Genomic DNA, 57,671 nt, shown 5'->3' on the forward strand with positions numbered 1-57,671 from the left:
ACAAGCAAGATGAAACTTCTGAAGAACGTCCACACATACAAAATAAAGATAACATACAAGAAAAGAATCCTAATACAAATGCTGAAGACCAAACACAACAAGGCAATAGACCCTTCGGCGTTATCCCGCCAAAAGGTATGACAAGCGAAGAATATCAACTTCTAGAAAATAATATACCTAAAGCCAACAATGTCTCAAATGAAGAATATGAACAGCTATTAAATGAACAAGTACAAAAGATAGCAAATGAAAATAACCATTCAATAGAAACACCAATGGGCACATTTATGCCAAATAATCAAAATGAAAATCCAGGGCAAAATCAAAAAATAGATTTAAATTCAATGCCTGCCGGAGATTTTTCAACTGAAGGTATGTCTGAAGAAGCACAAAATGAAATAGATAAGCTTACAAGACAAAAAGATTTTGAAGGTTTATCACAAGAAAAACATAACGATAGCGTATCAGAAATTATGAATGATGAAATAAATAAAAATTAAACACCTTCAACTGTATCTTTTTTCGATAAAATGATCATGCTAAAATTTTATTTTTATTGTATCGAAGCAAATATAAACGTTTAATTAAATATCTATTTTGATATTTAAACAAATACAAAAGAGGTGTTTTATGAGATTTAAAAAGAGCTTGAAATATTCACTTGTCTTTTTTTAATTATTACTTTTTTAACAATTATTTTCAGACCAGCTGAAACAGAAATCAGCGAAATAATTCACGCGCCCTTTCTCAAAATATTTATTTTAATTAGTAGCGAATTTATAAAAACATTAACTATCAGTTTACCTGCAACAATCGTAATATTTTTTGTATATTATTTTTATATTTTAAAATCACAATAATGTTACCCTTTTGTTTTATTTATTTTGTTATCATTAATCTTTTAGCTCATCTTAATTGATGGGCTTATTTTTTATGTAATATCCTCCAAATTATGTTTGTTTAATCCAGTTTCTTAAATATAAATGAATACTATTTCACACATTTTCACTTTATAAAAAACCCTACCTTAACAGGTAGAGTTAAAATTAATCTTCTATAAATTGAAGTTCATATATTGTCTTGTTTTTATACATATTAAATTCGTCCAACTTGCCATTCAATGTCAATGTATGTTGTTTTCTACTGACATTATGACGGTAAGATATTCTAATATTTATATTAGACTCATATCCATTATTTTGGATTGTGCTTTCAAATTCTTCAAATACTTCTTTGTTTACAGGTAAAAGATAACTTTCTTTACTTGGTAACATATTTACATATTTTTCTTGTATAACTTTTTCACCATCTAATAAAATCTCAATTTTTATCTTTTTAGCAGCCCCGCCGCCCAAGTTATATAATTTTAAATAATCTTCATGATCAGTAATGTCAGTTGACATATTTTTCATGGTAAGCTCGTCTTCTTCATTTAGTTCAAGCAATACTTGGTTAAAACCTAAAGCTGGAATAAAGCCGATTTTCATTTGGTACAGTTGCAAAGTGACTGAAACAAAATAGAATAATGCCATTATAAATGTGCCTATAGAACCTATTGCTGAAATTAAATTTATCATAGAATTTCCCCTTTTATATTTTCAGGAGACAGTAGTAGGACTTTAAATATAACACATATCTATAAAAATATCGCCTCTAAAAGTTAAAAACGATTGATTAATTGATGAACACTTTACAATAATAATATACATACCATAATTCTAATTGACTATAAATAATTAACATTTCAAATAATATTATAATTATTCTTACTAATTATTTTTTAGTATAGTACAATAATTTTATACAAATATAATTTAGAGGAGATACATATGAAAAAATTACTATTTTTATTATTAGCAAGTTTTTTGGTTTTATCTGCATGTGGTGATAAAGAACAAAGTAAATTAGAAGATAAGAAGGAAAACCAATCATCATCAAAAGAAGCTGAAAAAGGGGAGAATAAAGAAGAAAACAAACAAAAAGAAATTACTAAAAATGAAAACTCTAAAGAATCTGAAGATAAAACAACTTTAAAATCTTCAAATGATGAAGATCAATCTGAAACGAAAAATGATCAACAGAAAAGTGAAGACAAAAAAGAAAACAAACCTAAACCGGGCACTACGGATAAGATACCAGTTGAATTAGCCTCTACTGTTGATGGTGATACTGCTAAATTTATATATGAAGAAACCAAAACATCTTTTAGATTTTTACTAATTGACACACCTGAAACTAAACACCCAAGCGTAGACAAGCAACCATTTGGCCAAGAAGCCTCAGATAGAACCGCAGAGTTACTAAATAATGCTGAAAAAATAGAAGTAGAATTTGATGTTGGAGAAAAGCAAGATAAATACGGAAGAAATTTAACTTACATATATGTAGATGGAGACATGTTAAATAATATATTAGTAAGAGAAGGTTTAGCAAAAGTAGCTTACGTTTACCCTCCAAATACTAGATATTTGACAGAGTTAGAAAATTCACAAGAACAAGCAAAATCAGAAAAAATAGGCATTTGGAGTTTAAATTCTGCATTTGAAGAACAAAACAATACTCAAAATCAAGCAAAGACAGAAAACAATTCTAATTCCGACCCTACTTCAAGTAATAATTTTAATGACGACACCGAAGATAATACCAATTCAACAACTGAAAATACTACAACTTTCCCAAATTGTACAGCGCTACGTCAGGTTTATCCAGAAGGCGTTCCACAAGATCATCCTGCATATGAGCCAAAACACGATAGAGATAAAGATGGCTATGCATGTGAAGTGAGTTAATTTTCAAAGGGCATCGTGATGATGTCCTATTTTTTATCTGTTTCAGAATTGCAAAAATTAGACTTTTTATTAAAAATGATAAATAGGTGTAATGAAAGTTAGGCGTTTAAATTTATTTTAGATTTGAGCAAGACGTCTATAAGAACTGATGAGCATCGCTGAAAAGATTGAATTTGATTTTATAAATAACGTACGTGAAAATTGATTATAGAATTAACACCAAGCGTTAACCTTATCATAATTACGCACAGATTAGGCCATTTTTATTGATGAAATAAATTCACAATATAGTCATTTGTATCTGAATATGCAAAAATTATAAAATGTTTATAGTCACTGCCTAATGTTGGGCAGCGGTTTTTAATTTAATTTATTAATCATAGATTTTAATAATACAATTTGACCAAAGTGTCGATTAGTATGAATAATAGCAAAATGTATAGATTGATTAAAATTTTCCATATAAACGTCTACATCTTTAAGTACAATTGGTTCATTTCTATCTTTCTTTAATTGTTTTTCTAAAGCATTAAGAATTCTATCAATTTGTTCATCTAATAATTTTTTTAGTTCGGTAAAAGAAGGTTCATAACCATCAAAATCTTTTGGTGATGTTCCCCACAAAAAATATTTTGCAGGCGTTTGATCTAAAACATTTTCCCCATTAATAGTTTCAAATACTAAAAAATCATTCAATAAAATTAAATGACCTAATTGCCATTTGATATTATTATTAGCAACGTTTGGTTGATAAGTAGCTATTTCCTCATCTATGTCTCTTATATGCTTTTTTAATAAATTATATGAAGCTTGGATTTGCTCTTTAATCATTTTTTATAACTCCTCATTTGAAATATTTGATATTAAATACATTCTAGGGTTAAAACAATATCATTTATGTTTATTTATCACAAAGTAATAACTACAAATTTGTAACGTACTTTTTTATAAGCAAGGCAAATCTGTGTTAATACCATGGCAATAAAAAAAGCTCTCAACCACTTGGGCTGAGAGCTCTGTAATGGAGACGGCGGGATTCGAACCCGCGTCCAGAGATCCTGATACTAATCTTTCTACGTGTGTAGTCTATCAAGGCATTTCGCACAATGTTAGGTGATAGACAGCCGACATTGTACTAGCTTGGTTAATCTCTTCTAGGCAGACTTCAAGCGGCAGTGCCTAGCGTATCCTATTAAAGTTGAATCGCGTTAACTGCACATAGGAAATGCAGTTAGGCGATGCAGAGTGCTATTACGCAGCTACTGCGAAATTATTGTTTGATTTGTCAGTTAATTTTTAACTGTGTGTGTTGGTGCGGAGACAACCCTCCGACACGCTTAACCAGCTCGGGGACCCCTGTCGAATCCAAAAACGTCCCCCTAATAATATAATGTACTTTCTGCAGACTTTAAACTATACATCTTTTTCAGAAAGCACATATTATATTACCAAAGATCGGTGTCTTTAGCAATATTTTCGCTTAATAACGCGCTTTAAGTGCTCTATCTACATCACGTTTCATTGCTTTTTCTTTCAATGCTTGACGTTTATCATGTCTTTTCTTACCTCTTGCAACGCCAAGTAAGACTTTACATTGACCGTGTTTTAAATAGAGTTTTAAAGGGATAATTGAGTAACCAATTTCTCTTGTACGTTCGCCTAATTTCAATATTTCACGTTTGTGTAATAGGAGTTTACGTGAACGACGAGGGTCATGGTTAAATCGATTACCTTCTTCATATGGAGCAATGTGCATATTGTTTAAAAATATTTCGCCACGATTTACTTGCGCATAGCTATCTTTAAGGTTTGCACTGCCACGACGAATGGACTTGATTTCCGTCCCTTTTAACACAATGCCCGCTTCAACCGTATCTTCAATATTAAAATCATGTCTTGCTTTACGATTTTCAGCTAACGTTCCTGGTGATTTTTTCTTTGGCATTGAGTTTCACCTCTTTGTTGAATTATTTTTTCTTCTTACGAGCTTTATTTTTAACCTTTTTATCTTTATAAAATGGTTTATGTTTTGTATTGCCACTAGCTTGTTTGTTTTTATTTCGCTGATTTTTACCTTTACGTTGTTTTTTCTTACCTTTTTTATCGTCATTGGATTTATCTAGTGACTTACCAAGTGGTTTAGCTTGGATTGTCTTACCACGTGAAGGTCGTTGGCTACGTTCTTTTCTAGGTAACGGCATACCGACGATTTGAAAATCAATCATGCGTTCATCTACATCGACATTAACTACTTTAATATTAACGGGATCGCCAATGCGGAATACTTTAGCTTGTCGTTCACCTATCATTGCCATTTGACGTTCATCGAAGTTATAGTAGTCATCTGTCATGTCTGATACGTGTACCATGCCCTCAATGGTGTTTGGCAATTCAATAAACATACCAAAATTAGCTACAGAACTAATGATACCTTCATATTCTTCTCCAATATGTTGAACCATGTATTCTGCTTTCTTCAATTCATCTGTGTCACGTTCTGCTTCAATCGCTCTACGTTCTCTTTGAGATGTATGGTCTGCAATTTCTGGTAGCAGTTCTTCCCATTTGTTAAGTTCTTTATCATCCATCGTTTTATCAACAAGATATTTACGGATGAGTCTATGAACTATTAAATCTGGGTATCTACGTATAGGCGATGTAAAGTGTGTATAGTGCTCGGCAGATAAGCCAAAATGCCCTAAATTAACATCATCATAACGTGCTTGTTGCATTGACCGTAACATCATAGTAGAAATGACCATTTGTTCCGGTTGACCTTCTACTTCTTGTTGGATTTTTTGTAAAGTAGATGGGTGAATTTCTTCGCCAGTACCTTTGATCATTATTCCAAAATTAGTAATAAAATCAAAGAATTGACGTAGACGTTCTGATTTAGGTTGTTCGTGTACACGATATATGAACGGTACATCTAAACGATCAAAATGTTCTGCTATTGTTTCATTGGCAGCTAACATAAATGATTCAATAAGACGTTCGCCTTCGCCACGTTCTCTTAATTCAACATCAGTAGGTATACCTTCTTCATTTACAAGTACTTTTGCTTCACTGATATCGAAATCTATTTCACCGCGGCATTTTCTCATATTGATTAAGCGTTCAGATAAATCTTTTGCTAAATCAAGCATTGGTGTCACTTCGTTATATTTATCGCGCGTCTCTTTATTTTGATCTGTAATAATTTCGTTTACTTCATCGTAAGTCATACGATAATTTGAGTGAATGACACTATCAAAGATTTCATGATTAACGACATCGCCACGTTCATCTAACTCCATCTGGCAACTTAATGTTAATCTATCTACATTTGGATTTAATGAACAGATGCCGTTACTGAGTCGATGTGGAATCATAGGGATTACGCGATCCACTAAATAAACACTCGTTGCACGATCGTATGCTTCTTCATTTAGCGCTGAGCCTTCTGTTACATAGTAACTGACATCTGCAATGCTGACTGTTAATTGTGTATGACCGTTCTCTAGTTTTTTCACACTAATTGCATCGTCCAAGTCTTTAGCATCTGCACCGTCAATCGTAATCGTTAGTTCATCTCTTAAATCACGACGACCTTCTATTTCAGATGGTTTAATCTCATCTGGTACTGCTTCAGCTTCTTCTAACACTTTATCTGGAAATTCAATTTCGATACCATGTTGATAGATGATAGATAAAATATCTACGCCTGGATCGTTTTTATGGCCTAAAATAGCTGAAACTTGTCCTTCTGGATTATCTGTGCCATCTGCATATTTAGTAATCTGTACTAATACTTTATGTCCATCTACAGCGCCTAGGTTATGACCTTTCGGAATAAATACATCTTGCATGATACGTTTATCGTCGGGTAGTACAAAACCAAAGTGTCTTGCTTCACTATACGTACCTACGACTTGAGTGACGGAGTGTTTCTCAATTGATTTAACTTCTCCTTCAAGTTTACCTTTATGTTCACCCTTAGAGTGTTGTAATTCGACAAGTACAGTGTCTCCATCCATTGCACGATTAATCTTAGTTGGTGGGATAAAGATATCATCTGTATCACCATCTTCTGGACGTAAAAACGCAAAGCCCTTTTTATTTTGGCTTAATGTTCCTCTAATTAATTCGGATTGTTTTGATTTTTTAGATCCCTTACGTTGGTACCTATCTGTCTTTGTACGTTGAATTAACCCGGTTTGTTCTAATTCAACGAGCACCTTGATTAAGTCTCTAAATGAGTCGGCACTGTTTAAACCTAATGCATCTTGAAAATCAGATACAGACATGGGTTCATAATCTGGTTGTTTGATAATTTCTTCAATGGATTGCTTTAAATTCATTATGCCCCTCCTTTCTATAATTAAATACTATAAATTTATTTTGACCAATCTAATGATTCTAAATATTGGTATATATCTTCAAAAACTGTTTCTTTTTCTTTATCTATTGTGATGACATGTCCTGAATTCGCATACCATTTAATATCTTTCTCATCTGATTCGCTCTCATTGTATATAATGTTTGCAGAATCGGTATTAATCATTTGATCTTGTTCACCTTGTATAACGAGTAAAGGATCCATCACTTCGTCTACTTGGTCTCTTACACTTTGAATTTGTTCTTGTAAATCTTTTAAAGTGTCTGTGGGGTGAAATACATCCATTTCTTTTTCAATTGTAGCTTCATCTTTTCCCTCGTATTTTTTAAAATTACGGGCATACTCTAAAACACCATCAAACATTGCGCCTTCTGTCTTGATATGCATAGGCGTACACATTGTTATAATACCCTTTACATCTCTGTCTAAGCTTATTTTTAACGCATAGCAACCGCCTAGAGATAAACCTGCTACAACGATTTCATCATATCCTTTATCCACAAGAAATTGGTACCCGTCTATCGCATCTTTATACCACGCAAATGGACTTGATTGCAATATTTCTTCGGGTGGTGCAGCATGACCATCATATTGTGGTGCGTAAGATGTATAACCTTTTTTCTGTAAGAATCTACCTAATTGTCTTACATCTGAAGAATTTCCTGTAAAACCGTGTAAAAGTAATACAGCACGATTGCCTTCTTCAAAAAAGAATGGCTCTGGTAATTTAATTTGCATCGTGGTTCAACCCTTTCGTCCTAGCAATTGATTTAATATGAATCATACTCAAAATATATTCCCTAAATTTAATCATTTAAAAAGTCGGATAATACTATTATAAATAAAAAAGCCCGACTTTAACATTGTCGGACCTTATAAACCAAAATAACTTATGCCTAACATTAACAAGAAGAAAATGACAGACAATACAATTGTTAATCTATGCAAGAATAAATCAACGCCACGTTGTTTTTGTTTACCAAATAACTGTTCGGCGCCACCGCTTATCGCACCTGATAGTCCATTACTTTTACCTTCTTGGAGTAATACAACAGTCACTAATGCAATACAATCTAATATTAAAATGATCATGAAAAATGTATGCATAAAAATTGTCCTCCATTCATTATATACGCACCGCATTATATCACACGTTTAACTTGTTTAGCAAACTTCTATCTATTAAAAGTACTTTTACGCTTGATAGACACGACTAACATGTAAACTGCTAAGACGAATGACATAATCAATACTATTGTTAACGGTAAGATATTCACCATTGATTTGACATCTAATATTGCTTCGAAAACTGCGTTGATATTAACTAAGTTATATAGAATTTGTGAAGCGAATACTGCAAACATAAACCACCACAAGTATGTATGCCTGTTCCAAATTGCAATAACCCCCGTTAAATTGGCTATTACATACATAACACCTGTAAATTGAAAACTGTTTTTTATAACACCAATAGCATTTTCGGAAGGTTTTTGTTTACTATTTATTAACAGTTGCTTCACTACACTATCGTCTAAAATGAGAAATAAATGTATTGCATAAAGAATCGCAATGATTAATGAACTGTAAGCAATCAAATGACCAGTTCTAACTTCTTTTGTTTCAGGTTTTGCATTCATAATCAGTCCATGCTCCTTCTATAATTTACACTACTAATTATATCAGTTTCACTAACAAAGATGAACAAATTAAGTAAATAAGTAAACTAAAATCATATGCACTCGTAATATTTTTTACTTTGGATACCACATAAAACTGAGGATACAAACATTCATCCACTTATATCTATAAACTGTATGCACAAAAGGGAACGAGACTTTAAATTACTGCCACATTAATGATTATTGGCAGGGACAATTAATTTCCTCCCTACTCAAACTTTTCTCTTATGCAATAACTTGACTATTGCGTAAGCTCTACTACGAAGGGGGCAGAAATCTAATTTATTAAAAAAGATTTCGTCTCCCATCCCGGCAAAGATGACTAGATTGAAAGGGATAAAGGATTTATTTGAGCTAAAACTCATACATAAATATCATTAACTCAATAAATTGAGCAAGTTCTTTCATTGGTTACAATAGCCTTGCTATTGCATAAGTCCTACTAAGCTCAATTTTCAATTGAGCAAGTTCTTTCGCTGTTTACAATAGCTTTGCCATTGCATAAGCCCCACTAACTCAATAATTTGAGAAGTGGGGCTTTAAAAAAACACGCAAGTCAAATGACTTGCGTGTTAGCGCGTGAACTCTTTATTTAAGATAAATATTATTTATCTAAGTTGTAAAATGATTTGATACCGTCAAATTTGCCTGTTTCGAATAATTCATCTTCAATACGTAATAATTGATTGTATTTAGCAATACGATCTGTTCTTGATAATGAACCAGTTTTGATTTGACCAGCATTTGTAGCCACTGCAATATCAGAGATTGTAGTATCTTCAGTTTCACCAGAACGGTGGGATACAACTGCTGTATAACCAGCTTTTTGAGCCATTTCAATAGCATCAAATGTCTCAGTTAATGTACCAATTTGGTTAACTTTGATTAAGATAGAGTTACCAATACCTTTTTCAATACCTTCTGATAATTTAACAGTGTTTGTAACGAATAAATCGTCACCGACTAATTGAACTTTATCACCGATACGATCAGTTAATACTTTCCAACCATCCCAGTCATTTTCATCCATACCATCTTCAATTGAGATGATTGGATATTTGTTAACTAATTCTTCTAAGTAGTCAACTTGTTGTTCTGCAGTAAGTTTAGAACCATTTTCACCTTCAAATTTAGCGTAGTTGTAAACGCCGTCTTCAAAGAATTCTGATGAAGCACAGTCAAAACCTAAGAATACATCTTTACCAGGCTCTAAGCCAACTGCTTTAATCGCTTCTAAAATAGTTTCTACAGCATCTTCAGTGCCTTCAAATTTAGGAGCGAAACCACCTTCGTCGCCTACTGCTGTTTCTAAACCACGGTTTTTAAGGATTGATTTTAAGTTGTGGAAGATTTCTGCTCCCCAACGCAATGATTCTTTAAATGTTTCAGCACCAACTGGCAAGATCATAAACTCTTGGAATGCGATTGGCGCATCAGAGTGAGAACCACCATTTACAATGTTCATCATTGGAACTGGTAATTGTTTACCGTTGAATCCACCTAAATATTTATAAAGTGGTTGGCCTAATAAATCAGCTGCTGCACGAGCTACTGCAATAGAAACACCAAGAATAGCGTTCGCACCTAATTTACCTTTGTTTTCAGTGCCATCTAATTGAATCATCATTTTATCAATAGAAACTTGTTCTAATACTGAAAACTCACCTTCAACTAATTCTGGTGCAATAATTTCGTTAACATTTTCAACTGCTTTAGTTACACCTTTACCTAAATAACGTGATTTGTCTCCGTCACGTAATTCTACCGCTTCGTGTTCACCAGTAGACGCACCTGATGGTACAAGTGTACGACCAAATGCGCCACTTTCAGTTAATACTTCTACTTCAACTGTTGGGTTACCACGTGAGTCAAGGACTTCGCGAGCGTAAACATCTGTAATAATTGGCATGTTTGTAATCTCCTTTTTAATAAGTAGTTTAGAAATATTAAATTTCATCTTCATTATAGCCATAAATGCTATAAATACAAATAATTTAATTATTTTCTTTTAATTTTGCGTGCCATACGTTTTACAAACATTTTATAACATATGACACGTTGTTATACTTTTTACTAAGCAATCATTTAAATTTTCGCATTGTATTAATGTTTAATTAATGATTCACCAGTCATGTCTTCGGGCTGCTTTACGTTTAACAAATCTAATAATGTTGGTGCTAAATCACCAAGACGTCCTGTTTCGCGTAAATCTGCGCCTTCTTTAGTAACAATAACTGGTACTGGGTTCGTTGTATGTGTTGTCATTGGTTGTTCATCGTCAGTCAACACCATATCCGAGTTACCATGGTCAGCTGTAACAATCGCATGACCGCCCATATCAATGATTTTGTCTACAACTTCACCTAGACATTCATCAACTGCTTCAATCGCTTTAATTGTTGGTTCAAGCATACCGCTATGACCAACCATATCAGGATTAGCAAAGTTTAATAGGATTAAATCTAAATCACCTTTATCTAACTCTTCAATAAGTGCGTCTTTGACTTCATAAGCACTCATTTCTGGTTTAAGGTCATAAGTTGCAACTTTAGGTGAATCAATTAAACGACGACGTTCACCTTCAAATTCATCATTGCGACCCCCGCTCATAAAATAAGTTACATGTGGGAATTTTTCTGTCTCAGCAATACGTAATTGTTTGAGACCATTATCTTGTGCAACTTCACCAATTGTATTTGTTAAATCTACTTTTTCAAATACAATTTCTGCGTCAACATTATCGTTGTATTTTGTAAACGTTGCATAGAATAAGTCATTTACTTGCTCGACTTTAAAGCCTTCAAATGCTTTATCTGTAAAGATTTCAGACAATTGTCCAGCTCTGTCAGGACGGAAATTATAAAAGATAACTGCGTCTCCATCGTTTACACCGTTATTTTGGTCTTTAACAATGAATGGTTCAACAAATTCATCAGTTAAGTCTTTAGCATAGTTTGCTTCCACGCCAGCTTTAGCTGAATCAAATGTTTCTCCGCCAAAGTTACGAATTGCATTATAAGCTTTTTCTTCTCTATCCCAACGTTTATCACGGTCCATTGCATAATAGCGTCCAGATACAGAAGCGAATTGACCGATGCCTAGTTCATTAAATTTAGTTTCAGTTTCTTCGATATATTTTAATGCTGATTTTTGATCTACATCGCGTCCATCTAAGAATGCGTGAACATAAACTTTTTCGACACCTTGCTTTTTAGCTAATTCAAGTAAAGCGAATAAATGTTTATAATGACTGTGTACGCCACCATCTGATAATAAACCAAAGATATGGAGCGCTGAATCATTACTTTTTGTGTGTTGAATGGCGTTGTTTAATACATCGTTTTCAAAGAAGTCGCCATCTTCAATAGATTTATTGATGCGTGTTAAACTTTGATAAACAATTCGTCCAGCGCCGATATTCATATGTCCAACTTCTGAATTACCCATTTGACCTTCAGGGAGTCCAACATCCAAACCACTTGCTTCAATTTGTGTTGTTGGATACTTACTATAATAACGGTCAAAGTTAGGTTTATTAGCTAGTTTTACAGCATTACCGTGTTCGCTTGCTCTGTTTGCAAAACCATCTAAAATAATTAATGCAGTTGGTTGTTTAGCCATATTATTTTGCACCTTCTAACAATTGTACAAAATCATCCACTTTAAGTGACGCGCCGCCTACTAATGCGCCATCAATGTCTGATTCTGCCATGTATTCTTTAATGTTGTTAGGTTTTACACTACCGCCATATTGAATACGTGTTGCATCGGCAACTGCTTGGCCTGATAAGTCAGCAATTGTTTCTCTTACAAATGCACACATTTCGTTTGCGTCTGTTGCAGTAGAAGATTTACCAGTACCGATTGCCCAAATCGGTTCATAAGCAATTACCACTTGTTTTAATTGTTCATCTGATAAGCCTTCAACTGCTTTTTTCACTTGATTGCTGACAATTTCGTTAGCTTTTCCACTTTCGCGTTCTTCATCAGTTTCACCAACACAAATAATTGGTGTCATACCATGAGTGAATACAGCATGTGCTTTTTTATTAATATCTTCGTCAGTTTCGTGGAAAATTTCACGACGTTCTGAGTGTCCAATGACCACATATTTTACACCTAAGTCAGCTAATGCTACTGGTGATGTTTCACCAGTGAAAGCACCATTATCTTCATAGAATGCGTTTTGCGCACCAATTTGTAAACCTTGTGCTTTTCCTTCATTAACCAATGTAACTAAAGCGTCTAATTGAATTGTTGGAGCACAAATTACTGATTCTACCTCTTTTGTATCTGGTAATGCTGGTAATTCGTTAATAAAATCTTTAGCTTCTTGAACTGTTTTATTCATTTTCCAGTTACCCGCAATAATTGGTTTTCTCATTATATACACTCCTATTAGTAAATTATGATTAATTTCTGTTTAACCATGTCTAGCTTTTTTAACCAAACGATTATTTATTAGCAATCGCAACGACACCTGGTAATTCTTTACCTTCAAGATATTCTAATGATGCGCCACCGCCTGTTGAAATGTGACTGAAATCATCAGCGTATCCTAGCGAAATAGCTGCTGCAGCTGAGTCGCCACCACCGATGATTGTGTTCGCATCTTTCATTTCAGCGATTGCTTCACAAACACCAATTGTACCTTTAGCAAAGTTACTAAATTCAAATACACCCATAGGTCCATTCCACACCACTGTATGCGCACCTTGTAATTGTTCTTTGAATAGTTCCACTGTTTTTGGACCTACATCCATTGCTTCTTGATCTGCAGGGATATCATCTACAGAAACTTCTGTAATTACCGCGTCATTTGAAAATTCTTTCGCCACTTTACAATCAACAGGTAAAACAATTTGATCACCAGATTTTTCTAGTAATTCTTTAGCAAAGTCAACTTTATCTTCTTCTAATAATGATAAACCAATTTCTTTACCTTGTGCTTTAAAGAATGTGTATGACATACCGCCACCGATAAGTACTTTGTCTGCAATTTTCAATAAGTTAGTAATGACGCCAATTTTATCTGAAACTTTAGCGCCACCAAGAATTGCAACTACAGGTTTATCAGGGTTTTCTACGACGCCACCTATATATCTAATTTCTTTCTCCATTAAGTAACCTGCAACAGTTTCTAAGTGAGCTGCAATGCCTACGTTAGAAGCATGTTCACGATGTGCAGTTCCAAATGCATCATTTACGAACACATCGCCAAGTGATGCCCAATATTTACCTAATTCAGGGTCATTTTTAGATTCTTTTTTACCATCTAAATCTTCAAAACGTGTATTTTCTACTAAAAGTACGTCGCCTTCATTTAAACCTTTAATAGATTGTTCTAGTTGCTCGCCGCGTGTTTCAGGAACAAATACAACGTCTTTATTTAGTTTTTCAGCTAATGCATTAGCTACTGGTTTTAAAGTCAATTCTGCTTTATCACTTTCTTCTTTAACTTTACCTAAATGAGAGAATAATACGACTTTCCCACCTTGTTCAACAATATATTTAATTGTTGGTAAAGCTTGGACAATGCGATTGTCGTCAGTAATTTCTCCATCTTTCATCGGTACGTTAAAATCCGCACGGACAAGTACAGTTTTACCTTTTAACTCTAAGTCAGATACAATTTTTTTTGCCATAAAATCTTCCTCCTTTAAATGAATGAATAAAGTAAAAATAAGCGGAGAAGCGTTGAGCTCCCCGCTTACTCCTAAGCTTATTAATTCAATTTAACAATGCTAATGCTTGCTAAATTTAAGTTAACGTCACCTTATTTAGCGTGGCTAGCTAAATAGTCTAGTGTACGAACTAATTGTGAAGTGTATGACATTTCGTTATCGTACCAAGCTGCTACTTTAACTAATTGACGGTCGCCAACTGTCATAACACGAGTTTGTGTCGCATCGAATAATGAGCCATAAGTCATGCCGATTACATCAGAAGAAACGATTTCGTCTTCAGTGTAGCCGAATGATTCGTTTGATGCATTTTTCATTGCCTTATTTACGTCTTCGATGTTTACATTTTGTTCTAATACAACTGTTAATTCAGTTAATGAACCAGTTGCAACTGGAACACGTTGCGCTCCACCGTCTAATTTACCATCAATTTCAGGGATTACTAGGCCGATAGCTTTAGCAGCACCTGTTGAGTTAGGGATAATGTTTTCAGCAGCTGCACGTGCACGACGTTTGTCACCTTTTCTATGAGGCGCATCTTGTGTACTTTGGTCACCAGTGTATGCGTGGATTGTAGTCATGAAGCCTTCGATTAAACCGAATTCATCATTTAACACTTTAGCAACTGGAGCTAATGAGTTAGTAGTACATGAAGCACCTGAAACAACTTCTTCAGAACCATCTAAAGTATCGTGGTTAGTGTTGTATACAATTGTTTTCAAGTCACCTTTAGCTGGTGCAGAGATTAATACTTTTTTAGCACCTGCGTTGATGTGCGCTTCTGCTTTTTCTTTTTCTGTGAATAAACCAGTACATTCTAATACTACATCGATATCTAAGTCTCCCCAAGGTAGTTTACTTGGATCTGGTTCTGAGAATGATTTAACTTCTAATCCGTTAACGCGGAAACCGTCTTCTTCAACTTCAACTTCTCCTGTGAAGCGACCTTGTGTAGTGTCATATTTTAATAAATGAGCTAACATTTCATCATCTGTTAAGTCGTTTACTGCTACAACATCGATTCCTTCTACGTCTTGAATTCTTCTGAATGCTAGACGACCAATTCTACCAAAACCATTAATTGCTACTTTAACTGCCATTATAATGGCCTCCTTTAAAATGATATTTAAAAAGTGGAATCACTTTTTATTACTATTGTTAACGATAACGCTTGCCGCACCCTCATCTGTAATTAACACAGTATTTTTAGGCGCAATCGAGAGGTAAGCTTTAATAGCTTCTCCTTTTGATTTACCCCCAGCTACGGCAAAGATAAACTTTTTCGAAACAAGATCTTCTAATTGAAGTCCAATCGTTTTAACTTTGTGAACGATTTGCCCTTGTTCGTCGAAATAATATCCAAATGCTTCTCCCGAGGCATTGTGATGTTGAAGTTTTTCAATAACTTCACTAGGTGATTGACGTCTTCGCGCCATCTTCAGCGCATCACCAATGCCGTGGATTGTAATATTAGCTTCTCTAATTTTCTCTAAGGTGTGTATGACTGATGGTTCTAACATAAGTGTGTTATAAGTGGTTTCACTTACATTATCTGGAACGTATAGCGTTGTATAATCGCCATCAGTCTGCTGCGCCATACTTGCTGCAATAGTATTCGCTTGGTATACAACATTTTCACCAAGGCCACCTCGTGCAGGTACAAAAAATACATCATAAGGTTGATGATGCATGGCTTCACTTACGTACGCCATTGTAGAACCGCCTGTTACTGCAACAGTTGCGTGGTCATACAATACGTCTTCAACGAGTTGTCCAGCCTGTTTCGACAGTTCAATTTTAACTGCTTTGTCAGTATCTGAATCACCTGGAATAACATAGACATCTTTGATGCCGTATTTTTCCTTGATAACTTGTGCAAGTTGATGGTCGTCTGAGTAAACATTAAAATAACTGTTTAATTGACGGATGGTCGCTTCGCCAGCATCCGTTATTTCCATACCTGTAGGTTTGACTTTAATTAGTTCCTGTTTCTTCAATACATCAGTCTCAGAACGAAGTACCCTCTCAGTTAAATTCATATATTCGCTTAAACTACGTCTACCTACGGGTTGATATTGAGCAATAGTAGTGAGAATCGAAAAACGACGATACATTTTTTCAACAAGTTCTGGCACTAATTTTTGTTGAATCTTTATCAAGTCTTTCACTACTATCCTCCTCCGTTTCTATATTCAAGGGTCAGGTTCTAACCATAGATTGACTTTTTACGTCCCTGGTGGGACAAAAAAATATAACCTCTTATATTTGCAATAATACTACTATATATTTAAAAAAGCAAGAGAAATACTTATCCATTAATAGAAGCTAATCTAAGTTGTCTTATTTCTCTTTATATACTATAAATTACCCTTTAAGGTTTTCATTAATCATTTTCTCATTATTATTTTAAATATAATATAAAAGCTATCAGATTAAGTAATTTCATTTACGATGTGGGTTTCATTGAATCAGTCCCTTAATACGATTAAAATAAATATAAAAATAGTTCATATTTTAGAAGGGAGGGATGCACGTGGCTAATGATAAACATCCGGAAGTGATAGATCCAGACGATAAGCGCTATAAAGATGACGACTATTTTAAACAAAACAAAAACCCATCCCATAAAAATCGTTATCAATCATTTAACTATAATAGACAAGTAGGCTGTCACCTAGGACCATTTGGTTGCCTTGGGGGTTGTGTTTCACTCATACTTTTATTTTCATTAATTTCATATTTAGTTAGTTTATTATTCTAAAACATGAAATTGTACATATAAATTCAATACGTTTTCATTTCTAAAATATGAACTGATTAGATCAACCAACTGCTTGCATAAATACTGCTAACTCAATCATTTGAGAGGTGTTGGTGCTTTGCATTTATTACCCAAGTCGCATAAAAAAGGCTGAAACATCATTATGTTACAGCCTTGAATATTGTATTAACAGTAGTGGACTGGAATAAAAATATAAAGCACTTCTTTCAAAGTAACATGCTTCAATTTTAATCATCCTCTGATGATTGTGAACTATCTTCTGAATTTGAATTATTATTTTGGGTAGAGCGTTGTTCTGTATTTTCTTGAGCACTTCGTTGTTGTGTAGAAGGTTCGCTTGTTTTTTCTTCTGTTGACGGTTGAGAGGTTTGTTCCTCTGTTGATGGCTCAGATGTTCGTTCTTCTGTTGTTTTCTCTTCTGTTGACGGTTCATTTGTTTTCTCTTCTGTTGATCGTTCTTCTGTTGTTTTTTCTTCAGTAGATTGTTCTTCCGTCGTACTTGGTTCTTTTGTTTTTTCAGGTGAGTTGTCCTCTTCAGTCGTTCTTCTTTCTTGTGTTTGGGATTGTTGCGTCTGTTGGGTTTGAGGAACTTGCTGTGTTTGTTGTGTTTGTTGTGTTTGTTGTGTTTGTTGTGTTTGTTGGGATTGCTGTGTCTGTTGTGTTTCTTCAGTTGATTCTTCAGTTTGCTTATCCTTTTGTTCTTTCGTTTTCTCTTTTTTCTTGTCTTTTTCTTCTTGCTTTTGATCTGCTAAACGTTCATTGGCTTTATTCGAATGGTCTACAAAGGCAAAAATTGCGAAAATCAAACCGCCTATGAGTAATAGGACAATGACGCCGCTTATAATTTTTGCAAGACCACTCATTTTTTTCTTGTCTTTTTCATCAAAATCATTATTTTGATTATGTTTAGGCATATGCTCCCCTCACTTCAGCTTATATCAACTCATTATTTTATAATGGCTTTTAATTTTATATCAGAACTATATTTTACACCATTTCTTTTATTAAACAACCATATTAACTTCATTTTAATACGGTTGTTACTTTGTCGGCATAACTATAGTAAACTATATATAATGTGCTTTATATTATGTGCTTTAATTTAATAGTAATCTAATTTGAGCTGGTGGTTCAACACTTTTATTAAATTATTTTACTATACCCTAATCATAACAGGATGTGACTAGATTATGAATAAACAAGACTTATTTAATAATATTAACCAAGACCACCAGTCGAAACCCAAAGGCTTACGTCATATGATGACCGAAAATGATTATGACGATTCTAAATTGCAAATAAGGGCACGTTACAAATTTTTCATATTAACTGTTTTCTTACTTTTTATTGCTTTTGGCATTATTAAACTATTTATTTTATAATATGAAGTGATTCACTTGTATGTGAATACTTCCAATAAGATGATTCATTATCCATCTGATTATTTAATTTTACAAGTATAAATTAAATAGGCCTACACGCTACGCGCATAGGCCTCTACTAAAGGGAGTCAAAATTTTACCTTCGCTAGTATATTATGGGGTATACTCGAAATAATTAAGAGATGATTAATTAATATCGAAGGTACCTTTATTATAACGACATATCATTTGATTTTAAATACATCTATAAGGAAGTAAATGACATATTCTTGAACAAAATTCGAATAAATTTTGTCTTTCAAATCTAAAAGATTGATCTACTTTTAATGTTAGCAATGCTTAACATTACAATTCTATGAGGTGATAAAATGAAACACTATCTAATAACAGGCGGTACAGGTCTAGTAGGCACTCAACTCGTTAACGCTATTAAACAAAGCGACTCACATATAACCATTTTAACAAGACAATCACTTTCAACATCACATCCTAAAATCACATATGTAAATTGGTCGGAACCGAATTGGGAAGATAAAATTCCAGATATTGATATTGTAATCAATTTAGCTGGTGCGAGTTTAAATAAACGATGGACTGCTTCGCACAAACAAAACATTATGTTAAGCCGCTTACAAGCTACTCAAGCATTGTTCGACCTCTTTAAAAACAGACAACAAAAACCATCTATATTCTTTAACGCGAGTGCGGTTGGTTATTATAGACCTGACTTAACACGTACTTACACTGAATTATATCAAACACTCCCATTTGATTTCTTATCAGAAGTCGTTTATCAATGGGAACGACTTGCATGTCAATTCGAAACATTAGGTACACGCGTGATTATTGGCAGATTTGGTATGGTTCTATCAAGTGAAGGGGGTGCTTTGCCACTAATGAAGTTACCCTATGACTTAAATGTAGGTGGAAAAATTGGGACAGGCAGACAATGGTATTCTTGGATTCACATAGAAGATTTAACAAGAGGTATATTATATACGATAAACAACGATAAAGCGTCTGGTGTATATAATTTTACATCACCTATGGCAGAGCATCAGAACATGTTCGGTTACACGTTAGCAAGAGAAGTACATCGACCACATTATACTTGGGTGCCCTCGTTAGCTCTTAGATTAGTCTTAGGAGAAATGTCTACGGTTATTCTCGATACTCAAAAAGTACTACCTAATAAATTACAAGCGATAGACTTTAAATTTAAATATCCAAACCTAAAACTTGCACTTGAAAACTTAGTCCAGTAGGAAGGTAAAAAGTAACTATGAAACATGATCGTTTTTCGCAAATTTTATTATTTATTGCAGGTCTATTACTCATATTGAATAGTGTCTTTGCATTGGAACAATCATTAATAATAATTATAATTTCAATTACTTTGTTCATTTTAGGTTTGTTAACACTGGTTATTGCTTTAATATTATTTTGTAAAAACAAACTGTGTCACCCGAAACAATGTTAGGAAGTGGGATAGAAAGAACACGTGTCGGAAATAATTTTTGTCACTTCCTCCTTGGTTAAGAAGATTAAGTAAAAAACATAAAAATTGAAATGCTTTTGATTCTATACTGTTACTGTCTAAATAATATTCAAAGCCGAGATATTGTTCATGCCCAATCTCTTCCAAAATTGATTATGTTTTAAAAAAGACGAGTCACGTATGGCTAATCCACTACTATTGTTAAACATACATAGGAAAGGATTAGCGCAACAATGTGACTCGTCTTTTTCACTCATTTATTTATAAAATAAATTATTATGATTCTGGTATCATTACTTGATCAATTAAGCCATATTCTTTAGCTTCTTCAGCTGATAAGAAATTATCACGGTCAGTATCTTTTTCAATTTGTTCAATTGATTGACCAGTACGTTCAGCTAAAATTTTATTTAATTTAGCACGTGTTTTTAAAATATGGTTAGCGGCAATTTCAATTTCAGTTGCTTGACCTTGGGCACCGCCTAGTGGTTGGTGAATCATTACTTCAGCATTCGGTAACGCGAAACGTTTACCTTTCGCGCCTGCGGAAAGTAAGAATGAACCCATTGACGCTGCCATACCAATACAAATCGTTTGTACATCTGGTTTAATGTGTTGGATTGTATCATAAATCGCAAATCCGGCAGTTACACTACCACCTGGAGAATTGATATAAAGATAAATATCTTTTTCAGCATCTTGCGCTTGTAAGAATAATAATTGTGATACGATAGAGTTAGCTACATTATCGTCGATTTGTGAACCTAACATAATAATACGGTCTTTTAATAAACGTGAGTAAATGTCATAAGCACGTTCCCCACGGTTTGTAGTTTCAATTACTGTAGGTATTAAATTCATTAATATTGCCTCCTTATTTCTAACTGATAAATTTATTTTAACCTAAAAGTCAAATATGGTCAAAAAATAACGCTTGGATTTTCAACAAACCTAAAATATTATTGTTGACCATTCCTCATTTGATTTGTACACTAATATTATTGTTATTTATCCCCTCGTAGTGTAATGGATAACACATAAGATTCCGGTTCTTAGGATAGGGGTTCGATTCCCTTCGAGGGGACTTAAGTATAGGCTATTTAATATTACCGATATCACAATGGATTATAATACTGTGATACCGGTAATATTATGCTTTTCATTATCATACGTTTTAGCTGCGCATCTTCGTAAAATTCTTAACTTATTATACAAATAAACGATTCTTTTAACTCCACAGCCACTCCTATTGCTTAGCAGATAATATATTTTATAGCTTTAGAAAACTTGGAAATAGTGGATAGAATCATATTTTATGGTATGAATTATTTTAAATTACATCATTCTTTTTTATTTTGGTTTGGCCAATTTAATCAGCTTTCCTCACAATTTCTACTTTTATTGACATGATATTATTAACATTAATATATCTATCACTATCTTTTAAATAAAAATAATGATGTCTTTTAATTGCTGTTTCAAATCTTTTTAAAGCTAGTGCCGGGTCTATTTCCCATACATTCTCTACATATTCACAGAAGGCATTACCATCGTTAGCTTCGATTATAAATTTAAAAATATCATTCATCCATAGTCATCCTATATAATCATTATAAATATAATTATCCAACTAATTACGCCTTGATGCAATACAGACGCTCTTGTCAAATAGAAAAATCACTTTATGTTGCATTGCTGAACAAATGAATACAAAAATTTCACCTTTTTATTTCACGTTAATAAATGTACTACCTAAAACATCTCGCACATCGTGGATAACGAGAAAGGCGTTTTCGTCTTCTTCGTGTACGAGTTTTTTCACTCTCGTTACTTGAGACTGGGGTACAACTACATATAGCATGGTTGTATCTGTCTTAGCATAGCCACCTTTCCCGGTTAAGAGCGTTGATCCTCGACCAGTAAAGGTATTAATTTTATCACTGATTACTTCATTCTTACTAGAAATAATTGTCACGCCTTTTTTAGGGTTGAAACCTTCAATTATAAATGACGTTGCGCGCTCAGTGATGAACAGCATAATAATTGTAAATAACACGTGTTTCAATGGCAACACCATTAAAAATGATAAAACAACGATGGCATCTAATATAAAAATACCTTGTGATGTTTTCATTTCTGTGTATTTACTAATGATTTTAGCAATTACAGATGTGCCTCCAAGTGTACTACCTGTTGAGATAACTAAACCAGCACCAATACCGATGATGGCACCACCAAAGACCGAGTTAATAACAAAATTATCGATACCGAGATTAATATTTTCAGTTAAATGTAAAAAGAAAGACAATGCAGTATTTGAAACCACTGTATAAATAGCAACCATTTTACTTAAAAATTTCCAACCAATAAAAACGACAATAGTATTTATTATTAATGACGTCCACGCAGGGGATAAACCAAAGGCATACAGTAAGGAAAGTGATATACCTACCGTACCACCATCACCTAAATCTGATCCAAGTAGGAAGCAGTTTACACCTATCGCATTAATAAATGTCCCCAGCAAGCATAAGATAATATTTTTGTAGTGTTTTTTGATAAATGCTGACATTCATTCACCCCTAATCTCTTCGAAAATAAATTACTATTTAAATATAGTATGGATTATATTAAAAAGAGAGCGGAATAGAAATCTTTTATCCAAAAAAGATAACATTATCCCGCCCCTGGCACTATTAGCTAGAAAAACACACAAATTAAAACGCTTGCCTAAGAACTGCTCATTTTCTTATGCATCTTATATGAGATGGGCGCATGCATAAGTATCACTAACTCAATAAAATGGCAAAGTGGTACTTTATAGAACCAATCGTTTTTTAAGTTAAATATGCGTGTATCGTCATTCCAGATAATTACTACCAAAGTGTATATGAAGCTTACATATTAATCTACATGAAAGCTTTATTCACACAAAAACTAATTCAATTATTATAATATTAATGTGTTATATTTATCAATGCTATTTTTGCAATTTCTAAAATTGATGTATTCCACTCATGGTAAATTCTGTCGTCACGCATAGTCAAAATGTTATAATTCTATCGTTTCACCACTACGTATTTTATCGGCAATTTCATTTAGTTTTCTTAAACGATGATTTACACCAGATTTTGAAATGGCGCCTGACGACATCATTTCACCTAATTCTTTAAGCGAAATTTCTTGATGCTCTATTCTTAACTTAGCTATTTCACGTAGTCTATCAGGTAGGTTATCTAAACCGATTTCTTGATCTATTAATTGAATACTTTCTACTTGTTTCATTGCCGCACTAACTGTTTTATTTAGGTTAGCAGTCTCACAGTTGACCAACCTATTAACAGAATTTCTCATATCTCTAACAATGCGTACATCTTCAAATTTCAGTAAGGCTTGATAACCGCCAATGAGACTTAAGAAATCTGAAATTTTTTCAGCTTCTTTTAAATAAGCTATACTACCTTTTTTACGTTCTAAGTGTTTCGCGTTGAGTTCATATGCATTCATTAGATTCGTAATACCTTCTGAATGATCCTCATATAATGAAAATATTTCCAAATGATAAGAAGAAGTCTCGGGGTTATTAACGGAACCACCAGCCAAAAACGCCCCGCGCAGATAGCTTCTTTTCATTTCATCCTCGCGAATCATAGAAGCGTCGATTTCATGTGTAAAAACTCCATTTTTCAGGATACCTAGCTCATCTAATATTTCTTTAGCACGCGCTTTAATTCTACAAATATAAATATTATTCTTTTTTAATTTCATTTTCTTTCTTACAAGTAGCTCCACTTCAACATTAAACACTTTTTTTATTAACGAGTATATACGTCTTGCTGTTGTAGCATTTTCAGTTTGCACATTAATAACAAATTGTTGGTTGGAAAGACTGAGTGCACCATTCATACGTATGAGCGCACTGAGCTCTGCTTTTGCATTTGTTTCATCTACTTCGATTCTAGTGAGTTCATTTTTCATTTCCGATGCAAAGCTCATACTGCTTCAGTCCTTTCTTATCTAAGTTTAACGCTTAGGTTATCTTTTTATCGCTTAAATTCTATTGTATCCGTCTCTCTCATTGCAATCTCATAAATCATTTTAGACAAGACTTCGGTATTATGTCTAACATAGTTTTCTTGGGATACTTCTACTAAATTAGGATGTGTAAAAACTTTTATATTTTGTGCTTCCATATCACTCATATTACATTTAACTGGTTCAGCACCATCTTCTTTATATCGTTTTAGGACATCAGCAGTAAAATTCTGTGTACTACATATGGCATAATTAATACAATTACGCCCCATGTGATTATGTATTGCATTAACATGATCTACCGCAGTGTAACGGTTAGTCTCACCTGGTTGGGTCATGACGTTAGATACATATAATTGAGGTGCATTACATTTTAATAACGATTCGGCGATACCTTTTACGCATAAATTAGAAATCACGCTTGTATATAATGAACCAGGTCCTAGTACGATTAAATCTGCTTCTTCGATTGCTTCAACAGCTTCTTCCATAGGTTCTACATCTTCTGGTTCTAAGAATACACGCTTAATTTTCTTATTCATTTTAGGTATATTGGATTCGCCGTAAACCATTTCACCATCTTCCATCACAGCATTTAAACTTACACTCGAATTTGTAGATGGTATAACACGGCCTCTAATATTTAAAATTTTACTTAATTCTTTTACTGCATGTCCAAAATCGTCATTCATATTCGTTAGTGCAGCAATTAACAAATTGCCTAATGAATGTCCTTCAACTTGATTTTCTTTAAAACGATATTGGAACAATCTTTCAATTGTTGTTTCAGAGTCACTTAATGCTGAAATTACGTTTCGTATATCTCCTGGCGCAGGTATATCCATTTCACTTCTGATTTTCCCGGTACTACCACCATCATCAGCAACAGTGACAATAGCCGTAATATCAATTGGAAAATCTTTTAATCCACGTGCTAAAACAGATAAACCTGTACCGCCACCAATAAGTACAAGTTTAATTCTCTTCATTTTTTTGCTTCACGCCACTTTCAATATGAGCATCTCGATGACGCACATATACATTATAGTCAAAATTTTCATTTAGTTCTGTGCTAATCCGTTTAGCTAAAGCTACAGAACGGTGTTGGCCACCAGTACAACCAATAGCAATCACAAGTTGTGATTTACCTTCTTTTTTATAACCTGGTATCATAAATTTCAATAAATCCATTAATTTTTCATAAAAAATATTTGTCGTTTTCCACTTCATAACATAATTATACACCGCTTCATCGTCACCTGTTAATGGTCTTAATTCATCCACATAATGCGGATTGGGTAAAAACCTTACGTCAAACAATAAGTCTGCATCCATTGGGATACCGTGTTTAAAGCCAAAACTCGTCACATTGATATTAAACGTTTGGTAGTTACTTTGATTAAAATAGTCTCCAATACGCTTTCGAAGCTCTTTGGGTTTCATTGATGACGTATCAATTGTGTAATTGGCTAGGCTTTGAATCTCAGTTAATAAATTACGTTCTTCCTCAATTGCTTCAAGCAACGATCGCTGTCCTTGTTCATTTAATGGATGTGCACGTCTTGTTTCTTTATAACGAGAAATTAATTTTTCATTGGATGCTTCTAAAAACATCATATCAACAATAATATCTGAATTGCTTTTTATTTGATCTATTTCTTTAATTAGGGATTTAAAAAGTTCCTTTCCTCTTAAATCAATGGCAATAGCTACCTTTTGCAACGAAGGATTTCCTTGCCCCATCAATTCTACAAATTTCGGTAATAATATCGGTGGCAAATTATCTACACAAAAATAACCAATATCTTCTAAACTTTGAATTACTACAGACTTACCCGCACCTGACAAACCAGTTACCACTAATAATTCACTTTTAGTTACTTCCTTTTCTTCTCGTTGCATTGCTTTACACCATCCAAAAATTATTTTTAAATATTCCAATTTGTCGTTTATTTGCTTTAAATCAAAAAGTTAACTTTTTATTATGGTCATTTATGACCACTATGCTATCATATTATATTTTACATGAAAAAGGACTTCGGTAGTAGTTTTATCACTTAGCAAACAAATTTTACTATTAATCGTTGATTTAATCACGAATTGATAACAAAAAATAATGTGAATTAAATAAGCTTATAGCATTTTATTATCATTTTTCTATGTAAAAAAGCTAGAACGCCTCAACTTACATGAATAATGTAAGTCAGGCATTCTAGCTATGTCAGTACCTATAGATAAAGTAATCTCTCATCACTCTAAAAGCGTGTGCTTTAAAGTTATGCTTCTATAGCGTCTTTAAGTTCTTCAATATATGAAATTGCACTTTGTGCAGCAATACTTCCATCGCCTGTTGCAGTTACGATTTGACGTAAGCCTTTCGCACGCACATCGCCTGCAGCATAAACACCAGGTATTTTAGTACTCATATCTTCATTTGTTACAATATAGCCTACTTCATTTGTAATACCTAAATTTTCAAACGGAGTTGTTAATGGTTTCATACCGATATATACGAATACCCCGTCAGCATCGAATGTTTGCTCAGCGCCATCTTTAGTTGATTCCAATGTTACTGAGCCTACTTTACCATCTTTTTCATTAATTGTTTTAAGTGTATGACTCCAAATAAAATCGATTTTATCATTTTTAAAAGCGCGATCTTGTAATATTTTTTGAGCACGTAATTCATCTCTACGGTGAACAATCGTTACACTGTCAGCGAATTTTGTAAGGAATGTACCTTCTTCAACTGCAGAGTCTCCGCCTCCGATAACAAATAATTTTTTGTTTTTGAAGAATGCACCATCACATACAGCACAATAACTCACGCCACGGCCACCTAGTTCTTGTTCACCAGGTACACCGATTTTTTTATATTCTGCACCAGTTGAAATAATTACTGCGCGCGCCGTAACTTCACTGTTACCAAGGTTAATAACTTTATATGAACCTTTATCTTCGATTGATTTGATATCGCCATATTGATATTTTGCGCCAAATTTTTTCGCATGTTCGAACATTTTAGTTGATAAATCAGGCCCAGTTATCATTTCAAAACCAGGAAAGTTCTCAACTTCTTCTGTATTTGCCATTTGTCCACCTGGCATACCGCGTTCGATCATTACTGTACTTAAATTTGCACGCGATGCATAAACGGCAGCAGTCATGCCAGCTGGCCCTGCACCTACAATTGCAACATCAAAATCCACTGTTTCAGCCATTTAAATTGCCTCCTATTTATTAATTCATTATATGCATTATATACGTTTTCTTGCATTTTATAAAATTATATGCTTATCAAATAATCAATCGTCTTATTCAAACGATATGTTGTTATGTCAAACCACTCAACGACTTGTTGTTTCGTAATTTTCATATCCATACTCCGATAATACATATACACGAAAGCAGCAACATAATCATCTACGTGCGTTAAATCTGCTTTTTCAGCAATAATTGCTTCTGCTTTATCAATCCATACAATAAATAATTCTGAGTTGTTTTTCAAATAATCGATATTATATAACATTAACATGCCTCTATGAATAAAATCTAACTTATTGAGTTGTAATCCTTGGATTAGATAAGTTAAATATAATTTCTCATAATCATTCATACCTTCTAGCACAGCCCATATGTCTTGCGTTAATAAAACTTCTCGACCTTTTAATTGATTTAATAAGAAAATGCCATATAACCTATGGTGGCTATCATCACTTAACAGTAACGGTAATACTTGGTGATTAAAATAATCTTTACTTTCCTCAATTACCCATGGGGCGTAACCTACATCAACTTGCGAAATTTCTTGTAATCTAGACCAAAAATATTTGCTATCTTCAATATGATTTAAATGGAAATGATTATGGCTTAGGGCATTATACATTTGGATTGAAAGAAACTTACCTTTTCTATATAGAGGTTGTAATAAATTTTGCGAAGCTTCATATTGCTTTAAATAACAAAGTACAATACCTAATTTAAAGGATTCGTCGTCATTCATCGGTATGACTTTACTTAAGATATTTAAATAGCGCTGATATTTTTCTTTATCATTTGTGTTATATAATAATAATGTATAATGACAAAGTGCATGTACATCTGTATTGTCTTCATTAAGCAGGCGTTCGAACATGACTTTGGCAGTATCATATTCGTTTAAATATAGGTAACACATTGCAAGCAGATTTCTGACAACACGATGATCTTGAATCTCTCCATTTTGGTTCAGAACAAAATTGCGTGCTTCAGGTAATCTACCTTGTGAAAATAAATATTGAAAAATGAGCTGAATAGCGAATAGTTGACACTCGGTCTCAATCTTTTCCTCAGAATTATAAGAGACCTCAAACATGTCTTCTAATTCTTCTCTATAGTCTTCATCTTCTGCTAAAATCACGTAATTCATCCCAAATAAAAACGCTTTGTTTGCTTCGTTTAATGTGATGTTTAATTGACTAAGTTGATAATAACTATCGATTACAGATGTTTGTTTAGCAATCATTTCATAAAAAATATGTTCTGCTCTGTTATGATAACCAAGATGTGCTAAGCATTCTGAAAATTTCACTTTAATTTCAAAATCATCAAATTCTTGGGGTGACATTTCAAGCACTTTTTCATAATATTCTGCAGCCTTTTTATAATCTTGTTGTTGAAATTTTTGATCAGCTAATTTTTTATAAAAAGGACTGTCTAGTTTCATTGATATAACTTTATTGTTTTTTTGCGCCATCCATGCTCACCTCCTGTATCACTAATTATTTAAATTGCATCGGATTGCCAAATGCTAATGTATCATTTGGAACGTCTTTAGACACCACTGTACCCGCTCCAACTTTTACATTATCTCCTATTTTAACGCCAGGTAATATTGTAACATTCGCACCAATTAACGTGTTATTTCCTATATAGACACGCCCTGTTCTAAATTCATCTACTAAAAATTCATGTGTCAAAATCGTCGTATTATATCCTATCACACAATTTTCACCAATTGTTATATATTCAGGGTGTAGTAAATCTGGTACCACTTTAAAAGCAAATGACGTATGACTACCTATATTCATATTTAATAGTTTATGGTAAATCCAATATTTTAATTTAACATTTGGTAAATAGCGACAAACCTCTATAATGCATGTTTGTTTAAACATTTTAAAACCGTTTATATAACGATACATATACCATAGAGGATTTTTACCGTTTACCTTCGTCTTTTTTAAGTCACGCATTATATTCTATCACTTCACCTTTTGATTTGGCCATGTTAAAGGCCCCACATCTTTATATCTTGGTGCGTTATATTTCACTCTTCTTATAATCATAAGTATGACACCTGCAATAATAAGTACGATAGACATCACTTGCGCTACACGGATATCACTCGTAAGCATTAAACTATCTGTACGCATACCTTCTACGAAAAATCTGCCAATAGAATACCAAATAAGGTATAGTGCAAATGTATCACCTATACGTAAATGTTTTCTCAGCAAGATCAATACGACAAATCCTAAAATATCCCATACAGATTCATATAAAAAGGTTGGTTGATAATATTGGCCTTCTATATACATATTATTAATAATGAAATCTGGAATGTGAAGATTTTCTAAAACTGTTTTAGAAACTGGGCCACCATGGGCTTCATGATTCATAAAGTTGCCCCATCTTCCGATACCCTGTCCTAAAATTAAACTCGGTGCGACTACATCACCAATCTGGAATGGGTTGATATTTTTTTGCTTACAGACGATGATGCCGGTAATAAAACCGCCGATAAGACCGCCATGTATTGCAATACCCCCGTACCAAATCATTGGTATTTCTATTAGGTTTTGTGCGTAGTATGGCCATTGAAAAATGACGAAATAAATTCTAGCCACGATAAAGCCAAATATGGCACTCCAGAAGATAATGTCTACTAAAGTATCTTTATCAAATCCTATGCGTTTAATGCTTTCTTGTGCAATAAAATAACCCATTAATATGCCAACAGCAATAATAATGCCATACCAATGTACCGATATAGGCCCTAGCTCAAATGCAATTGGGTCGATGTAATTCAGTACCATTATTCATTCTCCTTGTTATTACTACCGTTACGTAATATTTCAGCATTTAAGCGATCATTGAATTCTTCAGCGGTATTAATGCCCATAATATTAAGACGATAATTCATCGCCGCAACTTCTATGATGACTGCTACGTTACGCCCAGGTCTTACTGGAATTGTTTTTTTAGTAATTTCAGTATCTAAAATACGTAAAGTTTCTTCGTTTAACCCTACACGATCATATAGTTTATCTTTATGCCAATTTTCTAAATGAATATTTAGGCGTAAACGTTTTTCAGTTAAAATAGAACCCGCTCCAAATAATGTCATCACGTTAATAATACCTAAACCTCTAATTTCTAGTAAATGCTCAATGAGTTTAGGTGGTCGACCTATTAATTCATCCTTACTAATTTCTCTAATTTCTACATTATCATCTGCTACAAGTCGATGCCCGCGCTTTATTAATTCAAGCGCTGTTTCACTTTTCCCTATGCCTGAATCACCAGTAATGAGTACACCAACGCCGTATACGTCTACAAGTACACCATGTAGAGATGTTGTGCGTGCTAATTCATGTTCTAAAAATGTAGTTAAACGACTCATCAATTGGGTCGTTGCAACTGTTGATGTAATCAATGGTGTATCAAACTCTTTCGCTGATGCCACCAATTCTTCAGGCGGTTCTAAATCTCTTGTCACGATAATCGCTGGTGTTTCTGGGCGACATAATTTTCTCATTCTACCTTTGCGTTCTTCGTCTGGAAGTAAATTATAAAATGATAATTCTGTTGTTCCTAGTAATTGAATACGGTCAGAGGCATAATGCGAAAAATAACCCGCCATTTCTAATCCTGGTCTTGAAATATCTGTATTTTTTATTTGTTTATTTAAACCCGGTTCCCCTGCAATAAGTTCAAGGTCAAAGCGTTCAATTAAACTCTTGGTTGTTAACATAAGTTCACCTCTATTAATATTTCTCCTGAATTTTCATATGTCATTATCATATCAAAAAGGAATGATAATCTATATAAAAAAGGATAAAAGGATAAAATTAAATTCCCATCCTTAATATCATACCTTATATTATTTATTAACGATATTACTAACTTTTATTTTATTTACGATACACTTAGCATTTGACATAGATTATTCAATTTTACGGATAAAAAAACTACTCTGTACATCCGGTTATGCCAGTTGTATAGAGTAGTTCCATCTCATTTATGAGAAATGATTATTTATTTCTTATTGATGCACTGTATCTCGCTCTAAGATTGGTTTTAAATATTGACCAGTATAACTTTCTTTCACTTCTGCAATAGCTTCTGGTGTACCAGTTGCCACAATAGTACCACCGCCATCGCCGCCTTCTGGCCCTAAATCAATAATGTGATCTGCCATCTTAATAACATCTAAATTGTGTTCAATCACAACGACAGTATCCCCATTTTCTACTAATTTATTTAACACTTTTAATAAACGACTAATATCATCCGCATGTAAACCAGTGGTTGGTTCATCCAAAATATATATCGAACGACCTGTAGAGCGTTTGTGCAACTCTGAAGCAAGTTTAACACGTTGCGCTTCTCCGCCAGATAAAGTAGTCGCTGGTTGACCTAAAGTAATATAGCCTAAACCAACATCTACTAATGTTTTCAATTTACGGTAAATTTTCGGAACATTTTCAAAAAAGTTTGTCGCTTCTTCCGCAGTCATTGCTAAAACGTCTGCAATATTTTTACCTTTATAAGTCACTTCAAGCGTTTCTCGGTTGTATCTTGAACCGCCACAAACTTCACAAGGTACATACACATCTGGTAAAAAGTGCATTTCTATTTTAATAATGCCATCACCTTTACACGCTTCACAACGTCCGCCCTTAACATTAAAGCTAAAGCGGCCTTTAGAATAACCTCTTACTTTTGCTTCGTTCGTTTGGGCAAAAATATCTCTGATGTTATCAAATACACCTGTATAGGTCGCTGGATTTGAACGTGGCGTTCTTCCAATAGGTGATTGGTCTATATCAATAATTCTATCAAGTTGATCGATACCTTGAATTTCATCATAATCACCAGGTTTAACTTTAGATTTATTAATTTGTTTAGCCAAAGATTTATATAGTATTTCATTGACTAAAGTACTCTTACCAGATCCAGAAACCCCTGTAACAAGCGTCATAGTTGAAAGTGGGAAGTCCACATCGACACTTTTTAAGTTATTACTACGCGCTCCTTTAATGCTGACCGCTCTATCTGTAACTTCACGGCGTGATTCCGGGACTTCTATTTTCTTTTTACCACTTAAATATTGACCCGTTAATGACTTAGCATTTTTCATAACTTGTTTAGGTGTTCCACTAGCAACAATTTCTCCACCATGGTCTCCAGCGCCTGGACCAACATCCACTAAATAATCTGCAGCACGCATGGTATCATCATCATGTTCGACTACGATTAACGTGTTACCTAAATCACGCATTTCTTTCAATGTATTGATTAAACGATCGTTATCGCGCTGATGTAAACCAATAGATGGTTCGTCCAACACATAAAGAACACCAGAGAGCCTCGAACCAATCTGTGTTGCTAAACGAATACGTTGTGCTTCCCCACCTGATAAAGAGCCTGAAGCACGGTTTAATGTTAAATACTCTAACCCTACATTATATAAAAATTCTAGCCTAGAATTAATTTCTTTCAATATTTGATTGGCAATTTTTCTATCTTGTTCTGATAATGAAATATGTTCATAATTATATAATGCATCCTTAATAGAACGTTCTACAACCTCGCCAATGTTTTTACCATCTACGTATACAGATAATGCCTCGCGGCTTAACCTTTTACCATGACAAGTTTCACATGTAAGTTCTGTCATATATTTACTCATCATTTCTCTTACTAGTTCTGAAGGGGAATCATGATAGCGTCTATTAATGTTATTTATAACGCCTTCAAAAACCATTGTACGTTTTCTGGTTTGACCGTTACGTTGTTTAAAAGTGAATTCAATTTCTTTATCTTTTGAACCATAAAGTATAATGTCCTTTTGACGCTCTGTTAGTTTTTCAAAAGGTTTATCCATGTTAATTTTATATACTTCGCATACACGATTCAACAATGTTGGATAAAAATCTGAACTCGATGACTCCCAAGCGACAATTGCGCCTTCATTCAACGTCTTATGGTTATCAGGTATGACTAAATCTAAATCCACCATAAGTTTTTGTCCTAACCCATCACAAGTCGGACAAGCACCAAACGGGCTATTAAAACTAAACATACGTGGTTCTAGCTCTCCTATTGAGAATCCACAGATAGGGCAAGCATGATTTTCGGAAAATTTTAATGCTTCTCCACCAATGATATCTACAATTAAGTTACCTTCTGCTAGTTGCAAAGCAGTTTCGATAGAGTCAGCTAAGCGTGTTTCAATGCCTTCTTTTATAACAAGACGGTCTACCACAACTTCTATCGTATGATTTTTATTTTTATCGAGGTTTGGCACCTCATTAACATCTGTAATTTCACCATCAACGCGTACACGAACATAACCTTTTTTACTAATATCATCAATTAATTTCTCATGAGCGCCTTTTCGATGTGACACTATTGGTGCAAGTAACTGTATCTTAGTACGTGCTTCCAGTTGCAATACTTGGTCTACCATTTGTTGTACTGTTTGTGATTCTATTTCAATACCATGATTAGGACAAAATGGTTTCCCAATACGTGCATATAATAAGCGAATATAATCATAAATCTCTGTAACTGTCGCAACAGTAGATCTCGGATTCTTGCTCGTTGTCTTTTGGTCAATTGAAATAGCAGGCGATAAACCTTCTATCGTATCAACATCTGGTTTATCCATTTGTCCTAAAAATTGTCTTGCATATGCACTTAAGGATTCAACATATCTGCGTTGCCCTTCTGCATATATTGTATCGAAAGCAAGCGATGATTTACCTGAGCCTGATAAACCTGTCATTACAATAAGTTTATCCTTAGGTATTTCTATATCTACATCTTTTAAATTATGGGCACGTGCCCCTTTAACTACAATGGATGGTTGTTTCATATTTGTCACCCTTCTGCTTTTAATTCAAATAACATATCTCTGAGTTCAGTTGCTTTTTCAAAGTCTAGATCTTTAGCTGCTTGTTTCATTTCTTTTTCTATATTAGCAATTGTTTTTTCACGTTCTTTTTTCGTCATTTTCTTAGGTACTTCTGTACGTTGTTGTTCATTGGTTTCATCAGTTTCAACTGTAGCACTAATCACGTCATGTATTTTCTTGTTAATTGTAGTAGGCGTAATGTTATATTTCTCGTTATATTCTTTTTGGATGGAACGACGCCGTTCTGTCTCATCTAGCGCATAACGCATAGAATCAGTAATTTTATCACCGTACATAATAACTTCCCCACCACTATTACGCGCGGCACGCCCTATCGTTTGGACGAGTGATCGTTGTGAACGCAAGAAACCTTCCTTATCCGCGTCTAATATCACAACAAGAGATACTTCTGGTATATCAATACCCTCTCTTAATAAGTTAATACCTACAATAACATCATATGTGCCTACACGTAGGTCGCGAATAATTTCAATACGCTCTAATGTCTTGATTTCTGAATGTAAGTAATTGACTTTGATACCAGCTTCTTTCATATAAGTGGTCAAGTCTTCACTCATTTTCTTAGTCAGTGTTGTAACTAAAACACGTTCATTGCGATCGATACGTTCTTGAATTTCTCCAAGCAAGTCATCAATTTGATTTTCCGTTGGTCTTACTTCTATCTGAGGATCTAATAACCCGGTAGGACGTATGATTTGTTCGACCATTTCATCGGTATGTTCTAATTCATATGGCCCTGGCGTCGCAGAAACGTATACAAGTTGTTTTGTTTTATCTTCAAACTCTTCAAACTTTAATGGTCTATTGTCTAAAGCGCTAGGAAGCCTGAAACCATGATCAACTAAAACTTGCTTACGCGCACGGTCACCGTTATACATACCTCTAATTTGTGGCAACGTTACGTGTGATTCGTCTATCATAACAAGCCAATCGTCGCCAAAGTAATCTAGTAACGTATATGGTGTAGACCCCATCGGCCTTAAAGTCAAGTGTACTGAATAATTTTCAATACCTGAACAAAATCCCATTTCTCTCATCATTTCTAAATCATAGTTTGTTCTTTGTTCAAGACGCTGCGCTTCTAACAACTTATTTTCTGCACGAAGCTCTGCCAAACGTGCCTCAAGTTCATTTTCAATGCGCTGAATAGCTGATTTCATTTTCTCTTCACGTGTAACGAAGTGGGAGGCTGGGAAGATTGCAAAGTGTTCTCGGTCTCTCAATACTTCACCTGTTAAATAATTCACTTCGCGTATACGATCAATTTCATCACCGAAAAATTCAACGCGAATACACATTTCTTCACGAGAAGCTGGGAAGATTTCTACAACGTCACCTCTAACACGAAATGTACCACGTCTAAAATCAATGTCGTTTCTAGTATATTGTACATCTACAAGTTTTTTCAGCAATTCACTTCTATCCATTTCCATACCTACGCGTACACTTACTACTAAGTCACGGTATTCTTCCGGGTTCCCCAAGCCATAAATACAACTGACACTAGCAATAATGATTACATCATCTCTTTCAAACAATGCACTCGTAGCAGAATGGCGCAATTGGTCAATTTCATCATTGATTGACGCATCTTTTTCTATGAAAGTATCTGTCGATGGGACATAAGCTTCTGGTTGGTAATAATCATAATAACTGACAAAATATTCCACTCTATTTTCAGGAAAAAATTCTTTAAATTCACTATATAATTGACCAGCTAAAGTTTTATTATGGGCAATGATTAAGGTTGGTTTGCCAACTTGTTGAATCACATTACTCATCGTAAATGTTTTACCTGTACCTGTAGCACCAAGTAATGTCTGATGCCTTTTTCCTTCATTCACGCCATCTACGATTTTTTGTATTGCTGCTGGTTGATCCCCTTTAGGATCAAAATCTGATTTCAATTTAAATGGGTAGTGTTCCATAATAACACATGCCTCCTATTGTATTTCTATCGTACGAACATAACTTAACTAGCTAATTAATCACTCGACTAATTTATTTTTGGCGTATCTAGATTTTATTAAAATATACTCTTAACATTTTATATTTTAACAGATGCACAGATTCAAACACAAACATTTGTTCGTAGTTTCATATTACTTTATTCCTAAATAAAAACAAACATAGTAAACCACCATGTTTGTCTAAGTTACTATTTTTAATTCTAGAAAATGAAGTTAAATCATTATATACCGTTCCTAATATCGTATCAATTAAGTTGCTTAATACCTATTATTCAATCATCATCTTTTTTATGTAGCTCGAGTTGATCAATAATCAAGTAACCAGTTAATAATGAAGCTACATCTATAAAAATTATCCATTCATCATGGAAAAAGCCCTTTTCAATTGAAGTCCCTATTAAAATTAAAGTTAAAATAGTTCCTACCCATTTACTTCTTGTCAATACGCTAAAAAGCACTACAAGTATACAGGGAAAAAAGGATGCAAGTATATACCAAATCATTTATGTCACCCATTCCTATTATTTAAAATAGACATCGTCGTTTCTCGTAGTTCAGATTTAGGTATAAATTTCTCTGTTAGCATTTCTGGGATAATATTTTCTATAAAATCTTGTACTGAGTTTAAATGGTCAAACTGCATGATTGTTTCGAGAGACATTTCATATATCTCAAAAAATAAAGGTTCAGGATTACGTTTTTGTATTTCACCAAATGTTTCATATAATAAATCAATTTTATCAGCAACAGATAGAATTTGACCTTCTAGCGAATCATCTTTGCCTTCTTGAAGACGTTTACGATATATCGCTTGATATTGCTCTGGTATTTCTTCACTGATAAAATGATCAACCATTTCTTCTTCTACTTGAGAGAATAATTTTTTCAATTCACCACTAGCATATTTGACAGGCGTTTTAATATCTCCTGTGAAAATCTCAGCGAAATCATGGTTTAAGGCTTTTTCGTATAAACTTTTCCAATCTACTTCATTGCCGTGGTATTCTTCGACTGTACCTAAATATTGAGCAATTTTAGTTACCTTAAAGGAATGGGCAGCAACATTATGCTCAAAATATTTAAACTTTCCTGGCAATCTAATTAATTTTTCTAAATCTGATAAGCGTTTAAAATATTGATGTATTCCCATGATAGCGCCTCCTCATTTATTTAATGATTGATTATACTTGGTTTTATAATATCATTCAACAAGTAAAATGTCTTTTTAATATGGTTGATTGTCAATAATTAATACTAATTTAAAGATATAATCAAGTATACGCTTGTTTCAAGTTTTACCTGTTTTGATATTTTCAAAATACCACAAAAGTAGTTTAGAGATGTTATACGTTAAAAGTGGCATTATCTTACTATATAATGAATGATTTTATACAACATGTTTAATATAAATACATTTTCACATCCATTTATTTAAGGACGTCATCATAACTAAGAGGCCGTGACATAAATAATGTCTCGACCTCAAATATGGTATCGTCAGCATATGGCTAAAATGAAAATAACTTAAGTTTAATTTCTAAAGCATTATTGCTTATAAAGCGTTGCTTCTAAAGTACTACTTTTAAAGACATACTTATGCATGAGCTGAGCTCATGTAATACACTGAAACTAGCTAGTAGGAAAACTATAGCCCATGTATCACACTTGTTTCTAGTCATCTTTGCTAGGATGGGTAGCAACGTGATTTTAGAAAATACGTTTTCTGGGCCATATCATCGTTTCATCTATAAATGCTTATTGTTCCTACTGAAATGGAATCTATTTTATGGTAGTTAATGAATGTAATTATATTGTCCTGTATTATGAATCGTTCTATAAGATTTTTGGCCAAAGCCGTTCCAATTCATTTCTGACACTAAAATGGATCCGTCCATATTTTGACGTTCAACAACGCCTACGTGACCATAATTTCCGGCACTGCTTTGAATGATAGCACCTACTTCTGGTGTGGAATTAACCACGTAACCATTTTGACGTGCTGCTGACGCCCAGTTATTTGCATTGCCCCATAGGCTACCCACTGATTTGCCAAGTTGTTGGCGTCTATCAAATGCATAATACGTACACTGACCCCAATCATAGTAATTCTGTCCATTGGCTACAGCTTGAGACGGTTGATAATAACTATCATGATGACCAACGTCGTTTACTTCATTATTTGAAGCCACGGCATTTGAATATGACCAAGTCTGTTGATATACAGGCGTTGAATGATTGGATAACGATGTAAAATGATGTGTATTTGAAGCTGTTGATTCATTTATACTCGCAATACCAGACTCATTATTTTCATTGTTCCCACGTTGTGCATACATACTTGTTATTTGATTATTTAAATGCGATGAGCCCTTTTGCGACACAGCAATTAATTGTCCAGGATAAATGATTTCATTTAAATATGGATTTAATTGGTAAATTTCATCCAAAGTTAATTTATACTTATACGCAATATCTTGTAGCGTGTCTCCTTCTTTAACTTCTACAATATCTGTATCTGGAAGTACTAATGTTTGGCCAACTTGAACTGTTTGTACGTTCTCCAAGTGATTTAATGATTGTATTGTGTTTATCGTTGTTGCAAACGCGCGCGCAATATCTGACAAGTTAGCCTCTTCTTTTACTGTATGAGTTTGATCAGCCGATGCTAATCCATTTATTCCTAAAAACAAAGCTGCTGATGTTACAGAAAATGTTAAGCCTTTCTTCATTATAAGTTTCAATCCTTTGCTGTCTAAATTTAATCAATCATAATATAGCATAAGCACTTAAGATTTAGGTGAATGTTATAGTTTTGTAATACAATAGATAATTATTAAAATATCTTTTAAAGTATAACGAATAAAAATCTTTCTATCTCTTGATACTGCCCCCTTATGTAGGAGGGCTGTTTTATATAAAAAAACGACTGTAACATTTTAGTTTGCGTTTTACATATAACTTAAAACATTTTAAGTTTTTGGTAAAAATAGCACTAAACGCTATATACTTACTTAAAATGATTGATTACATCAACAACAACTTTAGGTGAATATTTAAAAAGAAAGATAATGAAATAGTAGCTTATTAAAAACAGGAGTGAGTTAGAAATCAAATAAACTAAATTGGTTTCTTATACTCGCTCCCGTCATAAAAATATAATGCGGTTAAGGTAACAACAAGCAAACTTAACTTCAAAAAATATATTGGTAGATAACTGAGGTAGTACATGCATTTATAGTTAACTGTTTTCTGGTCAGTCGTCAGAAAGTTTCCAACCTACTCAAGCTTTACTATTTTCAGTATAATACTCTTCTAATTAATCCATTTGGCTTCGTAAATACGCTTCAATAAATGGACCTAAATCACCGTCCATGACTGCGTCTACTTTTCCTGTTTCTTCATTCGTTCTATGGTCTTTAACCATTGCATAAGGATGGAATACATACGATCTAATTTGACTGCCCCATCCGATTTCTTTTTGTTCACCACGAATTGCAGCCATCTCTTGTTCTTGCTCTTCTATTTTTAATTGATACAATTTCGCCTTCAATGTTTTCATTGCTGCTTCTCTGTTTTTGATTTGTGAACGTTCGTTTTGGTTATTCACAACGATACCTGTTGGATGGTGTGTAATTCTAATCGCTGATTCCGTTTTGTTGATATGTTGGCCACCTGCACCTGAAGCTCTAAATGTATCAACCGTAATATCGTCAGCATTGATTTCCACTTCTATTTCAGTGTTATTAAATTGAGGTATTACATCACATGATGCAAAGGAGGTATGTCTACGCCCAGATGAATCAAATGGTGAAATACGAACGAGTCTGTGCACGCCTTTTTCCGCTTTTAGATAACCATACGCATTATGACCTTTCACAATCATAGTCACACTTTTAACACCCGCTTCATCGCCTGGTAAATAATCTGCAATTTCAACTTTAAATCCTTTTTGTTCGCAATAACGTTGATACATTCTTAAAAGCATATTCGTCCAATCTTGTGATTCTGTGCCACCTGCACCTGGATGTAATTCAATGATTGCATCATTTGTATCATAAGGACCATCTAATAATAATTGCAATTCAAATTGATTTAGTTCTTTTTCAAAGTTGTTGACGTTTTCTTCTAACTCATTTTTCATAGAAGCGTCATCTTCTTCTAATAATAGTTCTCTTGTTGTTTCCATATCTTCAATACTCGCTTCTAAACTTTTATAAGCATTGACAACTTGTTTTAAGGTATTATTTTTATCAATGATTTCTTGTGCTTTGTCTTGATTGTCCCAAAATGTAGGATCCGTCATCATTTCTTCGTATTCTTGTATATTCGTCTCTTTTTCTTCTAAGTCAAAGAGACCCCCTAAGCTGTTCTAATTTTTCCTTGTAAGCATCTAAGTTACGCTTCATTTCAGATAATTCCATTATGCATCTCTCCCGTTTTGTACGAATGAATATTTTCATTTCTATATTTATCACTATACTATCATACTTATTTTACAAAATTTAGAATAGTCATTTCAAATCAAGCATAGAAACAATACACTTGAACCTCACAAAAAAGCACCCTTTACAGATAGGCTAAAGCGTCTAATTGTAAAAGGTGCGTAGTATTCATGGTTTTATTAGTATCTATTCAACTGTCACAACAATATGCTGATTTTAAAGTATGACTAAGCACCATGACAGTTTTTGTATTTCTTACCACTGCCACAAGGACATGGGTCATTTCTGCCTATATGTTCATCTTTGACATATGGTTCCGCTTTGGCTTTTTCTTTTCCATCTTCTGCTGAAACATGTTCAGCTTTACCAAAATCAGTTGTCTTATCACGTTCTACATCATCTTCCACGGAAATAACTGATTTTAAGATATACTTGCTTACATCTTCCTCGATGTTCTGCATCATTGTATCAAATAGTTGGTGACCTTCATTTTGATAGTCACGTAATGGGTTTTGTTGGCCATAAGAACGCAAATGAATACCTTGACGCAATTGATCCATTGTATCTATATGATCTGTCCAATGTGTATCAATAGAACGAAGTAAAATCATACGTTCAAACTCATCAAATTGAGAGCCGATTTTCTCTTTTTGGTTTTTTAACGCAACCTCTATTTTAGACCATACAATATCAAAAATATCTTCATTATCTTTACCTTTAATCTCTTCTTCTTTTAATTCGCCTTCATTTAAGAACACGTCACCAATATAATTGATAAATGGCTCATAATCAGGCTCATCATCTTCTTCACTTACATAATATTGAACGCTTCTTTCTAAAGTTGAACGAAGCATCGTATTAATTAATTCCCCGCTCTCATCACTATCAATGATATTATTACGCTCACTGTATATAATTTCACGTTGTTTGCGTAAGACATCGTCATATTCAAGCACACGTTTACGGGCGTCGAAGTTATTACCTTCAACACGTTTTTGTGCTGATTCAACGGCACGTGATACCATTTTAGATTCAATCGGTGTCGAATCATCCATACCTAAACGGTTCATCATATTTTGTAATCGTTCAGAACCAAAGCGCACCATTAATTCATCTTGTAGCGATAAATAGAAGCGGCTGTCACCTCTGTCACCTTGACGTCCTGAACGACCACGCAATTGATCATCAATACGACGTGATTCATGACGTTCTGTACCAATAACTGCTAATCCGCCAATTTCTTCTACGCCTTCACCTAGTTTAATATCTGTACCACGGCCTGCCATGTTTGTAGCAATCGTTACAGCACCGCGCTGCCCTGCACTCGCAATAATATCGGCTTCACGTTCGTGATTTTTCGCATTTAACACATCATGACGTACGCCATGCTTTTTCAATAAATTAGAAATATATTCACTTGTTTCAACTGCTACTGTACCTAGTAAGACAGGTTGACCTTGTTTATGTTTTTGAATCACATCTTCAACTACTGCGTCAAATTTACCTTTTTGGCTAATATAAATTAAATCTGGTTTGTCTATACGTTGAACAGGTCTATTGGTAGGAATTTGGGTTACTGTCATATTATAAATATTTCTAAACTCTTCTTCCTCTGTTTTAGCAGTACCTGTCATACCAGACAATTTATTGTACATTCTAAAGTAATTTTGGAAGGTAATAGATGCCATTGTTTTTGATTCATTTTGAATCTTTACGCCCTCTTTAGCTTCAATTGCTTGGTGCAAGCCTTCTGAAAAACGACGCCCTGGCATCGTACGACCTGTAAATTGGTCAACAATTAACACTTCACCGTTATTTACCATATAGTCTACGTCTCTTTGTAATGTCACATGAGCACGTAATGCTGTATTGATATGACTAATAATATCAACATTTTTCACATCGTACAGATTATCTATTTTAAACATACGTTCTGCTTTATCAATACCTTGTTCTGTTAATTGAACTGCTTTTGTTTTTTCATCATAATTATAGTCATCTTCATTTTTAAGCATTTTGGCAAAAACATTTGCTTGTGTATAAAGTGAAGTTGATTTTTCTGCTTCCCCTGAAATGATCAGCGGCGTACGCGCTTCGTCAATTAAAATAGAGTCAACCTCATCAATAATCGCAAAATTAAGTGGTCGCATTACGCGTTCTTCTGCGTAGTTCACCATATTATCACGTAAATAATCAAAGCCTAATTCGTTATTTGTACTATACGTAATATCGCAAGCGTAGGCTTCTCTTTTTTCAGCAGTTGTCTTGCTATTTAAATTCAAACCGACACTTAATCCAAGGAACTCGTATAGTTCTGCCATTTCTTCACTTTGTACACTAGATAAATATTCATTGACCGTGATTACATGTACACCACGTCCAGTCAGAGCATTTAAATACACAGGCATGGTTGCTGTTAATGTTTTACCTTCACCAGTTCTCATTTCAGAAATGTCGCCACCGTGAATAGCGATACCGCCCATAACCTGTACTCTATATGGCGTCATATTGAACACACGTTTCGAACCTTCTCTAACTAATGCAAATGCTTCTGGTAAAATATCATCTAACATTTTATTTTGTTTTTTAATATCTTCTTCTTCTTGCAATTGTTCTTGGAATGATTTTGTTTTTGCTTTAATTTCTTCATCAGTTAATATCGACATATCCTCTTCTAATGCAAGGACTTTGTCGGCTAATTTACCAAGGCGTTTTATTTCTCTTTTATTGCCATCTGCAATTTTTGATAAAAAACCCATTTTGTTCGCTCCTTTAGCTTTATAACTCTTTGTTTACAACAATTTATAATATCATTTATTAGCTTAAATTTACACTTATTACATTTATTGTTTTACTATTTCCGCTGCTACTTTACTTACAGTAGATTGAATATTTTACAATTCATTAGATAGAATATACATAAACCTACTGTCTTACTTTCAAATTATTACATAATAACACAGCAAAAAATGAGCGTCCATGATTTCACTCAATCATGAACGCTACAGTTTTACATATTATGGCGCTAATGCAACTGAATTATTCAGTTGTTTCAATCAGTCCATACTTTCCATCTTTTCTTTTATATACGATACTAGTACCATCTGTTTCACGGTCCGTGAATATGAAGAAATCATGGCCTAATAAATCCATTTGTAACACTGCTTCTTCTGAATCCATGGGTTTTAAACTGAAATTTTTTGAACGAATAATTTCGATTTCACTATCATTGTCATCGTTTTGAAGATTTTCTGCTTCTTTTTCTTCGGGCAATGATGCAAATGCTTCTTGTTCGTCATTTTTTCTATTTTTACGATTTACGCGTGTTTTGTATTTTCTAACTTGTCTTTCTAATTTGCTGTTAATTAAGTCAATACCCGCATATAAATCATCATGACGCTCTTCCGCTCTTAGTGTAACATTCTTCAATGGAATAGTTACTTCTATTTTAGTAGTTGAGTTTTGGTATGTTTTCACTTTAACGTGTGCGGTTGCATTGGGCACATTGTTAAAATAACGTTCTAATTTACCAATTTTTTCCTCAATATAGTTGCGAATCGCATCAGTAATAGTGAGGTTCTCTCCGTGAATTTCAAATCTGATCATAGTAATCGACTCCTTTAAAACCTCTATATTGGTAATAGTACTTATCTATATAATACCACGAATCACCTAACGTGCAAACGTAAACACATCGAATTTTCTGATTTTTCTATCAAATAATAGTTGTGCGGCATGATGAGCCGTTAAACCCGTGGTATAGATATCATCTACCAACAAAATATTTTTTTCTTTTAAATCAACCATTGAGATAATTTCAAATGGATTCGCTAATTGTGCACGCATTGGCTTACTTAACTTTGATTGTTTAGGACGTGATTGCATACGAAGCAAGCAATGATAGTTAACTTGTTTTAAATCTAAAACAAATCGGACGGGGTTAAATGTTCTTTCTTGATCTTTATAAACGGAAGAAGGTATAGGCACTACATAGTCATACTTTTGATGAGGTAATCTTATTTTTTCTACTAATATCTCAGCAATTGCAACGTTTTTCATAAATTTGTATTGATGTATCATTTCTTTTACAATGCCATCATATTGGTATGCGCAGTACAATTTATCCATTAAATTAAATTTTTCGGACAAGAATGCACAATCTAGACATATTGTTTCTGCGACGTTTAATTGCTTCAAACACTTTTGACAACGACCATCTATCTCTAATTTCATTTCGTCCCACTGTTCGTTACATACAGTACATAGTTTTGATGCTTTCTTATAAAATGTGGTAGCGTTCAAGGATTCAAACAAACGTGTTTGGCATTGCATGCATGTCTTTTTCAATCAATCCACCCTCTTTTTTGTGCGAGTTTGTTCATTTTCTTTATACTATGCCTGGCTTGTAACATCGGTAGTGTAATACCTTCATGCATACACAATACAAGACCTGTGGGTGCTTCGGCTTTTCTCCCTACTCTACCAGCAATTTGGACGATAGCATTGGCTTCGAACAAATGACTATTTAAAATCAAGACATCTAAATAGGCCATGGTAAATCCTCTTTCTAAAATAGTCGTCGTAAATACAATTTGGTGGTCGCCTCGTCTCAAACGCTCTATTTTATCAAATCGTAACGCGTCATCACTATATACATAAGTTAATGAAGGCACCTCATTTTTATATAGATGAAATAAACGTTTCATCACATCAATATTATTAAAAAAGACTAAAGTGTAGCGCTGTTGTTCGATTTGTTGTTGCAAGTACTTTAATAATTTATATTGCTTTTTATGGGGATTTATTTTTAAAAATTGGAAGCGAGGTACTGGTAAAGGATATCTGTGGAAACGGGCAGGTAATGCTATAACTTCTAAGTGTTTAATTTGTCTCATTAAAACACGTGGAGGCGTAGCCGTCATCAATATATGACAGTGTTTAAACTTTGAGGCATATACTAATGTCTGCATTAAGGTAGGATCTACAGATAAAGGAAACGCGTCGACTTCATCGACTATAATTAAATCGAAATGTTGTTTAAAGCGGTAAAGTTGATGTACTGTAGCAATAACAAAATGACCGTCAAATTGTTGTTGTGAAGATTGATGTAAAACGTCGATATCTTCATCAACAAAAGCTTTCTTAATTCTCATACTTACTTCTATCACTACATCGACCCGTGGAGATACAATAGCAATATTAAGCCCTTCATTTCTCGCATATTTAATGCCTTCAAATATCATTTCTGTCTTACCCGCGCCTGTGACTGCATGGAGTAATAATGAACGTAAATGCGCAATGGCTGTTACTATTTTTTTAGAAGCAAACTGTTGTTGTTCAGATAATTCAAAGGGCAATTGGTAATGACATGAGGATTTAACATTGTGGGTTTCAATTAGAAACACATTATTCATATTATCCACCCTGCCGATATTCACACAATTACGACAATAAACTATCTTTTTATCCAAAATTACAGACCTATATTGATAAAAATGGGATTGCCGAGTTGAATGACATTGTGAACAAATCCATCTTCCATGCTTAAGCGTCACCCCCTTAGAAATTTGTTTCACATGTTCTCCAGTTAATAATGCTCGATTATGAATCACTCTTCCATAGTATTTAATCTCTTATAACCTCCAAACAAAAAAGCGGATTAGAAATTAAGTATTCACTTTTAATTTCATCCTCCGCTCTATAAAATATCTAACCATTTTTTAATATATATTAATCTAAACGAATTGCTCTACCAGTGTACCCTAAACCCATACCGCCAGAACCTAGATGCGCTGCTATAACAGGCCCTAAATGAGAGTAGTGAACTTTATATTGCGGGTATTTTTCTTGTAATTCGTTATACATCCAGTCTGCATCTTCTTTAATATCGCCACCAATTACAAATAAAGTCACGTCTTCATAATCTTTAACTAAATGTATCACTTTATTTATGATTTCTTGTAATGCACGTTTTTTGGTACGTACTTTTTCATCCGGTAAAATAAGTCCATCTTCAAATCTTAAGACAGGTTTCATTTTTAACATTGTACCAATCCACGCTTGAGCACCAGTAATACGACCACTTTTTTGCAAATTTTTCAAATCATCGACCATCAATATCGCACCTGTCTCTGCACGCATCGCTTTTAAATCGTCGATAATTTCTATTGGTTCATAACCTTGTTCTATCATTTCAATTGCGCGAAGTACATAGCTTCCTTGTACCATTGCTGAAATTTTCGAGTCGAATGTATGAACATCGATACCTTCTACCATTTCCCCTGCTTGTGTAGCAGTTTGGTAACTACCACTAATACCTGCAGAAAGAAAGACACAAATAACATCTGTATAGCCTTCATCACGTAACTTTTCAAAATTCGTTATAAATTCGCCAATCGCTGGTTGACTTGTCGTAGGAATTGTTTTAGATGATTTCATTCTTTCATAGAATTCATCTGCTGAAATCGATGCATTTTCCACAAAATTTTCACCATTGTCAAAAGTTACACTTAACGGAGCAATTTTTATATTATATTTATCAATTAATGTTTGAGACAGATAACTCGTTGAATCTGATAACACAGCAATTTTCATCATAATCCTCCTCAATTATACTCACAACTATGATACATTATTTTATATTAAAAGAAAATTTATTTTTACATTAAACTCCAATTCATAACAGTGTATAATACGATATAATGAATTGATGTATACTATGACTGGAGTGATTAGACATGGACGAAGCAATCATTACAATAAAAGAAGCACATACAATAGAGAATGTAATTAGCAAATCGCGATTTATCGCCCATATTCAACCTGTTGAAACTGAAGCAGAAGCCAAAAATTTTATAAAATCTATAAAATCACAACATCACGAAGCAACACATAATTGCTCAGCTTATACTGTTGGTGATCAAATGAACATTCAAAAAGCAAATGATGATGGTGAACCAAGTGGAACTGCTGGCATACCGATGCTAGAAGTATTAAAAAAACTTGAAGTACATAACGTTTGTGTCGTTGTAACACGTTATTTTGGAGGAATCAAACTAGGGGGTGGCGGTTTAATTCGGGCTTACAGTGGCGCGGTGAGAGATGTCATTTATGATATAGGTCGCGTTGCACTCCGTTCAGCTATACCTACGACTGTAACGATAGATTACGACCTTACTGGTAAGTTTGAATATGAGTTAGAACGGACATCTTTTTTCTTAAGGGAAACGCAGTATACTGATAAGGTCAGCTATCAAATAGATGTAGTTGAAGCAGAGTATGAATCATTTATCTCATTTTTAAATAGCATTACTTCAGGTAAGTATGGCCTGATTAAACAAGATATGGTTCAATTACCATTTGATATACCAACAAACTAACCGGTATAAAAAAGATGTTTTATCATATAGTTAGTTCAATTAACATTTAAAATAACCGGTAATTTCAAATTCTGTTGAAATTGCCGGTTACTTTTTATGGTATGTCATTATTTATTTTTCTTTATGCCTATCTTTATTTTCAATTAATTTCAATAGTGGTTTGTAATCATCATCTATTAATCCTGTAAACTCTACGATAAGTTCGATTGTAATTAGTATTAGAATGAGCATCATAAGTACGCCCCACGGTTGTGATAAGTATAAGATGATACTCGAAAGACTAAATAACAATGCGATAGAATAAATAAGGATAACCGTTTGACGATGAGAATACCCCAATTCTAGCAATTTATGATGCAAATGTGATTTGTCTGCTTGCATAATATGTTGACCTTTTTTCACGCGTCGAATCATAGCAAACAGCGTATCAATAAATGGAACAGCTAAAATAACAATTGGGAAAAATAAAGACACAAACGTAATATTTTTAAAACCTAAGAGTGAAAGGAAGCCCACTATAAATCCGATTAGCAATGCACCACTATCACCTAAAAATATTTTAGCAGGATGAAAATTAAAGAATAAGAACCCTAATAGTGCACCAATTAGCACACTACAAATCATCATGATAAATATATTTGCTTGTAATATAGCTATAAACCCAATAGTCATTAAAGCGATAGTTGCTACACCAGAAGCTAACCCATCTAACCCATCGATTAAGTTAATCGCATTGGTAATCGCTACAATCCAAACGACAGTAATAGGAATACCTAATATACCAAAATGTATGGTTGGCCCAATTGGTAAAGATATGAAATCAATGGTTACACCATAGTATACTACAACTAATGCTGCAATCACTTGCCCTAATAATTTAATTATTGGTGTCAGATCATAGATATCATCTATTAATCCTACTAAGTAGATTAATACTGCCCCAATGACAAGTGGTTTCACTTCTGTTTCGATTGGATGTCCCAACCAAATACCTAGTAAAAAAGAAAGAAGTATAACGGTACCTCCAAGCACAGAGGTTGGGTTTTTATGTACTTTTCTAAAATTAGGCTGATCTACAACCCCTAATTTATGTGAAACTTTGATAACAATGGGTGTAAGTATTAAACTGACAATCATTGAAAAAATGATTAATAATAATGTATACATCAGTTCACCTTCATTAATTTAAGTCTTTAAAAATTGAATTTAAATATCAATTATCTATATATTTCAAATACGAAATTTTATTTATAATGAATACACATAGTGTGTTTTATGCCATAATAAAATTTATTTTTATTGAGTGATGCTATGAACAATCTCATTAATTCTATAATACATGATGTACTTTTGCTAATACAAATAGTAATGTGGTGGTTAGAGCAAAATAACTCGTAACTTAGTATTTTTATAGAATAATCAAATTATTTATTTTATAGTCACTCAAATTAACATTTTAACATGAATTTTAAACAAATGTTATTAATATCTATATATCAATGATGACAAAATGTAACTTTTCACTTACAATAACTAAGTGTTTATTTAAAGGAGCGTAAGGAAATGTTTGAAGCTATTATTTACAATATTGCGGTTACTGTCGCAGGCATCTATTTATTCCATCGTTTACAGTACTCAGAAAATAAAAACATGGTATTTTCAAAAGAATATGTCACAATTTTAATGACAATTGTAGCGTTGTTATTAACCATAAAACCAATACCTATTTTCCATGAATATGTACTTTACTTATCTTTTGTTCCTATTCTATTTTTAGGTAGATATACAAACATGGTTTATACAGTGCTAGCAGCATTTATAGTTTCTCTCGTCAACGTATTAATTGGTGATTATACCATCATTAGCGCAATGATACTCATTGTTATTGCTATAATTGTAGGCGCAGTCGGACCATTTTTAAAACAAAATGATATTATCTCGTTACAGATTCTCAACTTAATTACGTTAGTTATCTTTATCATCTTGTCATTTATCAGTCCTTATTATGAATTTAAAGAAGTATTATATTTAATTCCATTATCTTTCATCTTAACTATCACTTCTTCGATTACGTTCGTGGACATTTGGCATTTCTTCTCATTAGTAAATCGATACGAAAACGAAGATAGATTTGATTATCTAACGGGGTTAGGCAACGTCAAAGAATTCGATAGACATTTAAACGAAACGACGCGTATTGCTGAGAAAAATGGTGAAAGTTTAGGTTTATTACTTATTGACATAGATGGATTTAAAGACGTGAACGACACGTACTCACATGATTCTGGCGACGCAGTGTTAAGACAAATCGCCCAATTGTTAAAAAATTACGTCCCACAACAGTTTAGTATCTATCGTAACGGGGGCGAAGAGTTTTCTGTAGTTTTATATGACTATACATTAGATCAATGTGTAAAATTGAGCGAAAGCATCCGTAAAGGGGTTGAACAATCAACGTTCCACTTGCCAAATAAAGAAGTTATTAAATTATCTGTTTCTATCGGTGTCGGTTATCTAACCAAAGATGATTATAAATCTCAACGTACAGTCTTTAAAGTTGCGGATGATATGTTACACATGGCTAAAAATGAAGGCCGCAACCAAGTTATGTTCAACCCTATTGTTAAGCTATAACGCTCGAATAATATAATGATAAAAGGCATTGAATTTTGTTGGATTATTAAAATGAACGATTTATTTTAAATTGATCGTGCTAGGAATAAGACAGAAATTACATTTTCATTCCAGCCATCCCTATCCCTTACTTGTACTATATCTGGCCGAAACATCTTTATGTTTCGGCCCTTTTTGTGTTATATAATGAAAATATCAATGAATGCTATTTAAAACAATAGTCTTCTTGGGCACATATGCTTTTAAAATCAAATGTAAAACATATCATTTCTAAATTTAAGTTTGTTACAATATAGAAGGTAATTATAAAAACCATCTATACAGATGAAACACGAATGAAAGTTGCATGCGTATATTGTAAACTTTTTATTCATTTATGAACTACTTAGGAGGTGCAAAGCTATGACCGATTCAATCACTATCATCGATGAAGATAAAGTAATTGATGTTGTACTCATTGCAGGCAGAATTTTGCTTGAAAGTGGTGCAGAAACTTATCGTGTAGAAGATACGATGACACGAATTGCCGCTAGTTTCGGTTTGGATGATACATATAGTTTCGTGACATCTACTGCGATTATATTTTCACTTAATAATCGCACGAACACTAGATTAATACGTATACGTGAGCGGACTACTGATTTAGAAAAAATTGCATTAACTAATAGCTTATCTCGAAAAATTTCAAGTAATCAATTGAGTATAGATGAAGCAAAATCAGAACTTATTCACCTACACCACGCGTCATTACAATTTTCATCTGTCACTAAATTCTTTGCAGCTGCTATTGCATGTGGATTTTTCTTATTTATGTTCGGTGGCGTTATAAATGATTTCTTTTTTGCTATACTTGCAGGGGCTGGCGCATTTTTAACATTTGATTTTGTGCAGCGCTATATTCAAATAAAATTCTTTTCAGAATTTATCAGTGCTGCCGTTGTTATTATGATAGCGGCCACATTTTCAAAATTTGGCCTAACAGAAAATCAAGATATTATCACCATAGCCGGCGTTATGCCTCTTGTACCTGGTATTTTAATTACAAACGCAATTCGAGATCTCATGGCGGGGGAATTACTTGCTGGCATGTCACGTGGTGTAGAAGCAGCACTAACATCATTTGCTATTGGTGCTGGCGTTGCAATCGTTTTATTAATATTTTAAAAGGGGTGCTTGTATGGTCATTGGCTACTATGTTTTACAATTTATAATTAGTTATCTAGCAACGATGCTATTTTCTGTTATTTTTAATGCACCCAGACGTCTCCTTTTAGCTTGTGGTTTCGTTGGCGCTATGGGGTGGATTATTTATAAAGTGACATTTGATTTAGAATTAGGTAAAGTAATGGCCTCATTTTTAGGTAGTTTTATTTTAGCTATTATGAGTCACACGATGAGTAGACGTTATAAACGGCCCGTCATTATTTTTATCGTGCCTGGGATTATTCCACTTGTTCCTGGTGGACTTGCATATGAAGCTACACGTTTCTTAGTGAGTAACCAATATACCCATGCTGTAAATACTTTTCTTGAGGTAACACTGATTTCAGGCGCCATTGCTTTTGGTATTTTATGCGCCGAGATTATATACTACATCTATACGCGTATTAAACAGCATTACGGTAAAATGCATGGTAAAATATATAAGAAGTCGTATAATATGAATAACAGAGCATAAGGGGTGTTTTTAATGAAAAACGATATTATAGATAGGCTTACAAGATATGTAAAAATTGATACACAATCTGATCCACAATCTAATTCAACACCTTCCACTCAAAAACAGTGGGATTTATTGAATTTATTAAATGATGAAATCACAGACTTAGGGTTAGAAACAGATATGGATGAAAATGGTTATTTATTTGCAACATTAGAAAGTAATGTTGACCAAGAACTTCCTACTGTAGGATTTTTAGCACATGTTGATACTTCTCCAGATTTCAACGCTACAAACGTTAATCCACAAATTATTGAAAGTTACGACGGGCAACCCATAAAACTTGGAGAAACAAATCGTACTTTAAGTCAGGATGTATTCCCTGCTATGAAAAAAGTAGAGGGACACACATTAATGGTTACTGATGGTACATCATTGTTAGGTGCAGATGATAAAGCTGGCGTAGTTGAAATTATGGAGGCTTTAAAATACTTAACGATGCATCCAGAAATCAAACATGGTCGAATTAGAGTAGCTTTTACACCTGATGAAGAGATTGGTAAAGGTCCACATGCCTTTGATGTCGAACGTTTCAATGCTGATTTTGCCTATACAATGGATGGCAGCCAATTTGGAGAATTACAATACGAAAGCTTCAATGCTGCAGAAGCGATTGTCACTTGTCATGGTGTCAACGTTCATCCAGGTTCTGCCAAAGATGCAATGGTTAACGCTGTGCTTTTAGGTCAACAATTCAATACGCTATTACCACAAAATGAAGTTCCTGAGCGTACCGAAGGCTATGAAGGTTTCTATCACTTAATGAAGTTTGATGGTGATGTTGAACAAGCAAAACTTTACTACATTATTCGTGACCATGATAGCGTTAAATTTGATTTACGTAAAAAACGTTTAGTGGAAATTCAAAATGATATCAACAGTCACTTTGAAGATGAACCAATTGAAATTGAAATGAACGATCAATATTACAATATGGGCGAAAAAATTAAGCCAAATCCACACGTCATAGATATTCCTAAACGTGTCTTTAGTAAATTAGGCATTCCAGCTAATACCGAGCCTATTCGTGGAGGTACAGACGGATCCCAATTATCATTTATGGGACTTCCAACACCAAATATCTTCACTGGCTGTGATAATTTCCATGGTCCTTTCGAATATGCTTCAATCGACGTCATGGAAAAAGCAGTTCGCGTTATTATTGGTATAGCACAAGAAGTCGTACAAACTTATGAGAAATAACGAGTGGGATAAAATCTATATTTCTATGGTATGATTTTATTGGTCCCTTTCAGTAAGAATGAATAGAAAAAAGAGTACAATTAAATAATTAAAGTTGTTAACTAGGCTGACTTCCTACCATTCGGTACGTAGTCAGCCATTTTTAATGAAATTAAATAAAAAGTGATGTTAACCAAATGTCAGTTTATGAATTCAATCTAAAACTGGTTGATTTATATGAAGTGTTTGATTTTGAAAGCGCCCCACCATTCTAATACTCTCATTGAGTAACTTTTTTACTTTATGACTAGAAAACACAGTTCGTGTATAAGCGTATAGCATAATTTTCAGCATAATCTTTGAATGTTAAACAGATGCCTCACGATGATGTTGCAATTTGTCGAATTCGTTTTCAAGTGTTGCTTCAATAATGTTATTTACATATCGTGGTATATCTTTAGTAGAAGTTAAAATTGAAGTTTCCAGTGTTAATGTAAATTGAGTCATGTTATGACTATTATACGTACCGCGCTTCGTTAATTTAGTTTAGTGATGTTTATTAAATTATACAAAGTATCTTATTTTTGTAATAAAAAATCTGTGATAATGATATGTAGTTTAAAAAATCGTTTCGGTTGTGAAGCACCTGCAGGAAGCAGGAAGGCCGTGTCCTAAAGGAGCAAAATAATATGAAGGGACATAAAACAAGCCCCAAAAATTCCTTGTGTTAGAAATATTTTGGGGCTGAATGATGAGATTGATGTCTCAACTTCTAGCATATCTATACTACATTATTTATTAAACACGCTATAAAAGCGTGGCGCGCAGTTGTACAAAATAAATAAGGTGTTATAGATTATAACTTTATCATCGTGTGTAACTTATGATTTTTCAAAATTTGAATGTTATAACGCTTCTACTAAATAATATTTAAGCCAAAACTAATTTAAAAAATAATCCTTTTCTGACCATATGAACCCTTTTTCAATAGGTTTGAAAGCAACTTGACGAGTAATCCTAATAGTTCTTCTAACCATTCAAAAAATTGGTTGACTTATCATTTTAAATTTTTAATCATACTTGTTCGTCTCACTCATCTATATGGCTATTATCAGTGATAGCCTCTTAAGCTATTATTGGTTTACATCAAATTGCGTTTTTAATAGCTTAATCGCTTGAATCGTATAATGTCTAATTTGAATACCCATTTTAAAATCTGTAAATGTTTCTGGCATTTCAATAAACGTGTTAAACATTGCTGTCACGCCCATTGATTCAAATAAATCGAATTTATCATCTGTTGCACAAATTGCTATTGAAGGTTTTTCATGTTTCGTAGCCAGTTCTGCTAAACGCACTGTTGTCGTTTCTAAAATTTGATCAGCTTCATTCACACCTTCACCAAATATAATTAAATCCGCTTGTTGTATTAAAGTGTCCAAATGCGTTATTTGGTCTACTAATTCATGACTTGTCATAATTTCAGCACCATATAGTCCATTGAATACTGCAGCGATACCGCCGCCAGCTCCACCTCTTTGAACGGGACCTAACGCGATTTTCAGCTCTGCTTTAAATATCTCGCTTAAATACCAAACTAAATTATCAATTTCAGCAGCTTCTTGATGTGTAACATGATATGTTTCATACGTTTGCATAATTTCACTGTTTTTACCATATAATTTACTATCAAAATCTGACATTAGTTGAATGCGCATATCTTTCAACTTAGGGTTGATTTGAGACATATCAACACGACGAATATATTTTAAAACTTGACTACCTTGCGTAACATCAACCACTTCAGCTTCATCATCAAAGAACCTAACACCTAGTGCTTGTAGCATACCAGCTCCACCATCAAAGCTACCAATACCTCCAAGAGAAATGATTAAATGCTCAGCGCCGTTATCAATAGCATCTTCGATTACTTCACCCAGACCAAAACTTGTTCGTTCTTTTATAGGTTTTTGTCCTTTTAAAAACAAATTGCCTTCAATAATCGTCATTCCATTATCTGTAATGCCATAGACAGCTTCTACTTCATTCATATCTGCATCATGTGCAGCCACTCTATATTTCGTCCCAGATTGCCATAAAAAAACTGAATCCATAAGCTCATGTCGACCATTAAATAAAGGTACTTGTACAATGTCAGCTTTCTCTATTTGACTAGCTACTGCTTCCTCCACATAACGATTAGCTTGATAGCTAGATATAATACCATTAAATTCATCCATTGCCACTAATACTTTCATTTTGTCACCTCTAATATTAATATACATCGTTAACTGTATTTTATTTTAATATAATGTATTTAGACTTTATGTAGTATAATTAACTAAATCTTACTTTTATCATATATTGTTGAATTTCAAATATTTGGTACATTTTAATCCAATTTTTATTATTTTACGCTTCAAAGTTAGATAGATTTTCAATCAGGCTAGACTATAGCCTTTTTTTGAAAACACTCTCTTTCATCCATGTACATTTTTTATAAAAAATACGCACCTCATTATTCTAATCGTAGGGATTCGAGATAACATCTAAACCACACCATATCAGTAGTTGATATGATGAAAATTACTCAAAACATGCAATTGATTTTATCAAACTATTCTCCACACAACTTATAAACCATCACGATTTCTAGTATGGTTTTAGGCATAGCGAGTGTATATGATATATTACATGTTTATTTAGTAAAATAATCATATATAAAATTGAACGCACTGTTCCTAAACTTTTTTACTAATTCAACTACTTATTATACATGTCCTAAGACTTTTTTTCACATTATAAGAAACGCTTGTTAAACTTCTCAATGTTAATTAGAGTCCAACAAGCGTTTCATTTTAACGTATTTATTTTTTATTCTTCAGCATCTGCTAAAGATTTGACATTAATATGATCGTGATCAGCATTCCAAATCGCTTGTCCCTTCACAAAATAAAATGCTTGTGGCGATTCATGCTTCACTTTTGTTTTTTCTTCAATGTAATCTGATAAATCTCTTTCTTGTTGTACAATTAAATAATAGCCATCCATATCTCTTTCATATAAAAATTTGTTGAATTGATCCATCGCGTTTGCTGAAATCGGGCATGTTTCACTATGTTTCAACACAAACACATAATTATTTTCTTTTAAAACTTGCTCAAACTGGTCAATCGAACTCAGCTTTATAGCCATTCTATTCACCTCTAAAAATATTTAACACACCATATCGTTTCTAAAAGTGTGAAATTCCAACGATATTCACATATCATTGTTTCCAATTATACACAAATACCTTTTTATTGTTAACAGTTTATTCTAAATCTTATGACTTAACTAGATCATTTATTTTTGATATTTATCTTTTATATCGGCATATTTCTCATTAAACTTCTTATCATATGGCTCCAAATCTTTGCTTTCTTGAGGTAATTTATTGATGTCGATTTTAGCCAATGATTCACCAATTTCAATTGTCTCTTCTCTAGTTTCATAATAATTTTGTAGACTATAGTACATTTCAATCGTATTTTTACGTGCATCGTTGACATAGCCATCTGTAATCTCTGCCTTGTTTAAATCTTTAATTTGTTTATTTATGAGCGGCATAATTTGTGTCTCTATTGTTTTCTTTTCTGCTTTAGCATCCATCATATTGGATTGTTTTTCTGCAGTAAGTTTCAAATCTCTATTATTCTGTTCTAATTTATGTTTAAAATCTTTTACATTTTCACCAGCATTATTAGCTTTTTCCATATTATCTTCTACTTGTGATCTGTTTTTCTCAAAGAGTTTTGTATAATCTAATATATCTTCATTCGCTTTAACTGATTGATTATATAAATCTACAAAGTTTTTAACTTCATTAATTGCGTCTTTTTTCTTTTTAACCGCTTCTAAGTATTCAGCTTTT

At 33.6% G+C, this 57,671-nt stretch carries 51 protein-coding genes, 1 tRNA gene and 1 other RNA gene (1 of these 53 running past the window's edge); 11 read left to right on the forward strand and 42 right to left on the reverse strand.

Translation table 11 applies throughout. From position 1 onward, the window contains the following. Positions 1 to 137: 137 nt before the first annotated feature. A complete protein-coding gene (locus BJG89_RS11080; RefSeq protein WP_096810647.1) occupies positions 138 to 500 on the forward strand; it encodes a hypothetical protein in 363 nt (120 codons plus the stop codon). A 546-nt stretch (positions 501 to 1,046) separates the two neighbouring features. Here the strand turns inward: BJG89_RS11080 and BJG89_RS11090 are convergent. Next, positions 1,047 to 1,577, reverse strand: a complete 531-nt coding sequence (locus tag BJG89_RS11090) for a hypothetical protein (RefSeq protein ID WP_096810648.1) — start codon at positions 1,575 to 1,577, stop codon at positions 1,047 to 1,049. 252 nt (positions 1,578 to 1,829) lie between these two features. Here BJG89_RS11090 and BJG89_RS11095 point away from each other — a divergent pair, with 252 nt between their 5' ends. Further along, positions 1,830 to 2,789: a thermonuclease family protein gene (locus BJG89_RS11095; RefSeq protein WP_096810649.1), complete on the forward strand. Its 960-nt coding sequence runs from the start codon at positions 1,830 to 1,832 to the stop codon at positions 2,787 to 2,789. 360 nt (positions 2,790 to 3,149) lie between these two features. Here BJG89_RS11095 and BJG89_RS11100 read toward each other — a convergent pair whose 3' ends face one another. The 13 genes from BJG89_RS11100 to BJG89_RS11160 all read right to left on the reverse strand — a co-directional run bounded on the left by BJG89_RS11100 (position 3,150) and on the right by BJG89_RS11160 (position 16,698). After that, positions 3,150 to 3,620 carry a DinB family protein gene (locus BJG89_RS11100; protein ID WP_096810650.1) on the reverse strand — a complete coding sequence of 157 codons (471 nt, stop codon included), beginning with the start codon at positions 3,618 to 3,620 and terminating at the stop codon, positions 3,150 to 3,152. Positions 3,621 to 3,808: 188 nt separating this feature from the next. Further along, positions 3,809 to 4,168, reverse strand: a transfer-messenger RNA (tmRNA) gene (gene ssrA, locus BJG89_RS11105). Between the two features lie 101 nt (positions 4,169 to 4,269). Then, positions 4,270 to 4,734 (reverse strand): SsrA-binding protein SmpB, encoded by a 465-nt coding sequence (smpB, locus tag BJG89_RS11110; RefSeq protein ID WP_096810651.1) that lies wholly within the window; start codon positions 4,732 to 4,734, stop codon positions 4,270 to 4,272. Between the two features lie 22 nt (positions 4,735 to 4,756). Beyond that, positions 4,757 to 7,129, reverse strand: coding sequence for a ribonuclease R (gene rnr / locus BJG89_RS11115; RefSeq protein WP_096810652.1), 2,373 nt, complete (start codon positions 7,127 to 7,129; stop codon positions 4,757 to 4,759). A gap of 35 nt (positions 7,130 to 7,164) precedes the next feature. Beyond that, positions 7,165 to 7,905 (reverse strand): alpha/beta hydrolase, encoded by a 741-nt coding sequence (locus BJG89_RS11120; protein WP_096810653.1) that lies wholly within the window; start codon positions 7,903 to 7,905, stop codon positions 7,165 to 7,167. A gap of 135 nt (positions 7,906 to 8,040) precedes the next feature. Beyond that, entirely contained in the window at positions 8,041 to 8,274 is a 234-nt protein-coding gene (gene secG / locus BJG89_RS11125) for a preprotein translocase subunit SecG (RefSeq protein WP_019469442.1), read from the reverse strand. A gap of 68 nt (positions 8,275 to 8,342) precedes the next feature. Next, positions 8,343 to 8,804: a hypothetical protein gene (locus tag BJG89_RS11130; protein WP_096810654.1), complete on the reverse strand. Its 462-nt coding sequence runs from the start codon at positions 8,802 to 8,804 to the stop codon at positions 8,343 to 8,345. Positions 8,805 to 9,450: 646 nt separating this feature from the next. Further along, entirely contained in the window at positions 9,451 to 10,755 is a 1,305-nt protein-coding gene (gene eno / locus BJG89_RS11135) for a surface-displayed alpha-enolase (RefSeq protein ID WP_096810655.1), read from the reverse strand. Positions 10,756 to 10,949: 194 nt separating this feature from the next. Next, entirely contained in the window at positions 10,950 to 12,467 is a 1,518-nt protein-coding gene (gene gpmI, locus BJG89_RS11140) for a 2,3-bisphosphoglycerate-independent phosphoglycerate mutase (protein WP_096810656.1), read from the reverse strand. A 1-nt stretch (position 12,468) separates the two neighbouring features. Next, positions 12,469 to 13,230: a triose-phosphate isomerase gene (gene tpiA / locus BJG89_RS11145; protein WP_096810657.1), complete on the reverse strand. Its 762-nt coding sequence runs from the start codon at positions 13,228 to 13,230 to the stop codon at positions 12,469 to 12,471. Between the two features lie 70 nt (positions 13,231 to 13,300). Continuing rightward, complete coding sequence (locus BJG89_RS11150; RefSeq protein ID WP_096810658.1) at positions 13,301 to 14,491, reverse strand: phosphoglycerate kinase; 1,191 nt, start codon at positions 14,489 to 14,491, stop codon at positions 13,301 to 13,303. 131 nt (positions 14,492 to 14,622) lie between these two features. Next, a complete protein-coding gene (gene gap / locus BJG89_RS11155) occupies positions 14,623 to 15,630 on the reverse strand; it encodes a type I glyceraldehyde-3-phosphate dehydrogenase (protein WP_096810659.1) in 1,008 nt (335 codons plus the stop codon). A 39-nt stretch (positions 15,631 to 15,669) separates the two neighbouring features. Next, the gene (locus BJG89_RS11160) at positions 15,670 to 16,698 is read right to left on the reverse strand and encodes a sugar-binding transcriptional regulator (protein ID WP_096810660.1); all 1,029 of its coding nucleotides are present in this window, start codon (positions 16,696 to 16,698) and stop codon (positions 15,670 to 15,672) included. Positions 16,699 to 17,057: 359 nt separating this feature from the next. Here BJG89_RS11160 and BJG89_RS11165 point away from each other — a divergent pair, with 359 nt between their 5' ends. Further along, positions 17,058 to 17,291: a hypothetical protein gene (locus BJG89_RS11165; protein ID WP_232514181.1), complete on the forward strand. Its 234-nt coding sequence runs from the start codon at positions 17,058 to 17,060 to the stop codon at positions 17,289 to 17,291. A 248-nt stretch (positions 17,292 to 17,539) separates the two neighbouring features. Here BJG89_RS11165 and BJG89_RS11170 read toward each other — a convergent pair whose 3' ends face one another. Next, on the reverse strand, positions 17,540 to 18,226 hold the full coding sequence (locus BJG89_RS11170) for a DUF4887 domain-containing protein (RefSeq protein ID WP_096810662.1): 687 nt from the start codon (positions 18,224 to 18,226) through the stop codon (positions 17,540 to 17,542). Between the two features lie 276 nt (positions 18,227 to 18,502). Between BJG89_RS11170 and BJG89_RS11175 the strand changes: the two genes are divergently transcribed. Then, positions 18,503 to 18,694 carry a hypothetical protein gene (locus tag BJG89_RS11175; protein ID WP_096810663.1) on the forward strand — a complete coding sequence of 64 codons (192 nt, stop codon included), beginning with the start codon at positions 18,503 to 18,505 and terminating at the stop codon, positions 18,692 to 18,694. 368 nt (positions 18,695 to 19,062) lie between these two features. After that, a complete protein-coding gene (locus BJG89_RS11180; protein WP_096810664.1) occupies positions 19,063 to 19,959 on the forward strand; it encodes a TIGR01777 family oxidoreductase in 897 nt (298 codons plus the stop codon). A gap of 509 nt (positions 19,960 to 20,468) precedes the next feature. On the opposite strand, the gene clpP is transcribed toward BJG89_RS11180, so the two are convergent. Next, complete coding sequence (gene clpP / locus BJG89_RS11185; protein WP_096810665.1) at positions 20,469 to 21,053, reverse strand: ATP-dependent Clp endopeptidase proteolytic subunit ClpP; 585 nt, start codon at positions 21,051 to 21,053, stop codon at positions 20,469 to 20,471. 151 nt (positions 21,054 to 21,204) lie between these two features. Here clpP and BJG89_RS11190 point away from each other — a divergent pair. Next, positions 21,205 to 21,276 (forward strand) — tRNA-Arg (locus BJG89_RS11190). A 285-nt stretch (positions 21,277 to 21,561) separates the two neighbouring features. Here BJG89_RS11190 and BJG89_RS11195 read toward each other — a convergent pair. From BJG89_RS11195 to fakB1, 21 genes are all read right to left on the reverse strand, one after another. Next, positions 21,562 to 21,780, reverse strand: coding sequence for a hypothetical protein (locus tag BJG89_RS11195; protein WP_096810666.1), 219 nt, complete (start codon positions 21,778 to 21,780; stop codon positions 21,562 to 21,564). Between the two features lie 138 nt (positions 21,781 to 21,918). Continuing rightward, positions 21,919 to 22,764, reverse strand: a complete 846-nt coding sequence (locus tag BJG89_RS11200) for a YitT family protein (RefSeq protein WP_096810667.1) — start codon at positions 22,762 to 22,764, stop codon at positions 21,919 to 21,921. A 479-nt stretch (positions 22,765 to 23,243) separates the two neighbouring features. Then, positions 23,244 to 24,188 carry a DNA-binding protein WhiA gene (gene whiA, locus BJG89_RS11205; RefSeq protein WP_096810668.1) on the reverse strand — a complete coding sequence of 315 codons (945 nt, stop codon included), beginning with the start codon at positions 24,186 to 24,188 and terminating at the stop codon, positions 23,244 to 23,246. 47 nt (positions 24,189 to 24,235) lie between these two features. After that, positions 24,236 to 25,216, reverse strand: a complete 981-nt coding sequence (locus tag BJG89_RS11210) for a gluconeogenesis factor YvcK family protein (RefSeq protein ID WP_096810669.1) — start codon at positions 25,214 to 25,216, stop codon at positions 24,236 to 24,238. Further along, complete coding sequence (gene rapZ, locus BJG89_RS11215) at positions 25,203 to 26,129, reverse strand: RNase adapter RapZ (protein ID WP_096810670.1); 927 nt, start codon at positions 26,127 to 26,129, stop codon at positions 25,203 to 25,205. Before rapZ ends, BJG89_RS11210 begins: the two co-directional genes overlap by 14 nt. Positions 26,130 to 26,503: 374 nt before the next feature. Beyond that, positions 26,504 to 27,448, reverse strand: coding sequence for a thioredoxin-disulfide reductase (trxB, locus tag BJG89_RS11220; protein ID WP_096810671.1), 945 nt, complete (start codon positions 27,446 to 27,448; stop codon positions 26,504 to 26,506). A gap of 65 nt (positions 27,449 to 27,513) precedes the next feature. Then, positions 27,514 to 28,962 (reverse strand): tetratricopeptide repeat protein, encoded by a 1,449-nt coding sequence (locus tag BJG89_RS11225; RefSeq protein ID WP_096810672.1) that lies wholly within the window; start codon positions 28,960 to 28,962, stop codon positions 27,514 to 27,516. A 25-nt stretch (positions 28,963 to 28,987) separates the two neighbouring features. Then, the gene (locus BJG89_RS11230) at positions 28,988 to 29,461 is read right to left on the reverse strand and encodes an acyltransferase (protein WP_096810673.1); all 474 of its coding nucleotides are present in this window, start codon (positions 29,459 to 29,461) and stop codon (positions 28,988 to 28,990) included. Between the two features lie 9 nt (positions 29,462 to 29,470). Beyond that, on the reverse strand, positions 29,471 to 30,304 hold the full coding sequence (gene lgt / locus BJG89_RS11235) for a prolipoprotein diacylglyceryl transferase (RefSeq protein WP_174221771.1): 834 nt from the start codon (positions 30,302 to 30,304) through the stop codon (positions 29,471 to 29,473). Then, on the reverse strand, positions 30,304 to 31,242 hold the full coding sequence (hprK, locus tag BJG89_RS11240) for an HPr(Ser) kinase/phosphatase (RefSeq protein WP_096810675.1): 939 nt from the start codon (positions 31,240 to 31,242) through the stop codon (positions 30,304 to 30,306). The genes lgt and hprK overlap by 1 nt, the downstream gene beginning before the upstream one ends. A 291-nt stretch (positions 31,243 to 31,533) precedes the next feature. After that, positions 31,534 to 34,371 (reverse strand): excinuclease ABC subunit UvrA, encoded by a 2,838-nt coding sequence (gene uvrA / locus BJG89_RS11245; protein WP_096810676.1) that lies wholly within the window; start codon positions 34,369 to 34,371, stop codon positions 31,534 to 31,536. Positions 34,372 to 34,376: 5 nt separating this feature from the next. Next, entirely contained in the window at positions 34,377 to 36,362 is a 1,986-nt protein-coding gene (gene uvrB, locus BJG89_RS11250) for an excinuclease ABC subunit UvrB (RefSeq protein WP_174221781.1), read from the reverse strand. 311 nt (positions 36,363 to 36,673) lie between these two features. Next, on the reverse strand, positions 36,674 to 36,904 hold the full coding sequence (locus tag BJG89_RS11255) for a CsbA family protein (RefSeq protein WP_096810678.1): 231 nt from the start codon (positions 36,902 to 36,904) through the stop codon (positions 36,674 to 36,676). A 5-nt stretch (positions 36,905 to 36,909) separates the two neighbouring features. Then, positions 36,910 to 37,551 (reverse strand): YfbR-like 5'-deoxynucleotidase, encoded by a 642-nt coding sequence (locus BJG89_RS11260; RefSeq protein ID WP_096810679.1) that lies wholly within the window; start codon positions 37,549 to 37,551, stop codon positions 36,910 to 36,912. A gap of 643 nt (positions 37,552 to 38,194) precedes the next feature. Further along, a complete protein-coding gene (locus BJG89_RS11265) occupies positions 38,195 to 39,130 on the reverse strand; it encodes a COG3942 and LysM peptidoglycan-binding domain-containing protein (RefSeq protein WP_096810680.1) in 936 nt (311 codons plus the stop codon). A gap of 587 nt (positions 39,131 to 39,717) precedes the next feature. Beyond that, a protein-coding gene (gene prfB / locus BJG89_RS11270) for a peptide chain release factor 2 (protein ID WP_096810681.1) occupies positions 39,718 to 40,822 on the reverse strand; the annotation gives its coding sequence in 2 pieces (ribosomal slippage) (positions 39,718 to 40,749 and positions 40,751 to 40,822; 1,104 coding nt in all). A gap of 248 nt (positions 40,823 to 41,070) precedes the next feature. Then, positions 41,071 to 43,602 carry a preprotein translocase subunit SecA gene (gene secA, locus BJG89_RS11275; RefSeq protein WP_096810682.1) on the reverse strand — a complete coding sequence of 844 codons (2,532 nt, stop codon included), beginning with the start codon at positions 43,600 to 43,602 and terminating at the stop codon, positions 41,071 to 41,073. A gap of 280 nt (positions 43,603 to 43,882) precedes the next feature. Continuing rightward, complete coding sequence (gene hpf, locus BJG89_RS11280; protein ID WP_096810683.1) at positions 43,883 to 44,449, reverse strand: ribosome hibernation-promoting factor, HPF/YfiA family; 567 nt, start codon at positions 44,447 to 44,449, stop codon at positions 43,883 to 43,885. Between the two features lie 66 nt (positions 44,450 to 44,515). Further along, positions 44,516 to 45,175, reverse strand: coding sequence for a ComF family protein (locus BJG89_RS11285; protein ID WP_096811236.1), 660 nt, complete (start codon positions 45,173 to 45,175; stop codon positions 44,516 to 44,518). Between the two features lie 11 nt (positions 45,176 to 45,186). Further along, positions 45,187 to 46,257, reverse strand: coding sequence for a DEAD/DEAH box helicase family protein (locus BJG89_RS11290; protein WP_232514183.1), 1,071 nt, complete (start codon positions 46,255 to 46,257; stop codon positions 45,187 to 45,189). 316 nt (positions 46,258 to 46,573) lie between these two features. Next, entirely contained in the window at positions 46,574 to 47,437 is an 864-nt protein-coding gene (gene fakB1 / locus BJG89_RS11295) for a fatty acid kinase binding subunit FakB1 (RefSeq protein WP_096810685.1), read from the reverse strand. A gap of 143 nt (positions 47,438 to 47,580) precedes the next feature. On the opposite strand from fakB1, the gene BJG89_RS11300 reads away from it, so the two are divergent. Then, a complete protein-coding gene (locus BJG89_RS11300; RefSeq protein ID WP_096810686.1) occupies positions 47,581 to 48,222 on the forward strand; it encodes a YigZ family protein in 642 nt (213 codons plus the stop codon). 111 nt (positions 48,223 to 48,333) lie between these two features. Here the strand turns inward: BJG89_RS11300 and BJG89_RS11305 are convergent, their stop codons facing one another. Beyond that, positions 48,334 to 49,389, reverse strand: coding sequence for a glycosyltransferase family 4 protein (locus BJG89_RS11305; protein ID WP_096810687.1), 1,056 nt, complete (start codon positions 49,387 to 49,389; stop codon positions 48,334 to 48,336). A gap of 396 nt (positions 49,390 to 49,785) precedes the next feature. Here BJG89_RS11305 and gdpS point away from each other — a divergent pair, with 396 nt between their 5' ends. From gdpS to pepT, 4 genes are all read left to right on the forward strand, one after another. After that, positions 49,786 to 50,856, forward strand: a complete 1,071-nt coding sequence (gene gdpS / locus BJG89_RS11310; protein WP_096810688.1) for a GGDEF domain-containing protein GdpS — start codon at positions 49,786 to 49,788, stop codon at positions 50,854 to 50,856. Positions 50,857 to 51,258: 402 nt separating this feature from the next. Then, positions 51,259 to 52,020, forward strand: a complete 762-nt coding sequence (locus BJG89_RS11315; protein ID WP_096810689.1) for a threonine/serine exporter family protein — start codon at positions 51,259 to 51,261, stop codon at positions 52,018 to 52,020. Positions 52,021 to 52,033: 13 nt separating this feature from the next. Next, complete coding sequence (locus tag BJG89_RS11320) at positions 52,034 to 52,534, forward strand: threonine/serine exporter family protein (protein WP_096810690.1); 501 nt, start codon at positions 52,034 to 52,036, stop codon at positions 52,532 to 52,534. A 12-nt stretch (positions 52,535 to 52,546) separates the two neighbouring features. Then, entirely contained in the window at positions 52,547 to 53,779 is a 1,233-nt protein-coding gene (gene pepT, locus BJG89_RS11325; protein WP_096810691.1) for a peptidase T, read from the forward strand. Positions 53,780 to 54,124: 345 nt separating this feature from the next. On the opposite strand, the gene BJG89_RS14505 is transcribed toward pepT, so the two are convergent. From BJG89_RS14505 to BJG89_RS11340, 4 genes are all read right to left on the reverse strand, one after another. Next, entirely contained in the window at positions 54,125 to 54,265 is a 141-nt protein-coding gene (locus BJG89_RS14505) for a hypothetical protein (protein ID WP_157772556.1), read from the reverse strand. A 626-nt stretch (positions 54,266 to 54,891) separates the two neighbouring features. Next, on the reverse strand, positions 54,892 to 56,016 hold the full coding sequence (locus tag BJG89_RS11330; protein WP_096810692.1) for a glycerate kinase: 1,125 nt from the start codon (positions 56,014 to 56,016) through the stop codon (positions 54,892 to 54,894). 616 nt (positions 56,017 to 56,632) lie between these two features. Next, positions 56,633 to 56,953, reverse strand: a complete 321-nt coding sequence (ytxJ, locus tag BJG89_RS11335; RefSeq protein ID WP_096810693.1) for a bacillithiol system redox-active protein YtxJ — start codon at positions 56,951 to 56,953, stop codon at positions 56,633 to 56,635. 150 nt (positions 56,954 to 57,103) lie between these two features. Beyond that, positions 57,104 to 57,671, reverse strand: the 3' portion of a protein-coding gene (locus tag BJG89_RS11340; RefSeq protein ID WP_096810694.1) for an EMYY motif lipoprotein. It continues 323 nt past the right edge of the window; the window shows 568 of its 891 coding nt (coding positions 324-891); its start codon lies beyond the right edge, outside the window; its stop codon occupies positions 57,104 to 57,106.

Source organism: Staphylococcus nepalensis, assembly GCF_002442935.1.
Classification (GTDB): Bacteria; Bacillota; Bacilli; order Staphylococcales; family Staphylococcaceae; genus Staphylococcus; species Staphylococcus nepalensis.

What these genes read in the sequence shown, in the direction of transcription:
- BJG89_RS11080 (WP_096810647.1), top strand. Translation starts at nt 138, where the DNA reads ATGACAAGCGAAGAATATCAACTTCTAGAAAATAATATACCTAAAGCC.
- BJG89_RS11090 (WP_096810648.1), bottom strand. Translation starts at nt 1,577, where the DNA reads ATGATAAATTTAATTTCAGCAATAGGTTCTATAGGCACATTTATAATG.
- BJG89_RS11095 (WP_096810649.1), top strand. Translation starts at nt 1,830, where the DNA reads ATGAAAAAATTACTATTTTTATTATTAGCAAGTTTTTTGGTTTTATCT.
- BJG89_RS11100 (WP_096810650.1), bottom strand. Translation starts at nt 3,620, where the DNA reads ATGATTAAAGAGCAAATCCAAGCTTCATATAATTTATTAAAAAAGCAT.
- smpB (WP_096810651.1), bottom strand. Translation starts at nt 4,734, where the DNA reads ATGCCAAAGAAAAAATCACCAGGAACGTTAGCTGAAAATCGTAAAGCA.
- rnr (WP_096810652.1), bottom strand. Translation starts at nt 7,129, where the DNA reads ATGAATTTAAAGCAATCCATTGAAGAAATTATCAAACAACCAGATTAT.
- BJG89_RS11120 (WP_096810653.1), bottom strand. Translation starts at nt 7,905, where the DNA reads ATGCAAATTAAATTACCAGAGCCATTCTTTTTTGAAGAAGGCAATCGT.
- secG (WP_019469442.1), bottom strand. Translation starts at nt 8,274, where the DNA reads ATGCATACATTTTTCATGATCATTTTAATATTAGATTGTATTGCATTA.
- BJG89_RS11130 (WP_096810654.1), bottom strand. Translation starts at nt 8,804, where the DNA reads ATGAATGCAAAACCTGAAACAAAAGAAGTTAGAACTGGTCATTTGATT.
- eno (WP_096810655.1), bottom strand. Translation starts at nt 10,755, where the DNA reads ATGCCAATTATTACAGATGTTTACGCTCGCGAAGTCCTTGACTCACGT.
- gpmI (WP_096810656.1), bottom strand. Translation starts at nt 12,467, where the DNA reads ATGGCTAAACAACCAACTGCATTAATTATTTTAGATGGTTTTGCAAAC.
- tpiA (WP_096810657.1), bottom strand. Translation starts at nt 13,230, where the DNA reads ATGAGAAAACCAATTATTGCGGGTAACTGGAAAATGAATAAAACAGTT.
- BJG89_RS11150 (WP_096810658.1), bottom strand. Translation starts at nt 14,491, where the DNA reads ATGGCAAAAAAAATTGTATCTGACTTAGAGTTAAAAGGTAAAACTGTA.
- gap (WP_096810659.1), bottom strand. Translation starts at nt 15,630, where the DNA reads ATGGCAGTTAAAGTAGCAATTAATGGTTTTGGTAGAATTGGTCGTCTA.
- BJG89_RS11165 (WP_232514181.1), top strand. Translation starts at nt 17,058, where the DNA reads ATGCACGTGGCTAATGATAAACATCCGGAAGTGATAGATCCAGACGAT.
- BJG89_RS11170 (WP_096810662.1), bottom strand. Translation starts at nt 18,226, where the DNA reads ATGCCTAAACATAATCAAAATAATGATTTTGATGAAAAAGACAAGAAA.
- BJG89_RS11175 (WP_096810663.1), top strand. Translation starts at nt 18,503, where the DNA reads ATGAATAAACAAGACTTATTTAATAATATTAACCAAGACCACCAGTCG.
- BJG89_RS11180 (WP_096810664.1), top strand. Translation starts at nt 19,063, where the DNA reads ATGAAACACTATCTAATAACAGGCGGTACAGGTCTAGTAGGCACTCAA.
- clpP (WP_096810665.1), bottom strand. Translation starts at nt 21,053, where the DNA reads ATGAATTTAATACCTACAGTAATTGAAACTACAAACCGTGGGGAACGT.
- BJG89_RS11195 (WP_096810666.1), bottom strand. Translation starts at nt 21,780, where the DNA reads ATGAATGATATTTTTAAATTTATAATCGAAGCTAACGATGGTAATGCC.
- BJG89_RS11200 (WP_096810667.1), bottom strand. Translation starts at nt 22,764, where the DNA reads ATGTCAGCATTTATCAAAAAACACTACAAAAATATTATCTTATGCTTG.
- whiA (WP_096810668.1), bottom strand. Translation starts at nt 24,188, where the DNA reads ATGAGCTTTGCATCGGAAATGAAAAATGAACTCACTAGAATCGAAGTA.
- BJG89_RS11210 (WP_096810669.1), bottom strand. Translation starts at nt 25,216, where the DNA reads ATGAAGAGAATTAAACTTGTACTTATTGGTGGCGGTACAGGTTTATCT.
- rapZ (WP_096810670.1), bottom strand. Translation starts at nt 26,129, where the DNA reads ATGCAACGAGAAGAAAAGGAAGTAACTAAAAGTGAATTATTAGTGGTA.
- trxB (WP_096810671.1), bottom strand. Translation starts at nt 27,448, where the DNA reads ATGGCTGAAACAGTGGATTTTGATGTTGCAATTGTAGGTGCAGGGCCA.
- BJG89_RS11225 (WP_096810672.1), bottom strand. Translation starts at nt 28,962, where the DNA reads ATGGCGCAAAAAAACAATAAAGTTATATCAATGAAACTAGACAGTCCT.
- BJG89_RS11230 (WP_096810673.1), bottom strand. Translation starts at nt 29,461, where the DNA reads ATGCGTGACTTAAAAAAGACGAAGGTAAACGGTAAAAATCCTCTATGG.
- lgt (WP_174221771.1), bottom strand. Translation starts at nt 30,304, where the DNA reads ATGGTACTGAATTACATCGACCCAATTGCATTTGAGCTAGGGCCTATA.
- hprK (WP_096810675.1), bottom strand. Translation starts at nt 31,242, where the DNA reads ATGTTAACAACCAAGAGTTTAATTGAACGCTTTGACCTTGAACTTATT.
- uvrA (WP_096810676.1), bottom strand. Translation starts at nt 34,371, where the DNA reads ATGAAACAACCATCCATTGTAGTTAAAGGGGCACGTGCCCATAATTTA.
- BJG89_RS11255 (WP_096810678.1), bottom strand. Translation starts at nt 36,904, where the DNA reads ATGATTTGGTATATACTTGCATCCTTTTTTCCCTGTATACTTGTAGTG.
- BJG89_RS11260 (WP_096810679.1), bottom strand. Translation starts at nt 37,551, where the DNA reads ATGGGAATACATCAATATTTTAAACGCTTATCAGATTTAGAAAAATTA.
- BJG89_RS11265 (WP_096810680.1), bottom strand. Translation starts at nt 39,130, where the DNA reads ATGAAGAAAGGCTTAACATTTTCTGTAACATCAGCAGCTTTGTTTTTA.
- secA (WP_096810682.1), bottom strand. Translation starts at nt 43,602, where the DNA reads ATGGGTTTTTTATCAAAAATTGCAGATGGCAATAAAAGAGAAATAAAA.
- hpf (WP_096810683.1), bottom strand. Translation starts at nt 44,449, where the DNA reads ATGATCAGATTTGAAATTCACGGAGAGAACCTCACTATTACTGATGCG.
- BJG89_RS11285 (WP_096811236.1), bottom strand. Translation starts at nt 45,175, where the DNA reads ATGCAATGCCAAACACGTTTGTTTGAATCCTTGAACGCTACCACATTT.
- BJG89_RS11290 (WP_232514183.1), bottom strand. Translation starts at nt 46,257, where the DNA reads ATGAATAATGTGTTTCTAATTGAAACCCACAATGTTAAATCCTCATGT.
- fakB1 (WP_096810685.1), bottom strand. Translation starts at nt 47,437, where the DNA reads ATGAAAATTGCTGTGTTATCAGATTCAACGAGTTATCTGTCTCAAACA.
- BJG89_RS11300 (WP_096810686.1), top strand. Translation starts at nt 47,581, where the DNA reads ATGGACGAAGCAATCATTACAATAAAAGAAGCACATACAATAGAGAAT.
- BJG89_RS11305 (WP_096810687.1), bottom strand. Translation starts at nt 49,389, where the DNA reads ATGTATACATTATTATTAATCATTTTTTCAATGATTGTCAGTTTAATA.
- gdpS (WP_096810688.1), top strand. Translation starts at nt 49,786, where the DNA reads ATGTTTGAAGCTATTATTTACAATATTGCGGTTACTGTCGCAGGCATC.
- BJG89_RS11315 (WP_096810689.1), top strand. Translation starts at nt 51,259, where the DNA reads ATGACCGATTCAATCACTATCATCGATGAAGATAAAGTAATTGATGTT.
- BJG89_RS11320 (WP_096810690.1), top strand. Translation starts at nt 52,034, where the DNA reads ATGGTCATTGGCTACTATGTTTTACAATTTATAATTAGTTATCTAGCA.
- pepT (WP_096810691.1), top strand. Translation starts at nt 52,547, where the DNA reads ATGAAAAACGATATTATAGATAGGCTTACAAGATATGTAAAAATTGAT.
- BJG89_RS14505 (WP_157772556.1), bottom strand. Translation starts at nt 54,265, where the DNA reads ATGACTCAATTTACATTAACACTGGAAACTTCAATTTTAACTTCTACT.
- BJG89_RS11330 (WP_096810692.1), bottom strand. Translation starts at nt 56,016, where the DNA reads ATGAAAGTATTAGTGGCAATGGATGAATTTAATGGTATTATATCTAGC.
- ytxJ (WP_096810693.1), bottom strand. Translation starts at nt 56,953, where the DNA reads ATGGCTATAAAGCTGAGTTCGATTGACCAGTTTGAGCAAGTTTTAAAA.